We start from the raw sequence: 57671 nt of genomic DNA on the forward strand, positions 1-57671 counted from the left end.
ACGCTTCAATACCCGTCGCCAGCTTCTCGGTCGCCATCGGATCGGCGGCCAGATCGGCGGCAAAGCGCGCGGCATCAATCGGGGTCACTGCAGCACCATCGGCCGCAGACGGCGACAGCTTGCGCGGCAGTTCGCCGTGGTCGGCGTCCAGCTTTTCCAGCAGGTCCGGCGAAATGGTCAGGCGGTCGCAGCCGGCCAGCGCTTCGATCTGCGCGGTTGAACGGAACGAGGCACCCATCACCACCGTCGGCGAGCCGCGGCGCTTGAACTCGGCGTACACCCCGCGCACGAACACCACGCCCGGGTCTTCGTCGATGCTGGCCGGGCTCTGGCCGTTGGCCACGTACCAGTCCAGGATCCGGCCCACGAACGGCGAGATCAGGAAAGCACTGGCTTCGCTGCAGGCCAGGGCCTGGGTCGGGTTGAAGATCAGGGTCAGGTTGCAGTCGATACCCTCGGCCTGCAGCTGGCGCGCCGCTTCCACGCCTTCCCAGGTCGCGGCGATCTTGATCAGCACCTTGCTGCGCGGCACGCCGGCCGCTTCGTACATGGCAATGAACTGGCGCGCCTTGGCCACCGTGGCGTCCACGTTGTGGGCCTGGTCGGCATCGACTTCAGTGGAAACACGGCCCGGCACCAGCGTGCTCAGCAGCGTGCCCACGCCCACCGTCAGGCGGTCAGCCACGGCATGCACGATGGCTTCGCGCTCGCCGTTCTGCTCACGGCCCCACGCCAGTTCGCGTTCAATCAGCTCCGCATACACCGGCAGGTCCAGCGCCTTCTTCACCAGGGTCGGGTTGGTCGTGCAGTCGACCGGCTTCAGGCGCTTGATGGCGTCGTAGTCGCCGGTGTCGGCAACCACCACGGACAGGTCACGCAGCTGGGCAAGTTTGGAAGGCGTTGCGGTGCTCATGGAAACTCCTGGTTCGAAGACGTGGATCAGGGCGATGGGGGGCGGCGCGATACGCGACCGACGCTCCCCGCCGCGCACTCAGTTCGGGGTGGCATTGTGGACCGCGGTCACCCGCAGGCGCAGCTTGCGCCCACCCGGTGCATCCCAGTCCATGGACTGGCCCACAGCCAGACCCAGCAAGGCGGTGCCGACCGGCGCAAGGATCGAGACCTTGCCTTCGTCGACGTTGGCTTCGCGGGGATAGACCAGCGTCAGCACGTGCTTGTCGCCGTGCAGCTCATCTTCGCATTCCACGCGCGAATGCATCATGACGATGCCCGGCGGCATCTGGTCCGGCGCCACGACGGTCGCACGGTTGAGTTCCTGGGCCAGCGCCAGACCGGCGGGTGACTGGCCGACAGCGGGCGACTCGAGCATGGCGTCGAGGCGGTCCATGTCATGGCTGGACACGGTGATGGATGGCGGCAGACCGCTGGAATTGGACATGTGACGCTCCTGGGTGAAGTAAAAGACACAAGCAAAAGGCGGTGCCTGCTGGCACCGCCCGGTTCTATTGTGCGATGTAACGGGATCGGAAGCGACCGGGGGACAGGGCGGCCCGATAAAGCGGGTTCAGTTGGCGGGAAGCGCCGCCTCGGCCGCGACCTGCGGGCGGTCGCTGGCGTCCAGCGACAGCAGTTCCGCCGGCAGCTGCTTGAACTGCCGGGCCAGCTGGGTGAGGAAGTCGGTCATCGCCGAGCTGCGCCGCCAGACCATGCCGACGCGCCGGGTGGGACTGCCCGGCCCACGGAAGTCGAGCAGGTGAATACTGTCCGAACGCGGCACCGGCGGCTTGATTGCCAGGGTCGGCAGCAGGGTGATGCCCACATCGGCCGCGACCATCTGACGCAGGGTTTCCAGACTGGTGGCGCGGAACTCGGATTTTTCATTGGCCCCGAACATGCGGCACACCGCCAATGCCTGGTCACGCAGACAGTGCCCGTCTTCGAGCAGCAGCAGGCGCTGGGTGGACAGCTCGCGCGCATCCAGGTGGTCCTGGCCGGCCAGCGGGTGCTTGCTGGAGACGGCCAGCAGGAACGGTTCTTCGAACAGGAATTCCGCATGCAGCGCATCGTCGTCCACCGGCAGCGCCAGCAGCGCCGCATCCAGCCGGCCGTCGCGCAGACGGTTCAGCAGTTCATCGCTTTTTTCTTCCACCAGCAGCAGTTCCAGATGCGGATAGCGCTTGCGGATGCCGGGAATCACGTGCGGCAGCAGGTACGGGCCCAGGGTGGGGAAGATGCCCAGCCGGATGCTGCCGGCTTCCGGGTCGCGGGCGCGGCGGGCGGCTTCCTTCAGTTCTTCGATTTCCGCCACGATGATCCGGGCGCGCACGGCGGCCTCGGTACCGGCGTGGGTCAGCATCACCTTGCGTGAGCCGCGCTCCACCAGTGGCACGCCCAGCTCATCCTCCAGCTTGCGCAGCTGGGTCGACAGCGTCGGCTGGCTGACGTGACAGACGGCGGCGGCCTTGCCGTAATGCTTGTGGTCGGCCAGCGCCACCAGATACTTCAGATCACGCAGGTTCATTTCCTTGTACCTCCAGACAATGGACCGGGCGAGGGCGTGGAGTACCCAGTAATGGCGAAAAAGGTTCCCGGCGGACCGGGAACCTGTCGTTTCAGGCAGCTTCGGCGACAGCGCCGCTGCTCTTGGGAACCGACGTACGGATCAGATGATCGAACGCGCTCAGTGCCGCCGTGGAGCCGGCCCCCATCGCGATGATGATCTGCTTATAGGGTACGGTAGTGCAATCACCCGCGGCGAACACGCCGGGCACATTGGTCTGGCCGCGGTCATCGATGAGGATCTCGCCGCGCGGCGAAAGCGCCACGCTGTCCTTCAGCCATTCGGTGTTCGGCAGCAGGCCGATCTGCACGAAGATGCCTTCCAGCTCGACCCGGTGCGCGTCGCCTCCAACCCGGTCCTGGTAGACCAGGCCGGTCACCTTCTGCCCGTCGCCCAGCACTTCCTGGGTGAGCGCGCTGGTGATGATGGTGACATTGCCGAGGCTGCGCAGCTTCTTCTGCAGCACTTCATCGGCGCGCAGTTTGTCGTCGAATTCCAGCAGCGTGACATGCGCCACGATGCCGGCCAGGTCGATGGCCGCTTCAACGCCGGAATTGCCGCCGCCGATCACCGCCACGCGCTTGCCCTTGAACAGCGGACCGTCGCAGTGCGGGCAGTAGGCCACGCCCTTGTTGCGGTACTGGTCTTCACCGGGCACGTTCATCTGCCGCCAGCGCGCGCCGGTGGACAGAATCACCGAGCGCGACTTCAGCGAAGCACCATTTTCCAGCTTGATCTCGACCAGGCCGTCATCGCCGGCGGGTACCAGCGCGGTGGCGCGCTGCAGGTTCATGATGTCGACCTCGTACTCGCGCACGTGCTGTTCCAGCGCGGTGGCCAGCTTCGGGCCTTCGGTTTCCTTGACCGAAATGAAGTTCTCGATCGCCATGGTGTCCAGCACCTGGCCGCCGAAGCGCTCGGCCGCCACACCGGTGCGGATGCCCTTGCGTGCGGCATAGATTGCCGCCGCCGCGCCGGCCGGGCCACCGCCCACCACCAGCACGTCGAACGGGGCCTTGGTTGCGATCTTCTCGGCATCGCGCTTGGCAGCACCGGTGTCGAGCTTGGCCACGATCTGCTCCAGGGTCATGCGGCCCTGGTCGAACACTTCACCGTTGAGGTAGATGGTGGGCACCGACATGATCTGGCGCGCTTCCACCTCGGCCGGGAACAGGCCGCCGTCAATCGCCACGTGCTGGATGCGCGGGTTCAATACTGCGGCCAGGTTCAGCGCCTGGACTACGTCCGGGCAGTTCTGGCACGACAGCGAGAAGTAGGTTTCAAATCGGTAGTCGCCATCCAGGTTGCGCACCTGCTCGATCAGCTCGGCGGTGGCCTTGGACGGGTGCCCGCCAACCTGCAGCAGGGCCAGCACCAGCGAGGTGAATTCGTGGCCCATCGGCAGGCCGGCAAAGGCCAGGTGGATGTCCTGGCCCGGGGTGCCAAGAGCGAACGAAGGGGTCCGCTCGCCACTGTCGCGACGCACCTCCAGGCTGATCTGCGAGGACAGCGTGGTCAGCGTTTCGAGCAGCTCGAGCATTTCCTGCGACTTGGCACTGTCATCCGCGTGCGCCGTGATCTGGATCGGGCGGGTGACGCGTTCCAGGTAGGTCTTCAGCTGGGACTGGAGATTGGCATCCAACATCGAAAAACTCCTTGATTCAGGCAAGCGGACAGCGTTGACGCGCCCCACGGGTGCATCAGCGCGACATGGGGGTGAACCGAAGTGGGCGCGGTGGGCACCCACTTGGGTTCACCCCCATTCCCGTCGAAACGGGAATGGGGATGGAGAGCGGCTTAGATCTTGCCGACCAGGTCCAGCGACGGGGTCAGGGTCTTTTCGCCTTCCTTCCACTTGGCCGGGCACACCTGGTTCGGGTTGGCGGCGGTGAACTGGGCAGCCTTCAGCTTGCGCAGGGTCTCGGAGACGTCACGGGCGATCTCGTTGGAATGGATTTCCAGGGTCTTGATCACGCCTTCCGGGTTGATGATGAAGGTGCCGCGCAGGGCCAGGCCTTCTTCTTCAATGTGCACGCCGAAGGCGCGGGTCAGCTTGTGGGTCGGGTCGCCGACCAGCGGGAACTGGGCCTTGCCGACGGCCGGCGAGGTTTCGTGCCACACCTTGTGCGAGAAGTGGGTATCGGTGGTGACGATGTAGACCTCCGCACCGGCCTTCTTGAACTCGGCGTAGTGGTCAGCGGCGTCTTCGATCTCGGTCGGGCAGTTGAAGGTGAAGGCAGCCGGCATGAAGATCAGGACGGACCACTGGCCCTTCAGGCTGGCGTCGGAAACCTTGATGAATTCGCCGTTCTGGTAGGCATTGGCTTCGAACGACTGGATCTGGGTGTTGATGAGCGACATCGATATTCCTCTTGGATGAAGGGCGGGGTGAAGCGATGGGTAAAGACTACCGGTCCCTGATCGATTAGTGAAATCAATTGATTCACCACATTTCGATAGACACCATCTATCGTAGGCAGTTCAGGTGTCTTTACGGTCTGGCATCAAGATGGGGTTGGATATCTTTCAATTCAATGACTTGAGTCTCAAATGAGGCCATGGCCTTGATAGATACCGTAAATGGACCGGCGTGGGCGGCTGAACAATGGGGCAACCTGACCTACACTGCGCGGCTTACCGTTCCGGGCCTGTCATGACTGTCGCGCCACACCGTGAGATCCGCCAGCTGCTGGCCGACGCCGCCGGGCAGCTGCCGGGCGTCGAAGGCCGTCACGAGGCCGAGCTGTTGCTGCTGCACGTGCTGGGCCGGGAACGCAGCTGGCTGTTCGCACACGCCACCGATGCGGTGGAGCCGGAGACCGAGGCGGCGTTCGCGCAGTTGCTGCAGCGCCGGATCCAGGGGGAGCCGGTGGCCTATCTGTTGGGACGGCGCGGGTTCTGGACCCTGGACCTGGCGGTCAGCCCGGCCACGCTGATTCCCCGGCCGGAAACCGAACGGCTGGTCGAACTGGCGCTGGAGCGCTTGCCGGCCGACCGCCCCCAGCAGGTGGCCGACCTCGGCACCGGCAGCGGGGCCATCGCGCTGGCGCTGGCCAGAGAACGCCCGCTGGCGCAGGTCTTGGCCACGGATATGAGTACGGAGGCGCTGGCGGTGGCCGCCGAGAATGCCCGTCATCACGAACTGGTCAACGTACGCTTCCGGCAAGGGTCCTGGCACGCGGCGCTGGGACAGGAGCGCTTCGACCTGATTGCCACCAATCCGCCGTACATCGCGGCGGACGACCCGCACCTGGCGCAGGGCGACCTGCGCTTTGAGCCGGCCACCGCGCTGGCCTCGGGCGCGGACGGGCTGGATGACATCCGGACGATCGTGGCCGGCGCACCGGCGCATCTGCTGGCCGGTGGCTGGTTGCTGATCGAACATGGCTGGGACCAGGGGCCGGCGATCCGCGCGCTGTTGGAGTTGGCGGGTTTCGTGGAGGTCAGCACGGCGGTGGACCTGGAGTACCGCGACCGGGTCAGTCTGGGACGCCTGCAGTAAACGGAGGCGGGGCTAGAATGGCGACCAGTGTTTCATTCTTCTGGAGCTTCGCCCATGCGCACGCTGTACCCCGCGATCACCCCCTATGACGTTGGCAGCCTGAAGGTCGACGACCGCCACACGCTGTATTTCGAGCAGTGCGGCAACCCGGATGGCAAGCCGGTGGTGATGCTGCATGGGGGCCCGGGCGGCGGCTGCAGCGAGAAGATGCGTCAGTTCCACGACCCGGCCAAGTACCGGATCATTCTGTTCGACCAGCGCGGCGCAGGCCGTTCAACGCCGCATGCGGACCTGGTGGACAACACCACCTGGGACCTGGTGGCCGACATCGAAAAACTGCGCGAGCACCTGAAGGTGGAGCGCTGGCAGGTGTTCGGCGGCAGCTGGGGTTCGACCCTGGCGCTGGCCTATGCACAGACCCACGCGCAGCGGGTGACCGAGCTGGTGCTGCGCGGCATCTTCATGCTGCGCCGCTGGGAACTGGAATGGTTCTACCAGGAAGGTGCCAACCGCCTGTTCCCGGACGCGTGGGAACATTACCTGGCCCCGATTCCGGCAGTGGAGCGTCACGACCTGATTTCGGCCTTCCACCGCCGCCTGACCAGCGAAGACGAAGCCACCCGCCTGGCAGCGGCGAAGGCATGGAGCGTGTGGGAAGGTGCCACCAGCTTCCTGCATGTCGATCCGGACTTCGTGAACAGCCACGAAGACCCGCATTTCGCATTGGCGTTCGCACGCATCGAGAACCACTACTTCGTCAACGGTGGTTTCTTCGAAGTGGAAGACCAGCTGCTGCGCGACGCACACCGCATTGCCGACATTCCGGGCGTGATCGTGCACGGCCGCTACGACGTGGTCTGCCCGCTGCAGAACGCCTGGGAACTGCACAAGGCCTGGCCGAAATCCACGCTGGAAATCTCGCCGGCCTCGGGCCATTCGGCATTCGAAGCAGAGAACATCGACGCCCTCGTTCGGGCAACGGATCGTTTCGCCAGCTGATTGCACGATCTCCGTCGTACCGTACGATCTGCATCGGATTGCATGATCTCCGTAGAGCCGGGCTTGCCCGGCTGCTGTTGGATTCGTGCGAACAACCCTCGATTCACGGCATCTATGGTTTGGCGGCTCGGGATGGGTTTGCGGGACACGCCGTAAACCCGTCCATGGGGGCTCGTCAAAAACATCCATGTTTTTGACGGTCCCGCAAACCCACCCCGACCCACCTTCGACAGGTGGTCGGTGGCCATGGGAAATGCCGAATCAACGGCGATGTCGATCTGGGGTCATGCGTTCCCGGATGTTGGGGATTTCAAGGCGATCGTCTGTCGACCGATCCCACCAAAGCAGGACCAGCGCACAGACAAGTGATGAGTTGGTTTTGATCTTCCGTGGCCACCGACGCACTGTCGTGGCGGGTCGGGGTGGGCTGGAGGGGGCGTGAGCCGCATGGATGCGGGGATCGAGCTTACAGGGACGTACTTGCAGCGTCCCCCGGAACGCCCATCCCGACCTGCCAGCCCAGAGGTGCCGTGAACCGAGGGCTGTTCGCCCAAATCCAACAGCAGCCGGGCAACGCCCGGCGATCCGTATCCCCCGCAATCAAGCCATCGCCAGCAACCGCGGCTCCAACACGCCAAACACCCGCGCCAATCGATCCGCCCACGCAATCTGCCCGGCGGCATCGGCAATCAGATCCTGGCGGATCTCCAGTTCCACGTGCACCAGCCCGCGGCCTTCGCCGTGCACCGGCACCGCGTAATCGCTGGTACTGCTGACCGAGTACGGCTCGTTGTCGCCCACCACCAGGTCGCCCTCATCGCGTAGCGCCTGCAGCAGTGCATGCGCGAAACGCGTGTCGCGGTGGTACAGCACGCCGGCGTGCCAGGGGCGTTCGAAACCGTTCATCGACGAGGTGAAGCTGTGCATCATCACCAGCAGGGTAGGGCGCGCCTGTTGCTGGCGCGCCTCCAGCTCGGCCTCGATCCGCGCGTGATACGGCGCGTGGATCGCATCAATGCGCTGCTGACGCTGCGCATCGCTCAACGCCCCGTTGCCCGGAATGCGGGTGTGGTCGCTGACTTCGGGAATCAACGTCAGTGATGCCAGTGGCCGGTTGCAGTCGATCAGCAGCCGCGAATACGTCTGCTCGATTGCCCACGCGTCCAGCCGCTCCGCCAACGCACGGGTGGTGCCGGCTATGCCGATGTCCCAGCCGATGTGGCGATCCAGTTCGGCCTGCGGCAGGCCCAGATTCGCCAGCGATGCCGGAATCGCCTGCCCGGCATGGTCGGCCAGCAGCAGGAACGGCGAACGCCCCTGCGGGCGATGCACCGTGTACACCGCGGGGTCACCGGTGCCGAGCGGCGGGGGAACAAGGCGGCCGGTATCAGCCACGCGGCGTGCCATCCAGATGGTGTTCGATCATCCACAGCCCCGCCCACAGCTTGGCATCGAGCTGGTAGCCCTGGTTCATTTTTTCCACCAGCCAGGCGGCCGCCCGGGCGCGCGGAATCGCATGCACGGTGATGTCTTCGCTGTCATCGCCGCCACCCTCGCCGACCCGGCGCAGGCCGGTGGCGCGAACGAAGGCGATGCGTTCGCTGCTGGCACCCGACGAGGTCGGGCCGATCATCAGCACCTCGGCATGGTCGGCGGTCCAGCCGGTTTCTTCCTCCAGTTCGCGCACCGCTGAGTCTTCAATCGACTCGCCGGCCTCGATGTCGCCAACCAGCCCGGCCGGCATCTCGATGGTGAGTGCCTGCAGCGGGACCCGGAACTGCTCCACGAACAGCACCTCGTCCTCCGGGGTCACCGCGATGATGATCGCCGCCAGTCCGCCGGCATGGGTGCGCTCGCTGTATTCCCAGCTGCCACGCACCACCATGCGCTGGTACTTGCCTTCAAAAACGACTTTCGGGGGCTGCGTGTTGTGGCTCATGCGAACTCGTTGGCAATGGAAGAAGAATCGGAAAGACCGCCGGCGGTGAACAGGCGGCGGCGGGTGAGCGGGCCAAAGCGCAGTGCATCACACAGGCCCTGCAGCATCTGCGGGTCGGCGCTGGAGCGGCCAAAACCGGCTCCATCCAGCGGCGCATCCAGCGCAATCGTGGTCAGCTGCCGCCACAGCAGCGCGTGCTCGCGCTGCTCGCGCAGACGCACCGCCATCTGTGCCGCGCCGCGCAGGCGCAGGAACGGCACCTCGTCCAGACGCTCATACAGAGTGTCCATGCTGCCGAAATGGGCCAGCAGCACCGCCGCGGACTTCGCGCCCACGCCGGTCACACCGGGAATGTTGTCCACCGCGTCGCCACACAGCGCCAGATAGTCGGCAATCTGATGCGCCTGCACGCCGTGGCGGGCCTTGACCCCGGCCATGCCCCAGCGCTGGTTGCGCGCGTAGTCCCACTGCTCGTCGTGCTCATGCAGCAGCTGCGACAGGTCCTTGTCGGCGGAAATGATCACCCCGCGCATGCCGCCGGGGCGGCTGGCATGCAGGGCACTGCCGATCAGATCGTCGGCTTCATACTCGTGGTGGGCCAGCACGGTCAGGCCCAGTGCCATGCACAACGCCTTGCAGTGCGCGAACTGACGGCGCAGTTCCTCCGGTGCCGGGTCGCGATTGGCCTTGTAGGCCGCATACAGCCGGTGCCGGAAGCAGCTGTCCAGGGCTTCGTCGAAGGCCACCACGATGTGCTGCGGGCGCTCACGCTCCAGCAGGTCCAGCAGGAAGCGGGCGAACCCGTGTACCGCGTTGGTCGGCCAGCCCTGCTGGTCCTGGAACTCGTTGGGCATCGAGTGCCAGGCCCGGAACACATACAGGCTGGCATCGACCAGATACAGCGGCGGGCGCAGGGCCAGCCCGGGCGGAGCCTCGATCATCTCAACCCACCCAGTCCTGCAGCAGCGCGGTCGGGTCGGGGCGTTCGCGCTCGGGCACCTCGGCCTTCGGGGTGCCGATATGAATGAAGCCGGCAATGCGCTCGTGCTCGGCCAAGCCCAGATGGGTGTGCACGACCGGGTCGAACGCCATCCAGGCGGTCAGCCACTGTGCCCCGAAGCCCATGGCCTGGGCGGCCTGCAGCAGGGCGAAGCAGACGCAGCCGGCGGTCATCAGCTGCTCCTGCTCCGGCACCTTGGGGCTGGGGGTGGGGCAGGCGATGACGGTGACGATCAGCGGGGCATGCGAAAAACGCAGCCGGTCTTTCTCGACCTGGGCCTCGGACGCGTTCAGGTCCCGGGCGCGGCTGCGCTCGGCCAGGAACGCGCCCAGAGTGTGACGCGCATCACCCTGGATGCTCAGGAAGCGGAACGGCACCTTCTTGCCGTGGTCGGGCACGCGAACCGCCGAAGCGAGCATCCGCAGCAGGGTTTCGCGGTCCGGACCGGGCGCAGTCAGCTGCAGGGCAGGAACCGAGCGACGGGCGTCAAGGGCTTGCAGCGCAGGGGATTCAGGCATGGGACTCAACAGAATTTCACCGGAAGACAATTATAGTCGGGGCGCTTTGTGACGTCGGTTTTGGGCAACTGTGTGCCATTTGCGACGAAACGTGATGCACATCACTTAATGAAACCCATCCCTTCACACTCCTGTACTCGCTTCCGGTGGGCACTGGCCTTACGATACAAGGCCTGCCGGTACCCGGTTGTGAGGTTTGAAGTGAGGACTGTTTCACTGTCCCCGACCGGTGCGCCGATCTACCATCCGCGTGCGGGTGCCTGGGGGGCACCGGCATCCGGTGTATCCATGCTGCATTTCGACCTTGGGAAGGTGGGGAGCCTTTTCGCATGATCGCCACGCCCAACGTCATGGCGCAGGCAGGCCGCGACCCGGCCTTGCTGAAGCTCGCGCGCGAAGCTGCCCTGCCGGGGCTGGCCGAGTCGTTTGCGACCGTGCTCGCCCGCTTTGACGACGTGTTGTTTGACCGCGCCAGCAATGCCGGTGCGTCACAGCTGCTGTTCCTGGATGGCATGCGCGAACTGCGCCGCCGCCGCGAGGACATCGCCGCTGGCTTCCGTGCCCACCTGTCGCTGGCCTGGGACGCGCTGGAACGCGGGCAACCGCTGTCGGCCGAGACCGTTCTGGCCGGGCAGGTCGAGGGCGGCCTGAGCCTGGTGCCCGAACACGTGCTGGAATCCCGCCTGGCGGTGCGCAATTTTGCGGTGGTCCTGCTGCGCGACTGGAAGCCCGTGCTGGCCCGGCTGGACCGCCGCCTGGGCTGGATCGCCGGCGGCCTGGAGCTGAACGCCGATACCAATCCGGTCAGCCCCGAACATATTGGCGTGGCAATCCACGAGGCGTTTGCCGACTGCGAACTGGCCCCGGAAGTGCGCCTGGTGCTGATCAAGCTGTGCGAGCGCGACCTGCACGGCCCGATCGGCAAACGCTATGAAAAGTTGGACGAACAGCTGGCCGCCGCTGGCGTGATGCCGCAGATGTCGGCTCCGCGCAAGCCGGCCCCGCGCCCGCCGACGCCCCGCAACGAACTGGATGACCTGGTTGACGCGCTGGACCCGGAAGCGCAGGCGCGTGGCGATGACGGCGCGGCCCCGGCGTGGGCGCGCCGCTTCGCCGACCGTTGGGCGGCCAGCCGTGGTCGCATGCAGTCGGCCCAGGCCGCCTACCAGGAAGCGGGCGAAGCCGAGGCCATGAACAACAACCAGGGCATGCTGCTGGAAGCCCTGCACGAACTGCTGCAGCAGACCCGCCACGTGCGCGAGGACGCCACCTCGGCGGCCAGCGTTGCGGTGGGCCAGCAGCGTCCGTTGAGCCAGCGCGAAATGATGTCGGTGCTGTCGCTGCTGCAGGCCACGCCGAGCGCGACCCTGCGGGCCGCGATCGGCGAAGACGGCGAATCGCTGGCACAGCGTCTGAAGAGTGAAGTGCTGTCCGGCGCGACCCAGCTGGGCGTGGACCCAGCGCAGGCGCGCCTGGACCCGCAGGACGAAGACGCGATCGACCTGGTCGGCATGCTCTTTGACGTGATGCTGGACGAGCGCGACCTGGAAGGCCGCTCGCGCGAGCTGATTGGCCGGCTGGTGGTGCCGTTCGTGAAGGTGGCCATGCTTGACCGCCGCATGTTCGTGCAGAAGACCCACCCGGCGCGCAAGCTGCTGAACTCGTTGGCCGAGGCCTGCGAGGGCAACACCGGCGAAAGCCAGGCCGAGCGAGTGCTGATGGGCAAGGTCGAAGAGATCATCGAGCGGCTGGTGGCCGAGTTCAATGAGAACCTGGCGATCTTCCTCACTCTGGAAGAAGAATTCCGCGACTTCCTGACCCAGCACCGCCGCCGCATTGAAATTGCCGAGCGCCGCGCGGCGGAAACCCAGCGCGGCCAGGAAAAACTGGAAGTGGCGCGCACGCGCGCGGCCAGCGAACTGGAGTGGCGGGTGGAAGACCAGCACCTGCCGCAGGCGATCGATGAGTTCCTGCGCCAGCCCTGGCAGCATCACCTGACTCTGGCGGTGCTGCGTGAGGGCGACGATGGCGCGGCGGTGAGCGAGGCGCTGGCCCTGGCCGATGGCTTGCTGGAAGAAGTGGCCGAAGCGCGCCGTCAGATTGTGGGCAAGCCGTGGCTGCAGGCCTGGCAGCCGGTGCTGCGCAAGGTATTCGCCAGTGTCGGCGTGCATGCCGACGCGGCAACGACGGCGATCGATGCATTGCACGACACGCTGCAGGCAATTGCCGAATCGCGCCCGGAACTGGAACGCGCGCTGCCGGAACTGCCGCAGGTGGTCCTGCCCGCTCCGCCGGCTGCCGATGCGGGCGGGGTGGAACTGGAAGGCAAGGTCGACGTGACCGACTTCGACAATGCCGATGCGGACCGCTTCCGTGGCATGGAGATCGGCAGCTGGCTGGACTTCGTCGACAAGGACGGCAAGGTGCAGGCCGGCAAGCTGTCGTGGGTAAGCCCGATTTCCTCGCGCCTGCTGTTCGTGAACCGCCGCGGCGTGCGCTTCTGCGTGGCCTCGCCGGAGGAACTGGCGGTCATGGTCCGCCTCGGCCGCCTGCGCCCGCACGTCGACGACGGTGCCTTCGACAGCGCCATGCAGGGCGTCATCGACCGCCTCGACACCAAGGGTGCCACCGTCCACTGAAGCTGCGCGGGGTCCCGTATCGCCGGGCTCTGCCCGGCTGCTGTTGGATCTGTGCGAACAGCCGGTGGTCATCGGTTCTCTGTGTTGGCGGATCGGGGTGGGCGTTCCGGGGGACGCTGCAAGTACGTCCATGTAAGCTCGATCGCCGCATCCATGCGGCTCACGCCCCCTCCAGCCCACCCCGACCCGCCATCGACAGACGGTCGGTGGCCATCGAAAATCAAAATCACGCAGGTCCGGTAGCGTCGGTCGCAAGACGACGGCCCTGAAACAACCAACACCCGGTAACGCATGACCCCGAAACAACGGAAGCTTCTGCCGTTGCCGTTGCCGTTCCATCCGCATTCCGACCCTCCATCGGGAGGCCGATGGATAGCCACCGTAGTGACACGCCATGCGTGTCTCGAACCGCCGAAGACCCCGCGGACACGCATGGCGAGTCCCTACGCCCCTTCCCAGCAGGTTACGATCAACCGGACGAACCACTACTCATGGGACACGCATGGCTGTCGAGGTGCTGGGGGTGAAGGAACGTGCGCCGGGCGAACGCCGGGTGGCGCTGACGCCGGAAACGGCGCGCAAGCTGGCCGCACTCGGGGCCACGGTCTGGGTCGAATCGGGTGCCGGCCTCGGTGCGGGCTTCACCGACCAGGCCTATCTGGATGCCGGCGCGCAACTGGCCGATGACACCCGTGCCAGCCAGGCCGACATCGTGCTGTGCGTGCAGGCTCCGGAAACCGCCTGGTTGAACCAGCTCAAGCTGGGCAGCACCCTGGTCGGCATGCTGCAGCCGCAGGCCGACAGCCTGCGCGCGGCCACCATGCAGTCGCGCGGACTACAGGTGTTTCCGCTGGAACGCCTGCCGCGTACCACCCGCGCGCAGTCGATGGACGTGCTCAGTTCGCAGGCGGGCATGGCCGGTTACAAGGCCACGTTGATCGCGGCGCAGCGCGCGCCGCGCTTCTTTCCCATGCTCACCACCGCCGCCGGTACCATCCGGCCGTCGCGCGTGCTGGTGGTCGGGGCCGGTGTGGCCGGTCTGCAGGCCGTGGCAACGGCGCGCCGGCTCGGGGCGCAGGTCGAGGGCTTTGACGTGCGCCCGGAAACCCGCGAGCAGATCGAATCACTCGGCGGCAAGTTCCTCGATCTGGGCGTCAGTGCAGCGGGTGAGGGCGGTTATGCGCGCGCGCTGACCGATGAGGAGCGTGCCGAACAGCAACGCCGCCTCGGCGAGCACCTGCGTCTGGTGGATGTGGTGATCTGCACCGCCGCTGTGCCGGGGCGGCCGGCACCGAAGATCATCACGCAGGCAATGGTGGAGGGCATGCGGCCCGGCAGCGTGGTGGTGGATCTGGCGGCGGAAACCGGCGGCAACTGCGAAGCCACGCGGCCGGGTGAAACCGTCGACGTGGGCGGGGTCGTGGTGGATGGTCCGTTGAATCTGGCCAGCCAGGGCGCGGTGCATGCCAGCGAGATGTATGCGCGCAACCTGTACAACTTTGTCGCGCTGTTCGTGAAGGACGGCGCGATTGCGTTTGATTGGGAGGATGAGCTGCTGGCGAAGACGCGCTGGGTGGCAGGGTAGCGCCTCCTTCGTCCGGATGGCGTTGACACGCATGGCGTGTCACTACGACCCTTGGTCGAACGGTCTGTAGTGACGCGCCATGCGCGTCAACGCGGTGCCGGGTCTGCCTTCACTGAATTCGTCTTCAACCACTCCTGACGCTGTTCCGGCGTCATTTTCCGCCAGCGCTCGCGCAATGCCACGCGCTGCTCCGGGGTCATGCTGCGCATCTGCGCGAACAGCACCCGCGCCTGCTCGCGCTGGGCCGGGGTCATGTTCTCGAAGCGGTGGCGACCTCGCCGGGCCAGCTCGCGCTGCTCCGGGGTCATGCTCTGCCAGCGCTGGCCGTGCTGCAGCATGCGCTCGCGCTGCGGCGGCGGGGCGTCGTTCCAGCGGTCGCGTACCGGGGCGATGAGCGCTTCGCGCTGCTGCGGGGTGAGCTTGTCCCACTCCGGCAGCGGGGCGCTCTGCGCCGCGCAGGTTGCGCTGAAGGCCAACAGCACCATGGCAAGGGTTGTCTGCAGTTTCATGGTCACTCCATCGCCAGGTCGGTGGCACCCAGCCACACGTACATGTCCGGATTCTCATCCAGCAGCCCGCCACTGTCATCCACCGCGCTGGCCATGACCGGTGCCGGCGGCGCGCCCGGCGGATGTGCGGTAAAGCTGTAGCCCAGGCCCAGCGCGACCACCGCCGTGCAGGCGGTCGCCAGCCACCAGCCATGCGCGCGGCGCTGCCGGGCCGGCGCATGCCGGGCCGGCGCATGCCGGGCGGCACGCAACCGGGCCAGGGTAGCCGGTGACAGCTGCTGCAGCGACTGCGCGTGAAGCTGCTGCAGGCGGGCGTCATCGGGGAGGGGCGGGTGCGGACGGCTCACAGTTCGATCTCCAATTGGTCCTGCAGCGCCTGCCGGGCGCGCGAAAGATGGGTTTTGACCGCGCCTTCGCTGCAGCCCATGGCGGCGGCGGTGGTAGCCCCGTCCAGCTGCTGCAGCACGCGCAGGGTGAAGGCTTCGCGCTGGCGCGCCGGCAGCGCGCGCAGGGCCTGCACCAGCTGCGCATACTGCTCGCGCTGCTCGTGGGCCTGGGCCGGTCCGGGCCCGTGGTCGGCCCAGTCGATGTCGTGGTCAGCGGTGGCCTCGTCGCTGCTGCGCCAGAAGCGCAGGCGGAAGGTGCGGCGGCGCTGCAGGTCGACCACGCGGCGGCGCAGGATGCTCCAGAACAGCGGCGACCACTCTGCGGCTGGCTTTTCGCGGTAGGCCAGCATCCGCAGCATGCTGTCCTGCACCGCATCCAGAGCGTCGTCGCGCTGGCGCAGGCCGGCTTCGGCAAAGCGGAACGCGCGCGGGCCAATGCCGGCCAGGAACGCATCCAGCGACACCGGCAGCGCGGCGTCGGTGTCGGACATCTCAGGCGGCAGGGACGGACTCACCAGCACAGGGTAGCGCTCGCGTGGGGGACACCGTGACAACGCACCAGCGGGCCGTCGGTTGACCGGTGCGCCGATCCGTTAAGCCCATGGTTATGATGAGGGGGCGGAACAAACGACTGGGAGAGACACGGCAATGAGCGACGGGTTCGTGGCGTTGTACATCTTCATGCTGGCCGCCATCGCCGGCCATGTGATCATTTCGCGGGTGCCGGTGATCCTGCACACCCCGTTGATGTCCGGTTCCAACTTCATCCACGGCATCGTACTGATCGGCGCGATGGTGGTGCTGGGGCACGCGCAGACCCCGCTGGAAAAGATCATCGGCTTCATCGCGGTGGTGCTCGGGGCCGGCAACGCCGCCGGCGGCTACGTGGTCACCGAACGCATGCTCGACATGTTCAAGCCCAGTGCCAAGCGCACTGACACGGAGAAGACCCCGTGAGCCTGAGCACCGCGCAGTTGCTGCACTGGGGCGTGCAGACCAGCTACCTGGTCGCCGCAACGCTGTTCCTGCTGGGCCTGCAGCGCATGGCTTCGCCGCTCACCGCGCGCAGCGGCATCCGCTGGGCCGGGGCCGGCATGCTGATCGCCACCGTGGCCACGTTCTTCCTGCCGGAACTGCACAACGTGCCGTTGATCCTGGCGGCGGTGGCCATTGGTACCGGTGTGGCGTGGTGGTCGGCCAAGCGGGTGGCGATCACCGACATGCCGCAGATGGTGGCGCTGTACAACGGCATGGGCGGTGGTTCGGCCGCGGCGATCGGTGCGGTGGAACTGCTGCGCTTCTCGTTCCTGGCCAACCGCGATACCAGCCACTGGAGCGCGCAGGCCATCGCCGACCTGGCCGCACGCCAGCCGTCGGCCACGGTGCTGGCGCTGGCGGTGATCGGTTCGGCCATCGGCGCGGTGTCGCTGTCAGGTTCGATCATTGCCTGGGCCAAGCTGGACGGGCGCCTGGACCGGCGCGTCACTTTCCCGGGGCAGCAGGTGTTCAACCTGGCCGTGGCGGTGGCGATGGTGGGTCTGGGCATCTGGGCGGCGGTCAGCCTGAGCCCGGTGGCGATCATCGCCTTCTTCGTGGTGGCGCTGGCGCTGGGCGTGCTGATGACCCTGCCGATCGGCGGGGCCGACATGCCGGTGGTGATCTCGCTGTACAACGCCTTCACCGGCCTGGCAGTGGCGTTTGAGGGCTACGTGCTGGGCAACGAGGCACTGATCATCGCCGGCATGATGGTGGGCGCGGCCGGCATCCTGCTGACCCGGTTGATGGCCAAGGCGATGAACCGGCCGATCAGCGGCGTACTGTTCTCCAACTTCGGCGGTGGCGGAGCCGGGCAGGAGATCACCGGCGCGCAGAAGCCGATCGAGGCCAGCGACGTGGCCGCGATGCTGGCGTTCGCCGAGCGGGTGGTGATCGTGCCGGGCTACGGCCTGGCCGTGGCCCAGGCCCAGCACAAGATATGGGAACTGGCACAGCGGCTGATCGAGCGCGGGGTGAAGGTGAAGTTCGCCATCCACCCGGTGGCCGGGCGCATGCCCGGGCACATGAACGTGCTGCTGGCCGAGGCGGGCGTACCGTATGACCTGATCGCCGACATGGATGACATCAATCCCGAGTTCCCGACCACCGACGTGGCGCTGGTGATCGGGGCCAACGACGTGGTCAATCCGGTCGCCCGCACCGACCCCTCGAGCCCGATCTACGGCATGCCGATTCTGGACGTGGTCAACGCGCGCAACGTGGTGGTGATCAAGCGCGGCAAGGGCACCGGCTTTGCCGGCATCGAGAATGCGCTGTTCTACGCGGACAACGCGCGGATGCTGTATGGCGACGGGGCGGGGGCGGCGAGTGCGCTGGTGAGCGAGCTGAAGGCCCTCGATGGCGGGCATTGAGGCGATCGGGCCGGGTCACGACCAACGGTCGTGACCTACCGGGTGATCGAGGGTTCGGACCGGGTCGCGATCAACGGTCGTGACGCACCGGGTGAACGGGGCGGGCGGGGTCACGACCAACGGGTGATCGGGGGCGGTAGGTCACGACCGTTGGTCGTGACGTGGCTTCACCGTGCGACAAACCAGCCGACGACCAGCGCCACCCCCAACCACACCATCTCGGCCGCCCCATTGGCCAACTGCGCCAGCGTCCAGGCCATATGCGGCCCCATCCGCAACGCTGAATCCCACGGGGCCAGCCCCAGCGAGGCTCCGACATAGGACGAGGCGATCGCCCAGTTGGCAATCACAGCCACCAGCAGCGTTCCCACCAGGGTCAGACCCACCCGCAGCGCCGGACGCCGCAGCGCCCCCAGGCGCAGCATGAACGCCAGCTCCACCGCGGCGAAAATGGCCATCCAGCCAGCCTGGCGGCCACTGGCCAGGGCCACGAACCACCACACCATCACTGCAGCTACCAGTGCGATCAGCAACATCAGGGGCCAGAGCCAGTTCACGGAGCGGGCAGAAACGGACGTGGTCGACATGCAATCTTCCTGTGAATGGCTACAGGATACCGGCTTGCGCCGTGACCGGCGCGGGAGCACCCACTGGGCTAAAATGGTCACCTTGAGCGGCCCCGTCCGCAGCCCCATATCGAACGCATGTATTCCCGTAGCAGCGAACCTGTCCACTTCGAACGCGACTGCGAGGCCGTGATGGTCCCGCAGGGCGAAACGGTCACCTTGCCCGCTGGCAGCTATGGGTACATCACCCAGGCCCTGGGGGGCAGCTATACCGTGTTTGTCGAAGGCAATCTGTTCCGCATCGCCGGCAAGGACGGTGACGCGATCGGCAAGGAGGCTCCGGCCCCGCTGGAACTGCCGGACGACGCCTCCGACGAAGAAGTGGAAAAGCTGGTGTGGCAACAGCTGCGCACCTGCTTCGACCCGGAGATCCCGTTCAACATCGTCGACCTCGGCCTGGTCTATGAAGTGGACCTCAAGCACCTGGACGACGGCCAGCGCGAGGTGGACGTCAAGATGACCCTGACCGCGCCCGGCTGTGGCATGGGCGACATCCTGGTCGATGACGTGCGCAGCAAGCTGGAAATGATCCCGACCATCGCCGAGGCGGACGTCGAGCTGGTGTTCGACCCGCCGTGGGGCAAACATATGATGTCCGAGGCTGCCCGCCTCGAAACCGGCATGCTGTAACCGCCGCACACACTTCCGTAGAGCCGGGCTCGCCCGGCTGCCGCTCCCGTAGAGCCGGGCTTGCCCGGCTTGAACCCAGAACAGGAAATTCCCGGTGTCCCAGTCCAATCCCAGCTTCGCCGTCACCCGTTCGGACCAACCGCGCAGCGCCGAGCAGCGCGCCCAGATCCTGGAGAAGCCGGGCTTCGGCCTGCATTTCACCGACCACATGGTGGAAGTCCGCTGGGACAAGGACACCGGCTGGCACAACGCCAACGTGCGTGCCTACGGCCCGCTGCAGCTGGACCCGGCAGCCGCGGTGCTGCACTACGGCCAGGAAATCTTCGAGGGCATCAAGGCCTACCGTCACGCCGACGGCTCGATCTGGACCTTCCGTCCGGATGCCAACGGCCGTCGCCTGCAGCGTTCGGCGCAGCGCCTGGCACTGCCGGAACTTCCGGTGGAGATCTTCGTGGAATCGCTGAAGCAGCTGATCGCGGTGGACGCGGACTGGGTGCCGTCGGCCGATGAGTCGAGCCTGTACTTCCGTCCGTTCATGATCGGAGACGAAGCCTTCCTGGGCGTGCGCGGCGCACACAAGGCGGGTTACTACGTGATCGCCAGCCCGGCCGGCCCGTACTTCGCCAAGGGCGTGGCCCCGGTGTCGATCTGGCTGTCGACCGAATACGCACGTGCGGCCAAGGGCGGCACCGGTGCGGCCAAGTGCGGCGGCAACTACGCCGCATCGCTGCTGCCGCAGCAGAAGGCGCAGGCGCAGGGCTGCTCGCAGGTGCTGTTCCTGGACCCGGTGGAAGGCAAGTACCTGGAAGAGCTGGGCGGCATGAACGTGTTCCTGGTCTACAAGGACGGCACCCTGGTGACCCCGGCGCTGTCGGGCAGCATCCTGGAAGGCATCACCCGCGAAAGCATCCTGCAGCTGGCCCGCGACCGTGGCATGAAGGTCGAAGAGCGCAAGGTGACCATCGACGAGTGGAAGGACGGCGTGGCGTCGGGCGAGATCGCCGAAGTGTTCGCCTGCGGCACCGCGGCGGTGGTGACCCCGATCGGCCAGCTTAAGGGCGAGGGCTTCTCGGTGGGCGACATCAACGCCCCGGCCGGCGAAGTGACCATGTCGCTGCGCAAGGAACTGACCGATATCCAGTACGGCCGCCTGCCGGACCGTCACAACTGGCTGGTCCGCCTGGACGCCTAAGCCGCGCCCGGGCAACACTCCTCGAAAAGCCCGCCTGCAATCAGGCGGGCTTTTTGCATTTCAGGGTTGCGGACACCGCGCGTCGCCGGGCGCTGCCCGGCTGCTGTTGGTTTTGGGCGAACAGCCGGTGGTCATCGGTTTCCGTGTTTGGGCGTGCCGGGATGGGTTTGCGGGACACGCCGTGAACCCATCCATGGGGGCTCGTAGAAAACATCCATGTTTTCTACGGTCCCGCAAACCCACCCCGGCACGCCCCAGACAGGTCATCGGTGGCCACAGCAGATCAAATGCGCCGTTGCCGTTCGAACCGTGTCTCGACCCACCATCGGGGGCTGGCCAACGGGTGACCCCTGGAGGGACCGTCGAAAACATGGATGTTTTCGCCGAGCCCCCATGGACGGGTTTACGGCGTGTCCCGGAACGGGGTTGCCCGTTGGCCTGCCCCGCACGAATGAACCGAAGCGCCGCTCTTCGCGGAAAACTAAAACTACATCGATCCAAACGAACGCAACCCTTTGACGCGCAAGGAATGTCCCACCTCTGGCGCACAAGACAGTGACGCAGGACACGATTTGCCCTACCGAAGACTCGAATCCGGTACGGAAGTTCCTTCACATTCACAAACCTTTGACCCCGGATGTCTCAATTCGGAAATTTCACAAGACTGAAATCGCGCTGAAGCGTTGTTCGGAGTCAGGCAAACGCACTAGCGTCCGGGGTCGGTCGGTTTTTCAGGGGAGCCGGTCCGCTTCCAACGGTTCGATCCGCGCCAGCGCTTCACAGCGAACGGATTGCACCGACTTCCGCCGCATTGACGGCATTTCAGTTCAAAGGGAAATCCGATGTCTCATGATTCGCAGCAACGTGTGCGTCAGCGCGCATTGGTGGTACTGGGTGGTTCGGTCCTGTCGACCCTGCTGCTGGCCGCGCCGGCTTTCGCTGGTGACGTGCAGCTGAGCGGTCTGTCCTCCGCACCCACCCACCAGCGTTTCATCGTCAAGTACCGGGACGGTGCCAGCGATGTGGCCAATCCCACGGCCCTGGCCAGTTCGCTGAAGGCCGCCGCCGCGTCCGTGCCTGCCGCCCAGGGGCGCGCGCTGGGTCTGCAGAAGCTGCGCACTCTGGCCATCGGCCCGACCGTGGTGAAGGCGGATCGTCCGCTGGACGCCGCTGAATCCGAACTGCTGATGCGCCGCCTGGCTGCTGACCCGAACGTGGAATATGTCGAAGTCGATCAGCTGATGCGGCACACCCTGACCCCGAACGACCCGCGCCTGTCCGAGCAGTGGGGCTTCGGCACCAGCGCCTCGTCGATCAATGTGCGCCCGGCGTGGGACAAGTCCACCGGTACCGGCGTGGTCGTGGCGGTGATCGACACCGGCATCACCAACCACCCGGATCTGAACGCCAACATCCTGCCTGGCTATGACTTCATCAGCGACGCTGCGATGGCGCGCGATGGCGGTGGTCGTGACAATAATCCGAATGACGAAGGCGACTGGTACGCCGCCAACGAGTGCGGTGCCGGCTATCCGGCCTCCAACTCCAGCTGGCACGGTACCCACGTGGCCGGCACCATTGCGGCCGTGACCAACAACGCCGTTGGCGTCGCCGGTACCGCCTACAACGCCAAGATCGTGCCGGTGCGCGTGCTCGGCAAGTGCGGCGGCTACACCTCCGACATCGCTGACGCCATCGTGTGGGCCTCGGGCGGCACGGTCAGCGGCGTGCCCGCCAATGCCAACCCGGCCGAAGTGATCAACATGTCGCTCGGCGGCAGCGGCAGCTGCTCCACCACCTACCAGAACGCCATCAACGGGGCCGTTTCGCGCGGTACCACCGTGGTCGTGGCCGCGGGCAACAGCAACACCAACGTGTCCTCGGCGGTGCCGGCGAACTGCCCGAACGTGATCGCGGTCGCGGCCACCACCTCAGCCGGTTCGCGTGCCAGCTTCTCCAACTACGGCACCGGCATCGACATCTCCGCACCGGGTGCGAGCATTCTGTCCACGCTCAACACCGGCACCACCGTGCCGGGCAGTGCCTCGTATGCCTCGTACAACGGCACCTCGATGGCGGCCCCGCACGTGGCTGGCGTGGTCGCATTGATGCAGGCAGCGGCGACCACCGCGCTCACGCCGGCGCAGGTCGAAAGCATCCTCAAGAGCACCGCGCGGCCGTTGCCGGGTGCCTGCTCGGGCGGCTGCGGTGCAGGTATTGCCGACGCGGATGCGGCGGTGGTCGCGGCACAGGGCGGCGGCACCCCGAACCCGGGCACCGGAACCCTGCAGAACAATGTGCCGGTGACCGGCTTGTCGGCCTCCGCGGGTGCCTCGCTGGCCTACACCGTGGCCGTGCCGAGTGGTTCGTCGCAGCTGAAGGTGACCATTGCCGGCGGCAGCGGTGATGCCGACCTGTACGTGCGTTCGGGCAGCGCCCCGACCGACACCGTCTACAACTGCCGTCCGTACCTGAGCGGCAACAATGAAACCTGCACGATCAATGCGCCGGCAGCGGGCACCTGGCACGTCCGCGTGAAGGCGTACAGCACCTTCTCGGGTGTGACCCTGACCGCGCAGTACTGATGTTTCATTCGGCCACCCTGCCAACGGCAGGGTGCTACCGATGCGGTAGGTGCCGACCGTTGGTCGGCACTCTCTTTCAGGCCGACTCAAACCGGTTGGCGGCCACATTCTTGCGCACGTGCTGCGGATCCCAGATACGCCCGTTCATGGCGATGTAGACACCGCTCGGCAGCGACTGCACCGCGCCGATCGCGCAGCCGATGTTGAACTCCGCGTCCGAGCCACGGAAGCGGGCCGGGCTCAGCGCGCCGGTCATCACGATGGTCTTGTCGGCGATGCTGCGCAGCACCTGGCCGGTCTGCACCATCGAATCGGTGCCGTGGGTAACCAGCACATGGCGGGTGGGCTGGGCGGCAATGGTGGCGCGGATCAGCTCGCGGTCTTCATCGGTGATGTGCAGCGAGTCCTTGCGCAGGATCGGAATCACGTTGAAACGGAAGGTCACGCCGAGCTCGCGCAGGATCATCCCGATCTGCGGATCGCCGATCTGGTAGTCCGACTTGTCGTCGAAGTAGATCTTGTCGATCGTGCCACCGGTGGTGATGATCAGTAGTTCTTCCATTGCAGGCATCCTGGGATAGCAGTCAGATCCACGCGGGAGATCGCGCGACGGTGCCCATGATACGGGGATGTGCGCCGGTAGTGCCGGCCGCTGGCCGGCAACCACGCACATCCATCCGAAGGTCATGAGGTTGCCGGCCAGCGGCCGGCACTACCGCCGTCGTTTGAAACGTTTCTGCAGGCCGGGGGCGTTGGCTACGCCGATGATCGCCAGCGCCAGCAGCAGCTCGGCCCAGGCCCAGCCTGCCGTGTCGGGGTGGCTCCAGGCGCTCATCACGCCGTGGCTGAACCAGAACAGCGCCAGCACCCCGGACCAGAACGGCGCATTGCCGCGCCTGCACCACGTACCCAGTGCCAGCAGCAGCGGCGGGGCAGTGAAGACCACCTGGGTGGCCAGCCAGTGCTTGTCCTGCCAGAACCACGCCACATACACGCAGGCCAGGGCCAGCAGCAGGCCGATCAACAACGCGTCGCGGCCGCGCCCCTTCACGCCAACCGCCGCGCGATGTCGGCGACGCGCCGGCCCAGCGCGCGGGCCAGGGTGGCTTCGTCTTCACTGGGCACCGGGTTGTCGTCGGCCCCGGCCACGTGGCTGGCCCCATACGGCGTGCCGCCGGTGGTGGTGTGGCTCAACGCCGGTTCGGTGAACGGGATGCCCACGATCAGGCAGCCATGGTGCAGCAATGGCACCTGCATCGAGAGCAGCGTCGATTCCTGGCCACCGTGCAGCGACGCGGTCGAGGTAAACACGCCGGCCGGCTTGCCCGCCAGCGTGCCGTTCACCCATTCGGCCCCCAGGCCGTCGAGGAAGTGTTTCACCGGTGCGGCCATGTTGCCGAACCGGGTCGGACTGCCCAGCAGCAGTCCGCTGCATTCGGCTAGGTCTTCCACGCTGACGTAGGGGGCACCGTCTTCAGGCACCGGCGGGCGGGCGGTCTGGGTCACGGCGGCTACCGGCGGCACGGTGCGCAGTCGGGCGCTCATGCCCGGCACCTCGCCGACGCCCCGGGCGATCTGGCGCGCAAGCCGCGCTACCGAACCGCCCCGGCTGTAGTACAGCACCAGAATCTCCGCCATCTTGTTTCCACATAAGCTTCAGTCAGGCCGCAGTATGCGGCCCTTTGTGCCTGCCTGCACCGCGCATCGGGTACGCTTGGTCCCAATGGAACCTCTGGATACCGTCAACCTGTGGATGGAGCGCGTGCGCGACCGTGCGCGTACCGCCAGCTTCGGGCGCTTCCTGTGGCGTCGCTTCCTTGATGACCGCCTGTTCCAGGCGGCCGCTTCGTTGGCCTACACCACGGTGTTCGCGCTGGTGCCGCTGGCCATCGTGGTGTTCGGGGTGCTCTCGGCATTCCCGATGTTCGATCGCTGGAGCGACACACTCAGCGACTACGTGTTCTCCAACTTCGTGCCCAATGCCGCGCGCGCGGCCGAAGGCTATCTGCGCCAGTTCTCGGCCAGCGCCGGCCAGCTCACCGCTGCCGGCTTCATTGCCCTGGTGGTGTCGCTGCTGATCACCCTCAACAGCGTGGAGCAGACCTTCAACCAGATCTGGCGGGTCAGTTCGGCGCGGCCGCGCCTGACCCGTTTCCTGGTGTACTGGACCGTACTCACCCTGGGCGCGATGCTGGCCGCTGCGTCGCTGGCGGTGTCGGCACGCGTGTTCGCGCTGCCGCTGTTCGGCACCACGGAAGGCCGGCTGCTGGCCAACGCCTCGCTCACCCTGGCCCCGATCCTGATCGAGTTCGTCTGCATCACGCTGGTGTACCGGGTGGTACCGCACCACACGGTGAAGTGGCGGCATGCCATTCCCGGCGCAGTGCTGGCGGTGGTGATGCTGGAACTGGTGAAGTGGGGCATGGGGGCCTACCTGGGCAGCTTCCAGTCCTATCAGAAGCTGTATGGCACGGTCGCGTTCGTGCCGATCCTGCTGCTGTGGATCTATCTGTGCTGGGTGTCGGTGCTGCTGGGGGCATCGCTGGCTTCGTCGATTGCCGCCTTCCGCTATCAGCCGGCCGACCTGCGCCTGCCCACCGGCTACGAGATGTATGGCCTGCTGCGGTTGATCGGACGCTTCCAGCAGGCGCGCGTGGAAGGACACAGCCTGGACGATGACGAGATCCTGCGGCTGGAACCGATGCTGACCGATTCACTGCTGCAGACCATGCTGTGCGACCTGGAAGCGATCCGCGTGGTGCGCCGCGACGAGCGCGGTGAATGGCTGCTGGCGCGCGACCTGGACAAGCTCACCCTGGCCGACCTGTACGAAACCACGCAGATGCGCATTCCAGTCAAGGAAGCGTGGCTGCCATACCGCGACGACAGCCTGGGCTGCGCCTCGGTCAACGCACTCGACGCACTGCGCCTGCCGCTGCGTGAGCTGCTTAAACGTCGCGTCAGCGACATCTATGCCTCCCCCGGAGATTCCCCATGAGTGTTCGTCCCCTGCTGCTGGCCCTGGGCCTGCTGACCCTGGCCGCGTGCAAGCCCGCTGCCGAGCCCGCCGCACCCGCGCCGACGCCGGCACCGGCGACTCCCGCTGCACCGGCCGAACCCGCCGAGCCTGCCGCGGTCGATACCGACCGCAAGACCGTGGCATCGCCACGCCTGGTGCTGCCGGCGGTGGATGGCAGCACCTACGACCTGGCCGCGCATCGTGGCAAGTGGGTGGTGGTGAACTTCTGGGCCACCTGGTGTGCGCCGTGCCGCAAGGAAATGCCGGAGCTGTCGGCACTGCACGCCATGCGCGAGGAGATCGAGGTGGTCGGGCTGGCCTATGAGGACATCGAGGTGGATGACATGAAGGCCTTCCTGAAAGAGCGTCCGGTTACCTATCCGATCGTGCTGGTCGATACCTACAACCCGCCGGAAGACTTCGCCATTCCGCGCGGGCTGCCGATGACCTACCTGATCGCGCCAGACGGCAAGGTCGCCAAGGAGTTCCTGGGCCCGGTGACGGCGGCGGATATCGAGAAGGCCATCGCGTCGCGCGGTTGATCGCGATGTGCGACCGGTTTGGCATACGCAAGGTAGGTGCCGACCGTTGGTCGGCACATGGGATCAATCTCCGATCGGGAATGCCTCGATCGGCTTCAGCGCCCCAAAATGCTCTTCATGCAGCTTCCCCTTCAGCGGCGGCAGCTCCGGGATCGGCTCGTCCACATGGGTGTCGGGCAGCCGGTCCAGCAGATTGCGGATCAAGGTCAAACGACCACGCTTCTGGTCGTCGAAGTCCACCAGCGTCCACGGTGCCGCATCCCGGTGCGTGGCGCGCAGCATGGCTTCACGCGCTTCGGTGTACGCGGTGTATTTGCTGCGTGACTTCAGATCCACCGGCGACAGCTTCCAGCCCTTGAGCGGGTCCACGTGGCGCTCGGCAAAGCGCTTTTCCTGCTGCTCCTGGTCCACCGTGAGCCAGTACTTGAACAACAGGATGCCGTCGTCCACCAGCAGCTGCTCGAACACCGGGGTCTGCGCCAGGAAAGCCCGGTACTGTGGTTCGGTGCAGTAGCCCATCACGTGTTCAACGCCGGCGCGGTTGTACCAGCTGCGGTCCATCAGCACGATCTCACCGGCGGCGGGCAGGTGGGTGACATAGCGCTGGAAGTACCACTGCGTGCTCTCGCGCTCGGTCGGCTTGGGAAGCGCCACCACCCGGCATTGGCGTGGGTTGAGATGTTCGGCGATGGCCTGGATCGCGCCGCCTTTGCCGGCGGTGTCACGTCCTTCGAACAACACCAGCACGCGCTGCCCGCTGTGCTGGACCCAGCGCGCCATCCGCGCCAGTTCCAGCTGCAGCGGTTCCAGCAGGGCCTCGTACTCCTTGCGCTTGAGCTTGCTCATGCATGCCTCGTCAGCCGACAGGAATCTCAAGCGTACATCGGCGGGGCATTGTTCCGAATGATCGGTATGTGGACGGTAGCGCCGGCCGTTGGCCGGCCCACGAACCGCTTGGGCCGGCCAACGGCCGGCGCTACCGGTCAAATGCCGTGCCAGCCATGCTCACGTGCGAACGCCTGCAGGAGTGCCGACAGGTCCGCGGCAAACCCGGCCATGTCGAACACGCCGCTACCATCACGCGCCCGCGCCACCTCCGTCCGCAGCGCCGCCAACGCGGCCGGATCATTGCCCAGCGCGCTGGCCACCGCAACAAACGCCGCATCATCGGCGACGTTCATCCGTTCCAGCCCCAGGTGATGATTCAGGCTGCCCGCGACCCGTGACGCAAACGTCCCGCCCGGGCAGGTCAGTACCGGGCAGCCGGCCCACAGGGCATCGGAGGCTGTGGTGTGCGCGTTGTACGGATGCGTGTCCAGGAACACGTCAGCCAGCGCATAGCGGGCCAGGTATTGCGGGTGCGGCAGCTTGGCCATGAACACCAGCCGGGCCGGATCCAGGCCGGCCGCCTGCGCTGCGGCGCGCAGCCGCGCATCGGCCTGGCCAGGTCCGGACAGCAGCCACAGCACGCTCCCGGGCACCGCCTGCAACACCGCGAACGCGCGCTGCATGCTGCGCGGATTGAGCTTGTAGCTGTTGTTGAAGCAGCAGAACACCACCCCCTGTTCCGGAAGTCCGCAAGCGGCGCGGGTCGGGGCCGGTTCCAGCGCCCGGGTGTTGTCCGAGGGCTGGAACGCGCGCGGCAGGCGCAGCACGCGTTCGCTGTAATGCGGTTCCAGTGTGGGCGGCAGGGCAAACCCATCGCCGATCACCGCATCCAGCCAGGGCGCGCCGGAGGTGCCGGGATAGGCCAGCCAGTTCACCTGCAGCGGAGCAGGGCGCAGCGCCAGTGCTTCCGGTGCGCCCCCGCCACCCCAGCCACGCAGGTCCAGCAGGATATCGATGCCCTGTGCGCGGATCCGCGCGGCCGTTTCCTCATGGCGCAGGCCGGCCACGTCGTGCAGCGTGGTCGCCTGCTGCAGGCGCTGGCGGATGCGGCTGCCATCGTCGCGGTGGAGCGCGAACAGGTGCACCTGTAGTTCCGGGTCGCTTTGCAATTGTTCGAACAGCGCCACAGTGAGCAGTCCGGTGGGGTGGGCACCGAAGCCGTTGGACAGCGCGCCGATCCGCAGTGGACCCTGCGCGCGTACCCGTGCGGCGGGCAGCGGGCGAATGCCAGCCGCCACGGCGACGGCGCGCGTGCGTGCGCAGCGCAGCTGTTCGGCGGCGCTGGCGTCTTCGCTCAGAAACGCGAACGGCTCGACCACGCCATTGCCGGCGGCCACCGCTTCGCGCACCTGCGTGGCGAGGCGCTCGATGTCCTGCCAGTCACACAGACGGCGCTGCCAGGCCAGGCGCTGGGCGGCGATATAGGGCTCACCGGGCGACAGCGCGTGCGCGCGGCGGTACGCTGCTGCGGCACCTTCGGCGTCGTCGGCATCTTCCAGTGCGTGGCCCAGCCACAGCGCAATGCCCGGATGCTCAGGGGCCAGCGCCGAGGCCTGCCCGAGCAGGCGTGCAGCGTCGACGTGCGCGCCGGCCATCCAGGCCACGCGCCCGAGCCGCGCCAGCGCTTCCGGATGGTTCGGGCGCAGCTGCAGCGCACGCCGCGCGGCCTGTTCGCCAGCGCGCAGGTCGCCGGCTTCCAGTTCCAGATCGGCCAGCATGACCCAGGCCACGAAGTCGCCCGGTTGGCGCGCAAGCGCCTGCTGCAACTGCTGACGCTGCTGCCAGGCCGACACCGGTCAGCCTTCGGACAGCCGGGCCAGTTCGTCGGCCTGGTGCTCGTGGCTGAGCCGGTTGACCAGGGCATCGAGGTCACCCGTCATGATGTTGGGCAGGTCGTACAGGGTCAGCCCTTCCACGCGGTGGTCGGTGATCCGACCCTGCGGGAAGCTGTAGGTGCGGATGCGCTGGCTGCGGTCGCCGCTGCCGACCTGCAGGCGACGGCTCTCGGCCTGTGCGGCGGCCTGCTTGCTGCGTTCGGTGTCGAGCAGCTGGGCCTTCAAACGCTTCATCGCCTTGTCGCGGTTGGCGTGCTGGCTGCGTTCGGTCTGGCATTCCACCACCACGCCGGTCGGAACGTGGGTGATGCGGATCGCCGACTCGGTCTTGTTGACGTGCTGGCCGCCCGCGCCGGATGAGCGGAACGTGTCCACCTTCAGGTCGGCCGGATTGATCACCACCTCATCGACATCGTCGACTTCGGGGATGATCGCCACCGTGGCTGCGGAGGTATGGATGCGGCCCTGCGATTCGGTCGCCGGCACGCGCTGCACGCGGTGCGTGCCCGATTCGAACTTCAGCTTGGAGAACGCGCCGCGCCCGACCACGCGCGCCACGATTTCCTTGTAACCACCATGTTCGCCAGGATTGTCCGATTCGATCTCGACCTTCCAGCCCTGGCGTTCGGCAAAGCGCGCGTACATGCGGAACAGGTCGCCGGCAAAGATCGCCGCTTCATCGCCGCCGGTTCCCGCGCGCACTTCCAGGAACAGGTTGCTGTCATCCCGCGGGTCGCGCGGCACCAGCAGCAGCGCCAGCGCGCCGTCCAGTTCCTGCAGGCGCTGCTGGGCGGCAGCGATCTCCTCGTCGGCCAGCTCGCGCAGGTCCGGGTCGGCGCGCATGGCCTCGGCGGCGGCCAGGTCGGCGTGGGCGCGCGCTTCGTCGGCCAGCGCGGTGGCGACCGGCTCAAGCTGCGCGAACTCGCGCGAGAAGTTGCGGAAGCGCTCGTTGTCGTTGACCACCGCAGGGTCGGCCAGCAGACGTTCAAGTTCCTCGCGGCGCTCGGCCAGGGCTTCCAGCTTACGGCGCAGGGTCGGCGTCATCATTCCTCACAACAGGGTGTTGATACCCCGGCTTGGCCGGGAACAGGCGCTCGGCAGCGCGGGTCAGTTCAGTATCGCCGCTCAGTGCGGCAGCGCGCAGGGCAGCGGTGGGCGGGTGCAGCAGGCGATTGGTCAGGCCATGCGCCAGCAGCTCCAGGACTTCCTCGGGCGATTTGCCGTTGGCCAGCTGCTGCCGGGCCTTGTCCAGCATCTCGGCGCGGGTGGCCTCGCCATAGGCGCGCAGCTGCCGCAGCGGGGCCTGGTGGGCATTGGCCTGCAGCGTTTCGACGAATCGGGCCACCTGCAGTTCAATGATCGCTTCGGCTTCGGCGGCGGCCTCGCGACGACTGCGGCGGTTGTCTTCCACCGCGCGTTCCAGATCGTCCACGGTATACAGGAAGGCATCCTGCAGTTCGCCCACGGCCGCTTCGATGTCGCGCGGCACGGCTAGGTCGAACAGCAGCATCGGCTTGTGCTTGCGGGTCTTCAGCGCGGCGGCAACCTGTGCGCGGGTGATCACCGGCTCGCGCGCGGCGGTGGCCGAGAACACCACGTCGGCCTCGCCCAGGTGGCGTTCGAGCTCGGTCAGCGGCAGCGCTACGCCGCCATGGCGGCTGGCCAGTTCCTGCGCATGGGCCAGCGTCCGGTTGGCGATCAGCAGGCGACGCACGCGACCTTCACTGAGGTGGCGGGCGGCCAGCTCGATCGTCTCGCCGGCACCGACCAGCAGCACGGTGGAATCTTCCAGCCGCGCGAACGAGTTCTGCGCCAGGCGCACCGCGGTGGAGGCCACCGAGATCGGATTGGCCCCGACCCGGGTGTCGGTGCGGGCGCGCTTGGCCACCGAGAAGGTCTGCTGGAACAGCCGGTCCAGGCGCTGGCCGAGCAGGCCGTTGTCGCGCGCGATGGCCCAGGCGTCCTTCACCTGGCCCAGGATCTGCGGCTCGCCCAGCACCATCGAGTCCAACCCGGTGGCGACCCGGAACAGGTGGCGCACCGCATCGGCGTCCGCGTGCTGGTACAGATACCCCTGCAGCTGGCCGGCTTGGCTTTCCAGCCACTGCGCCAGCGCATCACCGGATTCGGCCACCGCGTACAGCTCGGTGCGGTTGCAGGTGGACAGCAGCACGGCTTCGGCCACCTGTGGGGTGTCGCGCAGCGAGGCCAGCGCCCGCGGCAGCGCGTCGCCGCCAAAAGAGGCGCGTTCGCGCAGCTCCACTGGCGCGGTCTGGTGGTTCAGTCCGAGCACCCACAGGGTCATTGTTCAGTTGCTTGCGATAAGCTGCTGGCCATTCAAGTCGTCATTTTAAGGCCAGAAGCCCCCGATGCCCGCATTGATTCGCATCTCCAGCGTTCTGCTGCTGTCCCTGGTCGCCAGCGGAGCCTTCGCGGCCGACTTAGAGCCGGGCTCTGACCGGCTGCCAGAGCCGGCCCCGCTGACCCCGGTCATGGCCGGCGAGTTCGCGCTGCAGGCCGGCAAGCTGCCCGAAGCCGCGCGCTGGTACCTGGAGGCGGCCGAGGCAGGGCGTGACGATGCCGGTCTGGCCGAACGGGCGACGCGCATCGCCATGCTGGCCAATGATGACGTGCGCGCCGCCAAAGCCCTGAAGCTGTGGGAAGCGCGCGCGCCGCGCTCGCTGGCCCAGCGCAGCGCCGCCGCCGCGCTGGACCTGCGCACCGGCGAGCTCAAGGCCGCCCGTACCGAGCTGACCGCGCTGTTGGCCGACCCCGACCCGCGAGGCTGGCGCTTTGCGCTGGCGGCCCTGGTGGGCGGCGGCCGCGATCCCGCCGTGTCGGCCAAGGTGCTGGGCGAACTGGTCGAGGCCAACGCCATTCCCAACCAGCTCGACGCCTGGCAGGAGTTTGGTCGGCTGGCCATGCGCATGGATCAGCCCGTGCTGGCCCGGCGCATGATCGATGAAGTGGTACGGCGCTTCCCCGGCGAGCCGCGGGTCGCCCTGCTCAATGCCAGCCAGATGTTCCAGTCCGGGCGCCGTGATGAAGCGCTGGCGGCGTTGAAGGCGGTAGAACCCAAAGCACGCCAGGATCCCGAACTGCGCAACGCGGTGGCCATCGCCTATGACGCGATGGGCGATGCGCGCGCCGCCGAGCGCCTGCTCGCGGTGGGGCCGCAGGACGTGCAGACCTGGGGTATGCGGGCTTCGCTGCTGGCCAAGGAAAAGGACGACGCGGCGCTGTCGGCACTGTACGCCGAGCTGTCGCGCCAGGCCAACAAGCCGGATCCGGGCCAACGTCTGTTGCTGGGCAAGATCGCCGAGTACCTCAAGCGTCCGGCCGAGGCGGTGGACTGGTATCACAGCGTGCCCGGCGGTGAAGAGCTGGCCGAAGCGCGCCTGCGCGCGGCCAATGCGCAGTATCTGGTCGGGCGCACCGACCTGGCGTTCGCGGAAGTCCACGCCATCCAGTCCGACGCCACCGTCGATGACGAAGCGCGCCGCGATGCCTATCTGCTGGAAGCCGAACTGCGCCAGCGCGGCAACGATCTGCCCGGGGAACTCGATGCGCTGGCCCGTGGCCTGGCGGCGTACCCGGACGAGAACGGCCTGCTGTACGCCCGTGCGCTGGCCTGGGAGCGCCGCGACGACGTGCCGCGCGCCGAAGCCGACCTGCGCAAGATCCTGGTCACCGAGCCGGAGAATGTGGCCGCGCTCAATGCGCTGGGCTACACCCTGGCCGACCGCACCACCCGCTACCAGGAGGCGCTGGAGCTGATTGATCGTGCGCGTGTGGCGGAGCCGGACAATGCCGCCATCATCGACAGCTACGGCTGGGTGCTGTATCGCCTGGGCCGCAATGAAGAGGCCCTGGTGCAGCTGCGCCGGGCCTGGACCCTGGCCAAGGACGCGGAAATCGCCGCCCACGTGGGCGAAGTGCTGTGGGTGCTGGGGCGCAAGGACGAAGCCCGGCACTTCTTCGACGAGGCACGAAAGCTGGATCCAGACAACCGCGCGCTGCAGCGCGTGATCGAGAAGTATGGGGTATGACGATGCATTACCTGAAGGCCGGGGCCGGCGTGGCACTCGCATTATCGCTGTCGGCCTGCGTGTCGATGGGCCCGCGCAATGCCCCGGCGGCTTCGGCGGTGGTGGAAAGCGTCTCGCCTGCGGCCCAGCAGGCCGAAAACGACCGGGTTGCCGCGCTGCGCGCGCAGCCGGACTGGAGCTTCCAGGGCCGGGTCGCGGTCAACAAGGGTCGAAACGGCGGCAACGGTCGCATCGACTGGCAGCAGCAGGCGCGGCAGTACGTGATCCAGCTCAGTGCACCGGTGACCCGGCAGAGCTGGACCCTCACCGGCGACAGCCACCACGAGGGCGGTCGCCTGGAAGGGCTGGACGGTGGGCCTCGTGAAGGCGAGGACGCGCAGCAGCTTCTGCTGGAAGCGACCGGCTGGGACATTCCGGTCAATCAGCTGCCGGACTGGGTGCGTGGCCTGGTGGCCGATGATGCCGTTGCGGCAGAACAGGTCGAACGCGACGCCGAAGGCCGTCCGCGCCGGGTACGGCAGATGGGCTGGGACATCCAGTACCTGGACTGGTATCCGGCACAGGACGGCCAGCCCGGCCTGCCGCGCCGGATCGAAGCGGTCAATGGCGACGCCAAGGTGCGGGTGCTGGTCGACAGCTGGGCGCTGGCCCAGCCATGAACCGGCCGGACCTGTACGAAGCGGGCTGGTCCTGGTGGCCGGCCCCGGCCAAACTGAACCTGTTCCTGCACATCACCGGGCGTCGGGCAGACGGCTACCACCTGCTGCAGAGCGTGTTCCGCCTGCTGGACTGGGGCGACCGGATTGGCCTGCGCCTGCGTGAAGACGGTCAGATCCATCGCGAAGGGGCATCGGTGGCCGGCGTGGCCGAAGCCGATGATCTTGCGGTGCGCGCGGCGATCCTGCTTAAAAAATCGGCCAACGTCGCCCAGGGTGTCGATATCATTGTCAAAAAATCTGTTCCGGCAGGGGGCGGATTCGGGGGCGGCTCCTCCGACGCGGCCACCGTGCTGGTGGCGCTGAACCGCCTCTGGGGTGCCGGGTTGGACGAGGACGCGCTGGCCGCGCTCGGGCTGCAGCTGGGGGCCGACGTGCCGGTGTTCGTGCGCGGCCGCAACGCCTGGGCCGAAGGGGTAGGCGAACGGCTCACGCCGGTGAACCTGAATCCGGCCTGGTACGTCATTGCCGACCCCGGCGTCCACGTGCCGACCGTGGCTCTTTTTGCCTCTCCGGATTTGACGCGGGACGCCCCAGTAGCGAAAATAGCGGACTTCGCTTCCGGGTCTTTGCTCGGGAATGCGTTCGAGCCGGTACTGCGCCGTCGCGAACCTGCCGTGGAGGCAGTGCTTGCAACGTTGAGCAGGATCGGCCGGGCACGACTCACCGGGTCGGGAAGCGGTTGCTTCGTCGAGTTCGCCACGCGCGCTGCTGCAGAGCAGGGCCTGGCGCAGTTGCCGAAGGAACTGCGGGCATGGGTGGCTGCGGGCGTGGAGCGCTCGCCACTGCTTGATGTACTCGAGCGTTATTGATTTTGATGCAGGGGCGTCGCCAAGAGGCCCAAGGCACCAGGTTTTGATCCTGGCATTCGGAGGTTCGAATCCTCCCGCCCCTGCCACTCGCGAAGATCCACAGCGGGTACCTGCGCATGCTGCGCGGCCCCGGTGGGAACTTCGCGGTGTTGTCACCGCAGACACCTTCGGGTGCCGGCGGCCGAGTTCTCCGCCATAGCTCCCGCCCGAGACCGTCATGATGCAAGAACACCCCAACCTGCTGGTTTTTTCCGGCAACGCCAACAAGCGCCTTGCGCAGAGCATCTGCAAGGAACTGGGGGTGCGTCCGGGCAAGGCGTTGGTGTCGCGCTTCTCCGACGGTGAAGTGCAGGTCGAAATCGAGGAAAACGTCCGCAAGCAGGACGTGTTCGTGATCCAGCCGACCTGCGCGCCCAGCGCCGAGAACCTGATGGAACTGCTGGTGCTGATCGATGCGCTCAAGCGCGCCTCGGTCAACAGTGTCACCGCGGTGGTGCCGTACTTCGGCTACTCGCGCCAGGATCGCCGCATGCGTTCCTCGCGCGTGCCGATCACCGCCAAGGTCGCCGCCAAGATGTTCAGCGCGGTGGGGGCCGACCGGGTGCTCACCGTGGACCTGCATGCGGACCAGATCCAGGGGTTCTTCGACATGCCGGTCGACAACGTGTATGCGTCGCCGCTGCTGCTCGCCGACATCTGGCGCGCCTACGGCACCGAAAACCTGATCGTGGTGTCCCCGGACGTGGGTGGCGTGGTGCGTGCGCGCGCTGTCGCCAAGCGTCTGGACGATGCCGATCTGGCGATCATCGACAAGCGCCGTCCGCGCGCCAACGTCTCCACCGTGATGAACATCATCGGTGACGTCGAAGGCAAGACCTGCGTGATGGTCGATGACATCGTCGATACCGCCGGCACCCTGTGTGCGGCCGCTGCAGCGCTGAAGGCGCGCGGCGCGCTGAAGGTGGCGGCCTACTGCACCCACGCCGTGCTCTCGGGCCCGGCGGTGGACAACCTGAATAACTCCCAGCTTGATGAGCTGGTGGTGACCGACACCATCCCGCTGCGTGACGAAGCGCGGGTGTGCAGCAAGATCCGCCAGCTCAGCGTGGCGGAAATGCTGGCCGAGACGATGCGCCGCATCGCCTTCGGTGAGTCGGTCAGCTCGCTGTACGTGGATTGATGTGAAGTTTTTCCCGTGCGTCGGCAACGGCGTACGGGGCCCCGGGTACTTCTGGTCGCGGAAGTGCCTTTCAACCGCCAAGCCATTCCGGCAAGGCACCAACTGGTAGCAAGAAAATGTCGAAGACCCATGAAATCAAGGTCACCAAGCGTGAACTGCAGCGTAAGGGTGCGAGCCGCCGCCTGCGTCACGCCGGTGTGATTCCGGCCATCGTGTACGGTGGCAACGCCGAACCGGTCGCCATCAGCCTGGACCACAACGCCATCTGGCTGGCCCAGCAGAACGAGTGGTTCTACTCGTCCATCCTGGACCTGAACCTGGACGGCAAGATCCAGAAGGTGCTGCTGCGTGACATGCAGCGCCACCCGTTCAAGCAGCTGATCATGCACCTGGACTTCCAGCGCGTGAACGAAAACGAGAAGCTGACCGCTTCGGTGCCGCTGCACTTCATCAACGAAGACACCTCGCCGGCTGGCAAGGCTGCCGACGTCGTGGTCACCCACGAACTGAAGGAAGTGACCGTGTCCTGCCTGCCGAAGGACCTGCCGGAATCGATCGACGTCGACCTGGCCGGCCTGAACGCTGGTGACGTGGTGTACCTGTCCAACATCAAGCTGCCGAAGGGCGTGGAAATCCCGGCCCTGGCGCTGGGCAAGGACCACGACGACGCCATCGTCACCGCCAAGACCGGCAAGGTCGACGCGGCCGACGAAGAAGCTCCGGCTGCCGAGTAATACCAAGCGGTGCCCGCCTTCGGGCGGGCACCGTGCTGGAAGGGACGATGGCAGGATTGCGACTGATCGTCGGTCTGGGCAACCCCGGATCGGAACACGCCCGGACCCGGCACAATGCCGGGTTTCATTTCGTTGAGGCCCTGGCTGAAAAAGCCGGCGCACGCTGGAGCGTGGACAGCAAGCTGTTCGGCGAGACCGCCAAGGTCGAGATTGCCGGCCAGCCGGTGTGGCTGCTCAAGCCCGCCACTTTCATGAACCTCAGTGGTAAATCGGTCACCGCCGCACAGCGGTTCTGGAAGATCGAGCCCGAGGACACCCTGTTGGCGCACGACGAACTGGACCTCGCCCCCGGTGTGGCGCGGCTGAAGTTCGACGGTGGCCACGGTGGCCAGAATGGCCTGCGCGATACCATGCGCCTGCTCGGCCACGGCAAGTTCCATCGTCTGCGCCTGGGCATCGGCCATCCCGGTCACAAGGACCGCGTGGTGGGCTGGGTGCTGGGGCGTCCGTCCAAGGACGATGACGTGCTGATGGCCCGCGCCATCGATGACGCCATCGATGTGTTGCCGCTGGCGGTCCAGGGCGACTACAACGAAGCCATGAAGCGACTGCACACCCCGAAATAATCACGGCGTACCGACCCACGGTCGGTATCTGCCCCACCAGAGGTTGTCAAAGATGGGTATCAAATGCGGCATCGTCGGTCTGCCCAACGTCGGCAAGTCGACCCTGTTCAACGCGCTGACCAAGGCGGGCATCGCCGCGGCCAACTTCCCGTTCTGCACGATTGAACCGAACGTCGGCATCGTGCCGGTGCCGGACCCGCGCCTGAACGAGCTGGCGGCGATCATCAACCCGCAGAAGGTCATTCCGACCGCGGTCGAGTTCGTCGACATCGCCGGCCTGGTGGCCGGTGCCGCCAGCGGTGAAGGCCTGGGCAACAAGTTCCTGGCCCACATCCGTGAAGTGGACGCGATCACCCACGTGGTGCGCTGCTTCGAGCACGGCGACATCGTGCACGTGGCCGGCAAGGTCGACCCGATCGCCGACATTGAAACCATCGACATCGAACTGGCCCTGGCCGACCTGGACAGCGTCGAAAAGGCGCTGAACCGCGCCGAGCGCGCCGCCAAGGGCGGCGACAAGGAAGCGACCGCACGCAAGCCGGTGCTGGCCAAGCTGCAGGCCGCCCTGGCCGACGGCAAGGCCGCGCGTTCGGTCGGCCTGGACGACGAGGAAAAGGCGCTGATCCGCGACCTGTTCCTGCTCACCATCAAGCCGGTGATGTACATCGCCAACGTGCTGGAAGACGGTTTCGACAACAACCCGCACCTCGAGGCCGTGCGTGCGCACGCCGCCGCCGAAGGCGCGATGGTGGTGCCGGTGTCGGCGGCGATTGAAGAAGAACTTTCGCAGCTGGACGACGAAGACCGCGACACCTTCCTGGCCGACCTCGGCCTGACCGAGCCCGGCCTGAACCGCGTGATCAATGCGGCCTACAGCCTGCTGGGCCTGCAGACCTACTTCACCGCCGGCGTCAAGGAAGTCCGTGCCTGGACCGTGCGCAAGGGTGCCACCGCTCCCCAGGCTGCTGCGGTCATCCACACCGACTTCGAGAAGGGCTTCATCCGCGCTGAAACCATCGCGTATGCCGACTTCATCAAGTACAAGGGCGAAGCCGGTGCCAAGGAAGCCGGTCGCCTGCGACTGGAAGGCAAGGAATACCGCGTGCAGGAAGGCGACATTCTGCACTTCCGCTTCAACGTCTGATCGCATCCGCGATGGATGTCCACAACGCCCCGCCATCGTGCGGGGCGTTGTGCTTTTGGGGGGTGGTGAAAAATTGATCGCGTGTTCAAAGCACTGGCGCGCAACGTTCAGCGGAGTTGTCCACAGCAAACTCCCACGGCTTTCCACGTGCGGTGTGGAAAACCTGCACAATGCGTGGACAAAAAATCACCATGCATTGAAAGCATTGTGGCGTGTGGCTCACACACAGTTGTCCACAGCAAACTCCCATCGCTTTCCACGTGTGGTGTGGAAAACGTGGGGCGTCTGGGTGTGGTCAAAAATTAATCAGGCGCTTGAAAGCGTTGCAGGCGCGATGTCTGGATGGGTTATCCACATCATTCTCCCGGAGCATTCCACATGCCATGTGGAAAAGTAGCGATACGCCATGCGTGTCGTCGAACGTTCGCGGTGACGGCAACAGCCGGTTTCGATCCCGGGTCATGCGTTACCGGATGTTGAGCGGTTCACGGCCGTCGTCTGTCGACCGACGCTACCGGCCCCAGGTGTTTCTGATTTTCTATGGCCACCGACTCTCTGTCAGGGGCGGGACGGGGTGGGTTTGCGGGACACTCGGCGCCATGGATGGCGTCCGAGTAGCCTCCATGGATGGATTCACGGCGTGTCCCGCAAACCCACCCCGTCCCGCCCAAGCACGGGAGCAGATGCCCGCCGGTTTTTCGCACGAATCCAGCAGCAGCCACGCAGGGCGTGGCTCTACGGGATCCGTGCAATCAGGCGTTCAAAGCGCGGAGCCGCCGAACTTGTGCGTGTACTGCAGGTTGATCGTGCGTCCCACGGAGTCGAACCAGCTGACGTCGTAGTAGGGGTACGACGTGTAGGTCGCATCCTTCGGCGGCATCTTGTTGAACAGGTTGACCACCGACAGCGACACACGCGAATGGTCGTCGAAGCGGTACTGCAGCGACAGGTTGTAGCGGTAGGTCGCTTTCACCCACGGGCTGTCGCCGCTGTCCCAGTCGAAGCTCTGGTCGTAGCTGTCGTAGGTCGGCAGCCGGCCCAGGCGCGAGCCGTACAGCGTTGCCGACCACGCCGACTGTTCCCAGGTGAGGCTGGCGCTGGTCTTGGTGCGCGGAATGTCGAAACCGCTGTTCACCGCGAACTGGTCCTCCACCGCGTCGCCCGCGTACTGCTGGAAGTCGTGGGTCTTCACCCAGGTGTGGTTGCCGCTCAGGATGAAGTCGCCCACGCCCGTCGTCAGCCGGTAGCGCAGCCCCACGTCGATGCCCTGGGTGCGTTCGCGCGCCACGTTGATCGGGCTCACGTGCACCCCGTACAGGCGACCGTCGTCGGTGCGCGTCACCCGGCTGACCGCATCCACGCAGGTCGGCGAGGCCGCATCCGCATCGCCCAGGCGGCAGGCCGCCTCGTCGCGCAGGATCGCGCTCACGTCCATGTCCTGCACCTGGTCGCGCATGTCGATGTTGAACCAGTCCACCGACAGATCCAGTCCGATCGCCGGCGACCACACCAGACCCGCGCTCCACGACGTGCTGGTCTCCGGGTCCAGCTGGCGGTTGCCCGCGCGCGAGCGGATCAGGTTCTCCTCGTAATCGGAGCAGTCGTCCGCCCCATCCAGCGCGCAGGCGTAGTAGTCATTCGCACTGGTCTCGTCATTGCCCGGGCCCGCATACACGTAGTGCAGATCCGGCGCGCGGAAGGCGGTGCCGTAGGAGCCGCGCACCAGCAGCGTGTCCAGCGGACGCCACTCGATGCCGCCGCTCCAGGTCGCCTTGCCGATCGTGTTGCCCGAATAGCGGTACTGGTCGTAGCGACCCGCCACGCTGAGGTTCAGCGTCTCCAGCAGCGGCAGGCGCAGTTCCGCCGCCGTCGCCCAGCGGTTGCGACTGCCATGGCCGTCCGAATCCTTCCAGCTGTAGTAGTAGTACTGCGTCGCCAGCGGGTCCGGGTTCAGCGCGTAGGACTGGTTGCCGAACTCCGCGGTCGCCGCAAAGCCGGCCTTGCCGCCCGGCAGCGTGAACAGCTCGCCGTTGGTCAGGGTCAGGGCTGCCGTGCTGGTGCGCGACTTCGGCGTATACGTTGTGCGCGCGGCAATGCTGTCGTACTCGGCGCGGGTCAGCGGCTGGTACAGCCGTGCCGGGTCGGCGTTGTAGATCGGGAAGCCGTCGTCGTCCTCGCCCAGCTGCGGTCCCAGGAACAGGTCGTTGGCCTTGGCGGCGATGATCTGCGGCCAGCGGATGCTGGACTGGTACTGCGAATGGCTCAGCGAGGCCTCGTAGTCCCACGCGCCGGTCAGGGTGCCCTTGAAACCGGTGGTGATGCTGAAGGTCTTCTGGGTGCTGCGCACCATGCCGTTGCGCAGCCCACCCATCTCCTCCGGCGAGAACTGGCGCTGCCAGAACTCGACCTGGTCGGTAGCCTGGTTGTAGAAGTAGCCATCCTCATTGCCGTCGGCGGCCATGCGGCCCCATTGGGTCACGTCGCGCATCAGGGCGATGTCGTGGTAGCCCAGCTGCACGTCGGCGAACCATTCCGCGCCGTTGTCGAAGGCGTAGCGCAACGAGGCATAGCCGTTGGCCCCGCGGCGCTTGCTCAGGATCGTGCCGTAGCCGATCGAGCGGTTGCTGCCGCAGTAGAAGCCGTAGCGGGGACGCTCGGCGTAATAGGTGCTGTCACGGTTCTGTCCGGCCAGGGCGTCACAGGTGGCCTGGCCCGGGTCCAGGTAGTCATCGTTGTAGTCGGTGCGCAGGTACGCACGACGTGCCGCACGCGCGCTTTCGGTGGGCGCGTCCAGGGTCGAATCCTGCTGCTCGCGCTCGTACGCCCACAACGGCGTCTGCGACTGCAGCTCCAGGCTGTAGACGGCACTGAACCGACCGGCGTCGAAGCCGCTGGCCACGCTCATGTCGAACGACTCGCCACCGCCTTCGGTGGTGGTGCCCATGCGCACGTCCACCGTGGTGCCGTCCACCTGCTTCTTCAGGATGAAGTTGACCACGCCGGCGATCGCGTCCGAACCGTAGATGGCCGAGGCACTGCCGGTCAGTACTTCAATCCGCTCGATCATGCCCAGCGGAATGTTGGACACGTCGGTGAAGTTGCTGCGGCCCTGGAACGGCATCGGGAAGTCGGCAATGCGACGGCCGTTGACCAGCACCAGGGTGTGGTTCGGGCCCAGCCCGCGCAGGTCCACCTGCTGTGCGCCCGGCGAGAAGTCCGCGCCGCTGGCCGACTGCTGGCTCTGGGTTTCACCGCCGTTCTGGGTCATCGAGCGCAGCACGTCCGGCACGCTGGTGAAGCCGCTGGCCTGGATCTGCTCGGCGGTGATCACGGTCACCGGAGCCGGCCCCTCCACCTGGGCGCGCGGAATGCGCGAGCCGGTCACCTGCACCGTGTCCAGCTGCTGCACGTCAGGGGCCGCCGGGGACTGGGCCGCTGCTGCGGCGGACACACCCATCAACGCCAGCTGGATCGACCACGCCATCGCCTGTTTACGCATGAGAATTCTCAAGAAGAAAAGTCGGCCTCAGGGGAGGCCTGGCCCCCATTCACATTCGGAATGGACGGCGCGCATTTAACGCCTTTTTTACGTCAGCCGCCAGCGGCCCTGCTTCAGCTTGCTCAGGCTGCGGCATGATGTGCCTCACTTTCCTTCCGGGCCCTGTTCATGTTGCTTCGTTCCCGCCTGCTGCTCGCCTTCTGCCTGGTGCCCTCGTTGGCCTGGGCGGCCGATCCGGTTCTGGTCATCCATGGTGGGGCGGGGGTCCAGCGCAAGGACCTGAGTCCGGCCGAAGCGCAGGTGGCGCGCGAGGCGCTGCGCAGGGCCCTGCTCGCAGGCCACGAGGTGCTCGGGGCGGGCAAGCCGGCACTGGATGCGGTCACTGCCGCCATCACCGTGCTGGAGGACGATCCCACCTTCAATGCCGGCAAGGGGGCGGTGTTCACCCATGACGGGCGCAATGAGCTGGACGCCGCGCTGATGGACGGGGCGACCCTCAAAGCCGGTGCGGTCGCTGGCGTGCAGCGGGTACGCAATCCGATCCGGTTGGCCGAGGCGGTGATGCAGCATTCGCCCCACGTGATGATGGTGGGGCAGGGGGCCGAGGCCTTCGCCGAGAGCCAGCGCATTCCGCTGGTCGACCCGTCCTACTTCCGCACCGAAAAGCGCTGGCAGCAGCTGCAGCGGGCCCTGAAAGAGGAGGCCGGCGGCCAGGCGCACGCAGATTTCGAAACCGCACGTCATTTCGGCACCGTAGGCGCGGTGGCGCTGGATGTGCAGGGCCATCTGGCCGCAGGTACGTCCACCGGCGGCATGACCAACAAGCGATACGGTCGCGTCGGTGACTCGCCGATCATCGGGGCCGGCACCTATGCCAATGCGACGTGTGCCGTCTCCGGCACCGGCTGGGGCGAGTTCTACATCCGCACTGCTGCGGCCTACGACATCTGTGCGCGCATGCAGTATCTGAAGCAGTCACCGGCCGAAGCGGGCCGCGCCGTCATCAATGAACGCATTCCGGCGCTGGGCGGTGACGGTGGGGCAATCGTGCTGTCCGCAGAGGGTGTCGCAGCCACCCCGTTCAATACCCAGGGCATGTATCGGGGCTGGATTGGACGCGATGGCGTGCCGCATGTGGCGATCTTCGATGACGAGCGCCTGCCGCTGCCGGGTGAATGAGCCCGTCGCAGAAGGAAATTTTCACTTCGTGTGAAAAAGTTGAAAAAGATTGTTGACAGAACCCCGATTCATCCCCAAAATTGCGGGCTCTTCCACCCCACACCGAAAACGCTTCGGCACGACGGGACAGGGTGGTAAGGAGGGATACCCAAGCGGCCAACGGGGGCAGACTGTAAATCTGCTGGCTTACGCCTTCGGTGGTTCGAATCCACCTCCCTCCACCAGTTTCATGTTGTGGCAAGAGCTTCCGATGCGGGAGTAGTTCAATGGTAGAACCTCAGCCTTCCAAGCTGATGGTGCGGGTTCGATCCCCGTCTCCCGCTCCATTGAATGAGTTTGAATATATTCAAATTCATGCCATAATACAAAACTCGCTCACGTAGCTCAGTCGGTAGAGCACCTCCTTGGTAAGGAGGAGGTCGAAGGTTCGATTCCTTTCGTGAGCACCATCTTAAGTGCACCATTCAGACGATTCGAGATAAGCAGCCATGGCCAAGGGTAAGTTCGAGCGCACCAAGCCGCACGTCAACGTCGGCACCATCGGTCACGTCGACCACGGCAAGACCACGCTGACCGCCGCACTGACCAAGATCGGTGCCGAGCGCTTCGGTGGCGAGTTCAAGGATTACTCCGCGATCGACGCCGCGCCGGAAGAAAAGGCACGTGGCATCACGATCTCGACCGCGCACGTCGAATACGAATCCCCGACCCGTCACTACGCCCACGTTGATTGCCCGGGCCATGCTGACTACGTCAAGAACATGATCACCGGTGCTGCCCAGATGGACGGCGCGATCCTGGTGTGCTCGGCCGCTGACGGCCCGATGCCGCAGACCCGCGAACACATCCTGCTGTCGCGTCAGGTCGGCGTGCCGTACATCGTGGTCTTCCTGAACAAGGCTGACATGGTCGACGACGCCGAGCTGCTCGAGCTGGTCGAAATGGAAGTGCGTGAACTGCTGAGCAAGTACGACTTCCCGGGCGACGACACCCCGATCATCGCGGGTTCGGCTCGTCTGGCGCTGGAAGGCGACCAGAGCGACATCGGCGTGCCGGCCGTGATCAAGCTGGTTGAGGCGCTGGATTCCTGGATTCCGGAACCGGAACGCGACATCGACAAGCCGTTCCTGATGCCGGTGGAAGACGTGTTCTCGATCTCGGGCCGCGGCACCGTGGTGACCGGTCGTATCGAGCGCGGCATCATCAAGGTCGGCGACGAAATCGAAATTGTCGGTATCCGTCCGGTCCAGAAGACCACCGTCACCGGCGTGGAAATGTTCCGCAAGCTGCTGGACCAGGGTCAGGCAGGTGACAACGCCGGTCTGCTGCTGCGTGGCACCAAGCGTGACGACGTCGAGCGTGGCCAGGTGCTGTCCAAGCCGGGTTCGATCAAGCCGCACACCACCTTCGACGCCGAAGTGTACGTGCTGTCGAAGGACGAAGGCGGCCGTCACACCCCGTTCTTCAAGGGCTACCGCCCGCAGTTCTACTTCCGTACCACCGACATCACCGGTGCGGTTGAACTGCCGGAAGGCGTGGAAATGGTCATGCCGGGCGACAACATCAAGATGGTCGTCACCCTGATCAACCCGGTCGCCATGGACGAAGGCCTGCGCTTCGCAATCCGCGAAGGTGGTCGTACCGTCGGTGCCGGCGTGGTCTCCAAGATCATCGCGTAATACAGTACGAACCGGCGGCAGCACAGCGCTGCCGGTCTCGCGAACGGCGGGCCGGGAACCTCGGTCCGCCTTCGCCGTCTAAGGGAAGGGTGTTTTTCAACGTACGCCAGTAGCTCAATTGGCAGAGCAGCGGTCTCCAAAACCGCAGGTTGGGGGTTCGAGTCCCTCCTGGCGTGCCACTTTCTCCTTCCAGCGGCCATGCCGCCACAGCAGCCAGAGCCGGATGAACAGCAAGATCGAGCATTCCAAGGACACCGCCGCTTCCGGTGGTGACATTGTCAAATACGCCGCCGCAGTGCTCCTGGCACTCGCGGGTCTTTTTGCTTGGTTCTGGTTCGGTGCGCCCGAAAACGCATCGCAGAGCGCCTGGTCTGGTCCGCTGCGCGGCCTTGGCGTGATCGCCGGCCTGCTGGCTGGCCTGGCCGTGTTCATGCTGACCGCCAAAGGTCGCGACACCCGTGAGTTCCTGTCCGAATCGCGCTTCGAGCTGCGCAAGGTGGTCTGGCCGACCCGCCAGGAAGCCATCCGCATGACCTGGGTGGTGATGGTGGTGGTGACCATTCTGAGCCTGCTGCTGGGCGGTTTCGATTACCTGATTCAGCTGGCGACCCAGTGGTTCCTGGGCCGATAAGGAGAAACCTGTGAAGCGTTGGTATGTGGTTCACGCCTATTCAGGCTTCGAAAAATCCGTGGCACAGGCGCTGCGTGATCGTATCGTCACCCATGAGAAGCAGGAGCTGTTCGGCGACGTTCTGGTTCCGACCGAAGAAGTCGTTGAAATGCGTTCCGGCCAGAAGCGCCGTTCCGAGCGCAAGTTCTTCCCGGGCTACGTGCTGGTGCAGATCGAGACCCACGACGAGAACGGCATTCCGCGCATCGACAACGAAAGCTGGCACTTGGTCAAGGAAACTTCCAAGGTCCTGGGCTTCATCGGTGGTACGGCCGACCGTCCGCTGCCGATTGCCGACGTCGAGGCCGAGCGCATTCTGAACCGCGTTCAGGAAGGTGTCGAGAAGCCGCGCCCGAAGGTTCTGTTCGAGCCGGGCCAGATGGTCCGCGTCACCGAAGGTCCGTTCAACGACTTCAACGGTGTCGTCGAAGAGGTCAACTACGAGAAGAGCCGCATCCGCGTGTCGGTGCTGATCTTCGGTCGCGCCACCCCGGTCGAGCTCGAGTTCGGCCAGGTCGAGAAGCAGGTCGGCTGACCGCTGCGCCCAACCCGGGCGCTGTTGTAGCGACGGGCCATGCCCGTCGACGGACCTGCCCCATTCAGACAGCCCTCCCAAAACCTGTTATCATGCGCGGCTTCCTGTCAGGAAGCTGACAAAAGCAAGGGCCGCCGCAAGGTGGCCTTCTGCGTGAATTCAAAACGCGATGCCGGGACGCGACATTCCCGGTCCGATGGGGAGCCTGTTGTCGCAAGGCGCTAGCACCCGGAGAGCACTCAAATGGCAAAGAAAGTTGTCGGTTACATCAAGCTGCAGGTGAAGGCCGGTCAGGCCAACCCCTCGCCGCCGGTCGGTCCTGCGCTGGGTCAGCGCGGCCTGAACATCATGGAATTCTGCAAGGCCTTCAATGCCGCCACGCAGAAGCTTGAGCCGGGTCTGCCGGTTCCGGTGATCATCACGGCCTATTCGGACCGTACGTTCACCTTCATCACCAAGAGCACCCCGGCCACCACCCTGCTGAAGAAGGCCGCCGGCATCTCGTCCGGCTCCAAGCGCCCGAACACCGACAAGGTGGGCAAGGTGACCCGCAAGCAGCTGGAAGAAATCGCCAAGGCGAAGGAACCGGATCTGACTGCCGCCGACCTGGACGCCGCCGTGCGTACGATCGCTGGCTCTGCCCGTTCCATGGGCCTCGTGGTGGAGGGTTAAGAAGATGGCACAGACCAAGCGTGAGAAGGCCATCAAGGCCGCAGTCGTTCCGGGCAAGTCCTACGGCTTCGAAGAAGCGATCAGCATCCTGAAGTCCGCCACCAAGGCCAAGTTCGTCGAGTCGATCGACGTCGCCGTGCGCCTGGGCGTGGACGCCAAGAAGTCCGACCAGCAGGTCCGCGGCTCCACCGTGCTGCCGGCCGGTACCGGCAAGTCGGTCCGCGTCGCCGTGTTCGCTCCGGCCGGTGCCAAGGCTGATGAAGCCCTGGCCGCTGGCGCTGAAGCCGTCGGTATGGACGATCTGGCCGAGAAGATGCAGGCCGGCGATCTGAACTACGACGTCGTCATTGCCACCCCGGACGCCATGCGCGTTGTCGGTAAGCTGGGCACCGTGCTGGGCCCGCGCGGCCTGATGCCGAACCCGAAGGTCGGCACTGTTTCGGCCAACCCGGGCGAAGCTGTGAAGAACGCCAAGTCGGGTCAGGTCCGTTACCGCACCGACAAGGCTGGCATCATCCACTGCACCATCGGCAAGGCCGACTTCGCCGAAGACGCGCTGAAGTCGAACCTGACCGCGCTGCTGCTGGACCTGATCAAGGCCAAGCCGGCTACCTCGAAGGGCACCTACCTGCAGAAGGTTTCGGTCAGCTCGACGATGGGCCCGGGCGTCACCGTCGACCAGTCGTCGCTGACCCTGAAGTAAGTGTTTGAAGCGGGCACGGACCCTCGGGTTCGTGTCCGTGACATTTGAAGGCATCGGATCGGGGTCCGCCCCGTGAAGACAGCCGTCAAAGACCGCAGGCGCGGTGCATGCACCGCTTAATCGGTTCCCCCGGGAATCAACCTGCGTAGATGGTGCCCTTCTGGAGTTTTTCTGGTTTACGCACGTCTGGGGTTACCCAGGTTGGCCATCCAGGTCTAGAACGGCCCACCCTTGGAGCATCAATCCGATGCTCCCGGCATCCAGGACGGAGGCCGCCCAGGACCGCACACGGCAGGAGCCGTAAGCGGAGTTCAATTGGAGGAGTGCAATGGCTCTCAATCTGTCCCAGAAGCAAGAAGTAGTCGCCGAGGTCGCGGAAGTCGCTGCCAAGGCTCACTCCTTGATCGCAGCCCACTACGCCGGCACCACGGTCGCGCAGATCACCAAGATGCGCGAACAGGCCCGCAAGGAAGGCGTGTTCTTGAAGGTTGTCAAGAACACCCTGGCCGAGCGTGCGGTGAAGGGTACTGAATTCGAAGCTGCAGCGGCCAAGTTCACCGGCCCGATGCTGTTCGCGTTCTCGCTCGACGAGCCCGGCGCTGCCGGTCGCGTCATCAAGGAAGCTACCAAGGGCAACGACAAGCTGCAGCCGCAGCTGGTTGTCATCGGTGGCGAAGTGTTCCCGGCAAGCCACGTTGACGTGCTGGCTTCGCTGCCGACCCGCGATCAGGCCCTGGCCATGCTGGCCCGCGTCCTGACCGAGCCGGTGACGATGTTCGCCCGCGCTGTCAAGGCTGTTGGCGAGAAGCAGGACGGTGGCGCTGTCGCCGCCGAGCCGGTCGCCGAAACCGCCTGATTCGCTTGTTACGTGGTTCCTGACGGAACCTAACCCAGAAAAATCATCCAAAGGTAATCAAAATGTCCCTTACCAACGAACAGATCGTCGACGCCATCGCCGAAAAGTCCCTGATGGAAGTGATGGAGCTGGTCAAGGCCATCGAAGAGAAGTTCGGCGTCTCCGCCGCTGCTCCGGTCGCCGTTGCCGCTGCCGGCCCGGCCGCTGCTGTTGAAGAGCAGACCGAATTCACCGTCACCCTGAAGACTGCCGGCGACAAGAAGGTCGAAGTCATCAAGGCCGTCCGCGCCCTGACCGGCCTGGGCCTGAAGGAAGCGAAGGACCTGGCCGAAGCCGGTGGCGTCATCAAGGAAAACATTTCCAAGGAAGACGCCGAGAAGGCCAAGAAGGACCTGGAAGCTGCTGGCGCGACTGTCGAAGTCAAGTAAGCAGTTCCTTGCGTCGCCATCGAATCACGGCGATGCAGCCAAGGCTGGGGGCGTAAGCCCCCGGCCTTTGGTCGTTGTTGCAACACCAAGCCCAACACGGGCTGCCGTCCTGCTCCGTCACGGCCGCGCCAAGCGCGCCAGCGGGGTAGGGGATGCAGACGAGTTGGCAGTTGGAAGTAGCAGGAGAAGGCGTGCTGGTGCCGGCAATACCAGCGACTTCCAACTGACAATTTAAATGTTCCCTTCGAGCCGTACCCTCAGGTACGGCCCGCACAGCCAAGGTGAGACCTCATGACGTCCTATTCGTTCACCGAAAAGAAGCGTATCCGCAAGGACTTCGGCAAGCAGCGCTCGATTCTCGAAGTGCCGTTCCTGCTGGCCATCCAGGTGGATTCCTACCGCGAGTTCCTGCAGGAAAACATCGATCCGGCCAAGCGCCGTGATCTGGGCCTGCACGCCGCCCTCAAGTCGGTCTTCCCGATCGCCAGCTACAGCGGCAACGCCGCGCTGGAATACGTCGGCTACAAGCTGGGCGAACCGGTCTTTGACGAACGCGAATGCCGCCAGCGTGGCATGAGCTACGGCGCGCCGCTGCGCGTGACCGTGCGCCTGGTCATCTACGACCGTGAGTCGTCGACCAAGGCCATCAAGTACGTGAAGGAGCAGGAGGTCTATCTGGGCGAAATCCCGCTGATGACCGACAACGGCACCTTCATCGTCAACGGCACCGAGCGCGTCATCGTCTCGCAGCTGCACCGCTCGCCGGGCGTGTTCTTCGACCACGACCGTGGCAAGACCCACAGCTCGGGCAAGCTGCTGTACAGCGCCCGCATCATTCCTTACCGCGGCTCCTGGCTGGACTTCGAGTTCGACCCGAAGGACGCCCTGTTCACCCGTATCGACCGTCGCCGCAAGCTGCCGGTGTCGATCCTGCTGCGCGCCCTGGGCTACAGCAACGAAGAAATGCTCGCGCAGTTCTTCGAGATCAACACCTTCCACATCAATCCGGACGAAGGCGTGCAGCTGGAGCTGGTCGCCGAGCGTCTGCGCGGTGAGACCCTGAACTTCGACCTCGCCGATGGCGACAAGGTCATCGTTGAGGCCGGCAAGCGCATCACCGCGCGTCACGTCAAGCAGCTGGAAGCCTCGGGCATTGCCGCCCTGGCCGTGCCGGACGACTACATCGTCGGCCGCATCCTGTCGCACGACGTGGTCGACGCCGCCACCGGCGAACTGCTGGCCCAGGCCAACGACGAAATCACCGACGAGCAGCTGCAGGCCTTCCGCAAGGCCGGCGTGGATGCCGTGGGCACCCTGTGGGTGAACGATCTGGATCGTGGTCCGTACCTGTCCAACACCCTGCGCATCGATCCGACCAAGACCCAGCTCGAAGCGCTGGTCGAAATCTATCGCATGATGCGTCCGGGCGAGCCGCCGACCAAGGACGCCGCGCAGAACCTGTTCCACAACCTGTTCTTCACCTTCGAGCGCTACGACCTGTCCACGGTCGGCCGCATGAAGTTCAACCGTCGCGTCGGCCGCAAGGAAGTCACCGGCGAAGCCGTGCTGTATGACAGCAAGTACTTCGGCGAGCGCAACGACGAAGAATCCAAGCGCCTGGTCGCCGAGCACGGCGACAGCTCCGACATCCTGGACGTGATCAAGGTCCTGACCGAGATCCGCAACGGTCGCGGCGTGGTCGATGACATCGATCACCTGGGCAACCGTCGCGTGCGTTCGGTCGGCGAAATGGCCGAGAACGTGTTCCGCGTCGGCCTGGTCCGCGTCGAGCGCGCGGTCAAAGAGCGCCTGTCGATGGCCGAGTCGGAAGGCCTGACCCCGCAGGAGCTGATCAACGCCAAGCCGGTTGCTGCTGCGATCAAGGAATTCTTCGGTTCCTCGCAGCTGTCGCAGTTCATGGACCAGAACAACCCGCTGTCGGAAGTCACGCACAAGCGTCGCGTCTCGGCCCTGGGCCCGGGCGGCCTGACCCGCGAGCGCGCCGGCTTCGAAGTGCGCGACGTGCACCCGACCCATTACGGCCGCGTCTGCACCATCGAAACGCCCGAAGGCCCGAACATCGGCCTGATCAACTCGCTGGCCGTGTACGCCCGCACCAACCAGTACGGTTTCCTTGAAACCCCGTACCGCAAGGTCGTGGACGGCAAGGTCCTGGACGATATCGAGTTCCTTTCGGCGATCGAAGAGAACGAGTACGTCATCGCCCAGGCCAATGCCCTGACCGATGCCAAGAGCGTGCTCACCGAGCAGTTCGTGCCGTGCCGCTTCCAGGGCGAATCGCTGCTGAAGCCGCCGGCGGAAGTCCACTTCATGGACGTCTCGCCGATGCAGACCGTCTCCATCGCAGCGGCGCTGGTGCCGTTCCTGGAGCACGATGACGCAAACCGTGCACTGATGGGCGCGAACATGCAGCGTCAGGCCGTTCCGACCCTGCGCGCTCAGAAGCCGCTGGTGGGTACCGGTATTGAACGCGCCGTGGCACGTGACTCCGGTGTGACCGTCAATGCCCGTCGTGGTGGCGAGATCGTGCAGATCGACGCTGGCCGCATCGTGGTCAAGGTCAACGAGGACGAGATCACCGACGCCAGCGATGCCGGCGTGGATATCTACAACCTGATCAAGTACACCCGCTCCAACCAGAACACCTGCATCAACCAGCGTCCGCTGGTGGAAGTGGGCAACGTGGTGGCGCGTGGCGACGTGCTGGCTGACGGTCCGTCCACCGACATCGGCGAACTGGCTCTGGGCCAGAACATGCTGATCGCCTTCATGCCGTGGAACGGCTACAACTTCGAAGACTCCATCCTGCTCTCCGAGCGCGTGGTGGAAGAGGATCGTTACACCACGATCCACATCGAAGAGCTGACCTGCGTCGCGCGTGACACCAAGCTGGGGCCGGAAGAAATCTCCGCCGACATCCCGAACGTGTCCGAGCAGGCGCTGAACCGCCTGGACGAATCCGGCGTGGTGTACATCGGTGCCGAAGTGCGCGCCGGCGACATCATGGTCGGCAAGGTCACGCCGAAGGGCGAAAGCCAGCTGACCCCGGAAGAGAAGCTGCTGCGCGCGATCTTCGGCGAGAAGGCCTCTGACGTGAAGGACAGCTCGCTGCGCGTGCCGCCGGGCATGGACGGCACCGTCATCGACGTGCAGGTCTTCACCCGTGATGGCATCGAGAAGGACAAGCGTGCGCGCCAGATCGAGGAAAACGAGATCAAGCGCGTCAAGAAGGACTTCGACGACCAGTTCCGCATCCTCGAAGCAGCCATCTACGCCCGTCTGCGTTCGCAGATCGTCGGCAAGGTGGTCAACGGTGGCGTCAACCTGAAGAAGGGCGACACCATCTCCGACGCCTACCTGGACGGCCTGAAGAAGGCTGACTGGTTCGCGCTGCGCATGAAGGACGAGGACGCCTCGGAAGCCATCGAACGCGCCCAGAAGCAGATCCAGGCGCACGAGAAGGAATTCGAGCGTCGCTTCGCCGACAAGCGCGGCAAGATCACCGCGGGCGACGACCTGGCTCCGGGCGTGCTGAAGATGGTCAAGGTGTTCCTGGCCGTGAAGCGTCGCATCCAGCCGGGTGACAAGATGGCAGGCCGCCACGGCAACAAGGGTGTGGTGTCCAACGTGGTGCCGGTCGAGGACATGCCGTACATGGCCTCGGGCGAAACCGTGGACATCGTGCTGAACCCGCTGGGCGTGCCGTCGCGTATGAACATCGGCCAGATTCTGGAAGTGCACCTGGGCTGGGCAGCCAAGGGCCTGGGTCGCAAGATCCAGCGCATGCTGGAAGCCCAGTCGGCACTGAACGACCTGCGCAAGTTCCTCGACGACATCTATAACCACGACAAGACCCAGCATGCCAACCAGGTGGATCTGTCGCAGTTCAGCGATGAAGAGCTGCTGCGTCTGGCCCAGAACCTGACCGACGGCGTGCCGATGGCCACCCCGGTGTTCGACGGTGCCACCGAAGCGGAAATCAAGCGCATGCTGGAACTGGCCGACCTGCCGAGCAGCGGTCAGACCCAGCTGTACGACGGCCGCACCGGTGAAGCCTTCGACCGCCACACCACGGTCGGCTACATGCACTACCTGAAGCTGAACCACCTGGTCGACGACAAGATGCACGCCCGTTCGACCGGTCCGTACTCGCTCGTCACCCAGCAGCCGCTGGGCGGCAAGGCGCAGTTCGGTGGCCAGCGCTTCGGTGAAATGGAAGTCTGGGCGCTGGAAGCCTACGGCGCGGCCTACACCCTGCAGGAAATGCTGACGGTGAAGTCCGATGACGTGCAGGGCCGCAACCAGATGTACAAGAACATCGTCGACGGTGAGCACGAGATGGTCGCGGGCATGCCGGAATCCTTCAACGTGCTCGTGAAGGAAATCCGCTCGCTGGCCATCAACATGGAACTGGAAGACAACTGATCGTGCAGGCGCGGCTGCCCTGGCAGCCGCGCCGCCGGAAGTGATCGCACAGCCCATCGACAAAGATTTCCTCCTTTCGGAGAAACACCATGAAAGACCTGCTCAACCTCTTCAACCAGCAGCGCCAGACGCTGGACTTCGACGCGATCAAGATCGCGCTGGCCTCGCCGGACCTGATCCGTTCGTGGTCCTTCGGCGAAGTGAAGAAGCCGGAAACCATCAACTACCGTACCTTCAAGCCGGAGCGTGACGGCCTGTTCTGCGCCGCCATCTTCGGACCGGTCAAGGACTACGAGTGCCTGTGCGGCAAGTACAAGCGCATGAAGCACCGCGGCGTGGTCTGCGAAAAGTGCGGCACCGAAGTGACCCTGGCCAAAGTGCGCCGTGAGCGCATGGGCCACATCGACCTGGCCTCGCCGGTCGCGCACATCTGGTTCCTCAAGTCGCTGCCGTCGCGCATCGGCCTGATGCTGGACATGACCCTGCGTGACATCGAGCGCGTGCTGTACTTCGAAGCCTATGTGGTGACCGAGCCGGGCCTGACCGCCCTGGAGCGCCGCCAGCTGCTGACCGAAGAACAGTACCTGCAGGCGCGCCAGGAGCACGGCGACGACTTCGACGCCGCCATGGGCGCAGAAGCCGTGTACGAACTGCTGCGCACCATCGACCTGCAGTCGGAAATGACCCGCCTGCGCGAAGAAATCGCCAGCACCGGTTCGGAAACCAAGCTCAAGCGCCTCACCAAGCGCATCAAGCTGGTCGAAGCCTTCCTGGAATCGGGCAACCGTCCGGAATGGATGGTCATGACCGTGCTGCCGGTGCTGCCGCCGGACCTGCGTCCGCTGGTTCCGCTGGACGGCGGCCGCTTCGCGACCTCCGACCTGAACGACCTGTACCGCCGCGTCATCAACCGTAACAACCGTCTGCGCCGCCTGCTCGAGCTGAACGCGCCGGACATCATCGTGCGCAATGAAAAGCGCATGCTGCAGGAATCGGTCGATGCGCTGCTGGACAACGGCCGTCGCGGCCGTGCCATCACCGGCACCAACAAGCGCCCGCTGAAGTCGCTGGCCGACATGATCAAGGGCAAGCAGGGTCGCTTCCGTCAGAACCTGCTGGGCAAGCGCGTCGACTACTCGGGCCGTTCGGTCATCGTGGTCGGTCCGTACCTGCGCCTGCACCAGTGCGGCCTGCCGAAGAAGATGGCGCTGGAACTGTTCAAGCCGTTCGTGTTCGCCAAGCTGCAGCGTCGTGGCCTGGCCACCACCATCAAGGCCGCCAAGAAGCTGGTCGAGCGCGAAGAAGCTGAAGTCTGGGACATCCTGGAAGAAGTCATCCGCGAACACCCGGTCATGCTGAACCGTGCGCCGACCCTGCACCGTCTGGGCATCCAGGCGTTCGAGCCGGTGCTGATCGAAGGCAAGGCCATCCAGCTGCACCCGCTGGTGTGTACTGCGTTCAACGCCGACTTCGACGGTGACCAGATGGCCGTCCACGTGCCGCTTTCGCTGGAAGCCCAGCTGGAAGCGCGTGCGCTGATGATGTCGACCAACAACATTCTGTCGCCGGCCAACGGCGAGCCGATCATCGTGCCGTCGCAGGACGTGGTGCTGGGTCTGTACTACATGACCCGCGCCCTGGAAAACAAGAAGGGCGAGGGCATGGCCTTCGCCAACATCGCCGAAGTCAAGCGCGCCTATGACAACCGCGTGGTGGAACTGCACGCCAAGGTCAAGGTCCGCATCACCGAAGTGATGACCGACGAGGAAGGCAACAAGCAGAACAAGACCTCGATCGTGGACACCACGATCGGTCGCGCCCTGCTGGCTGAAATCCTGCCGGAAGGCCTGCCGTTCGCGCTGGCCAACGTCGAACTGACCAAGAAGAACATCTCGCGCCTGATCAACTCCAGCTACCGTCAGCTGGGCTTGAAGGACACGGTCGTGTTCGCCGACAAGCTGATGTACACCGGCTTCGCCTACGCAACCCGCGCCGGCGTGTCGATCGGTATCGACGACATGCTGATCCCGGACGAAAAGCGCGGCATCCTCACCGAGGCCGAAGCCGAAGTGCTGGAAATCCAGGAGCAGTACCAGTCGGGTCTGGTCACCGCTGGCGAGCGCTACAACAAGGTGGTCGACATCTGGTCGCGCACCAACGAACGCATCGCCAAGGCGATGATGGACACCATCGGTACCGAGAAGGTCGTCAATGCCAAGGGTGAGACCATCGACCAGAAGTCGATGAACTCGCTGTACATCATGGCCGACTCCGGTGCGCGTGGTTCGCAGGCGCAGATCCGTCAGCTGGCCGGCATGCGTGGCCTGATGGCCCGTCCGGACGGCTCGATCATCGAAACGCCGATCAAGGCGAACTTCCGTGAAGGCCTGAACGTGCAGGAGTACTTCAACTCCACCCACGGTGCCCGTAAGGGTCTGGCCGATACCGCGCTGAAGACCGCGAACTCGGGTTACCTGACCCGTCGTCTGGTCGACGTGGCGCAGGACGTGGTCATCACCGAAGTGGACTGCGGTACCACCGAAGGCCTGACCATGACCCCGATCGTGGAAGGCGGCGACGTCGTCGAACCGTTGAAGGACCGCGTGCTGGGTCGTGTCGTGGCCGAGGACGTGTTCCTGCCGGGCAACGACGAAGATCCGATCGTGACCCGCAACACCCTGCTGGACGAACAGTGGGTGGCCAAGCTGGAAGACGCCGGCGTGCAGAGCATCAAGGTGCGCTCGACCATCAGCTGCGAATCCGCGTTCGGCGTGTGCTCCAACTGCTACGGCCGCGACCTGGCCCGTGGTCACCTGGTCAACATCGGTGAAGCGGTCGGCGTCATCGCCGCGCAGTCGATCGGTGAGCCGGGTACCCAGCTCACCATGCGTACCTTCCACATCGGTGGTGCGGCATCGCGTGCGGCTGCCGTGGACAACATCACGGTGAAGACCACCGGTTCGGTGAAGTTCAACAACCTGAAGTCGGTCGAACACGCCAGTGGTTCGCTGGTGGCCGTGTCGCGCTCGGGCGAAATCTCGGTGCTCGATGCCCACGGCCGTGAGCGTGAGCGTTACAAGCTGCCGTACGGCTCGATGATCGCGTCGAAGGACGGTGATGCAGTGAAGGCTGGCCAGACCGTGGCCAACTGGGATCCGCATAACCACCCGATCGTGTCCGAAGTGGCCGGTTTCATCCGCTTCATCGACTTCATCGACGGCGTCACCGTCATCGAGAAGACCGACGAACTGACCGGCCTGGCTTCGCGCGAAATCACCGATCCGAAGCGTCGCGGTTCGCAGGCGAAGGATCTGCGTCCGATCGTGCGCATCGTGGATGCCAAGGGCAACGACCTGAGCATTCCGGGCACCGACCTGCCGGCGCAGTACCTGCTGCCGCCGCGCTCGATCGTCAACCTGCAGGACGGCGCTGCCGTCGGCGTGGGCGACGTGGTTGCCAAGATCCCGCAGGAAGCGTCCAAGACCCGTGACATCACCGGTGGTCTGCCGCGCGTGGCCGATCTGTTCGAAGCCCGCAAGCCGAAGGATCCGGCGATCCTGGCCGAGCGTTCGGGCATCATCAGCTTCGGCAAGGACACCAAGGGCAAGCAGCGCCTGATCATCAAGGACACCGATGGTTCCGAGCACGAAGAGCTGATTCCGAAGTACCGTCAGGTCATCGTGTTCGAAGGCGAGCACGTGACCAAGGGCGAAACCATCGTGGACGGCGAACCGAGCCCGCAGGACATCCTGCGTCTGCTGGGCGTCGAGCCGCTGGCCGCCTACCTGGTCAAGGAAATCCAGGACGTGTACCGCCTGCAGGGCGTGAAGATCAACGACAAGCACATCGAGGTGATCACCCGCCAGATGCTGCGCAAGGTTGAGATCACCGACCAGGGCAGCAGCAAGTTCCTGAATGGCGAGCAGGCCGAGCGCCAGCGCGTCATCGAGGAAAATGCCCGTCTGTCGGCCCGCAACGAGCTGATCGCCCGTTTCGATCCGGTCCTGCTGGGTATCACCAAGGCCTCGCTGGCCACCGAGTCGTTCATTTCGGCGGCGTCGTTCCAGGAAACCACCCGCGTGCTGACCGAAGCGGCCGTTCGCGGCACCTCGGACAACCTGCGCGGCCTGAAGGAAAACGTCATCGTCGGCCGTCTGATCCCGGCCGGTACCGGTCTGGCGTACCACGCCAACCGTCGCCGCAATGCCACGGGCCTGACCGAATCGGAGCTGCAGACCCTGGTTGGCACCCCGGCGGTGGCCGAGGCCCCGGCCGTGGAAGCGTCCACCGACGCCGAGTCGAACGAAGACTGATGTAGAGCCGGGCTTGCCCGGCTGCTTTTCGCGAAACCCTGCCCAGCTGAACCGGGCAGGGCACGGCACCCGGCGGCAGCCGCTGGATTAACTGCCGCCGATGCTGT

49 protein-coding genes and 5 tRNA genes (1 of these 54 only partly in view) are annotated in these 57671 nt (G+C 65.7%); 33 read left to right on the forward strand and 21 right to left on the reverse strand.

Features of this window, described 5'->3' with window-relative positions; genetic code table 11:
- The 5 genes from PDM29_RS11195 to ahpC all read right to left on the reverse strand — a co-directional run.
- Positions 1-913, reverse strand: partial view of a transaldolase gene (locus PDM29_RS11195; protein WP_311190250.1) — the 5' portion only. 50 nt of this gene lie to the left of the window's left edge; the window shows 913 of its 963 coding nt (coding positions 1-913); the start codon lies at positions 911-913; its stop codon lies beyond the left edge, outside the window.
- A gap of 78 nt (positions 914-991) precedes the next feature.
- Positions 992-1399, reverse strand: a complete 408-nt coding sequence (rnk, locus tag PDM29_RS11200) for a nucleoside diphosphate kinase regulator (protein ID WP_311190251.1) — start codon at positions 1397-1399, stop codon at positions 992-994.
- 126 nt (positions 1400-1525) lie between these two features.
- Complete coding sequence (locus PDM29_RS11205; RefSeq protein WP_311190252.1) at positions 1526-2482, reverse strand: LysR substrate-binding domain-containing protein; 957 nt, start codon at positions 2480-2482, stop codon at positions 1526-1528.
- Positions 2483-2573: 91 nt separating this feature from the next.
- Positions 2574-4166, reverse strand: coding sequence for an alkyl hydroperoxide reductase subunit F (ahpF, locus tag PDM29_RS11210; protein ID WP_311190253.1), 1593 nt, complete (start codon positions 4164-4166; stop codon positions 2574-2576).
- A 152-nt stretch (positions 4167-4318) separates the two neighbouring features.
- Positions 4319-4882 carry an alkyl hydroperoxide reductase subunit C gene (ahpC, locus tag PDM29_RS11215; RefSeq protein ID WP_125359973.1) on the reverse strand — a complete coding sequence of 188 codons (564 nt, stop codon included), beginning with the start codon at positions 4880-4882 and terminating at the stop codon, positions 4319-4321.
- Positions 4883-5174: 292 nt separating this feature from the next.
- Between ahpC and prmC the strand changes: the two genes are divergently transcribed.
- Together prmC and pip are read left to right on the forward strand one after the other, a co-directional pair.
- The gene (gene prmC, locus PDM29_RS11220; RefSeq protein WP_311190254.1) at positions 5175-6023 is read left to right on the forward strand and encodes a peptide chain release factor N(5)-glutamine methyltransferase; all 849 of its coding nucleotides are present in this window, start codon (positions 5175-5177) and stop codon (positions 6021-6023) included.
- A 54-nt stretch (positions 6024-6077) separates the two neighbouring features.
- On the forward strand, positions 6078-7022 hold the full coding sequence (gene pip / locus PDM29_RS11225; RefSeq protein WP_311190255.1) for a prolyl aminopeptidase: 945 nt from the start codon (positions 6078-6080) through the stop codon (positions 7020-7022).
- Between the two features lie 600 nt (positions 7023-7622).
- Here the strand turns inward: pip and PDM29_RS11230 are convergent.
- From PDM29_RS11230 to PDM29_RS11245, 4 genes are read right to left on the reverse strand one after another with little or no spacing between them, the layout of a single operon-like run.
- Complete coding sequence (locus tag PDM29_RS11230) at positions 7623-8429, reverse strand: N-formylglutamate amidohydrolase (protein ID WP_311190256.1); 807 nt, start codon at positions 8427-8429, stop codon at positions 7623-7625.
- On the reverse strand, positions 8410-8961 hold the full coding sequence (locus tag PDM29_RS11235; RefSeq protein ID WP_311190257.1) for an NUDIX hydrolase: 552 nt from the start codon (positions 8959-8961) through the stop codon (positions 8410-8412). Before PDM29_RS11235 ends, PDM29_RS11230 begins: the two co-directional genes overlap by 20 nt.
- On the reverse strand, positions 8958-9902 hold the full coding sequence (locus PDM29_RS11240; protein ID WP_311190258.1) for a 5'-3' exonuclease: 945 nt from the start codon (positions 9900-9902) through the stop codon (positions 8958-8960). Before PDM29_RS11240 ends, PDM29_RS11235 begins: the two co-directional genes overlap by 4 nt.
- A gap of 1 nt (position 9903) precedes the next feature.
- Entirely contained in the window at positions 9904-10479 is a 576-nt protein-coding gene (locus tag PDM29_RS11245; protein WP_311190259.1) for a nitroreductase family protein, read from the reverse strand.
- A gap of 329 nt (positions 10480-10808) precedes the next feature.
- On the opposite strand from PDM29_RS11245, the gene PDM29_RS11250 reads away from it, so the two are divergent.
- On the forward strand, positions 10809-13118 hold the full coding sequence (locus PDM29_RS11250) for a DUF1631 domain-containing protein (RefSeq protein ID WP_311190260.1): 2310 nt from the start codon (positions 10809-10811) through the stop codon (positions 13116-13118).
- A 502-nt stretch (positions 13119-13620) separates the two neighbouring features.
- A complete protein-coding gene (locus PDM29_RS11255) occupies positions 13621-14703 on the forward strand; it encodes an NAD(P) transhydrogenase subunit alpha (RefSeq protein WP_311190261.1) in 1083 nt (360 codons plus the stop codon).
- An 86-nt stretch (positions 14704-14789) separates the two neighbouring features.
- On the opposite strand, the gene PDM29_RS11260 is transcribed toward PDM29_RS11255, so the two are convergent.
- From PDM29_RS11260 to PDM29_RS11270, 3 genes are read right to left on the reverse strand one after another with little or no spacing between them, the layout of a single operon-like run.
- Positions 14790-15212: a DUF3106 domain-containing protein gene (locus tag PDM29_RS11260; RefSeq protein ID WP_311190262.1), complete on the reverse strand. Its 423-nt coding sequence runs from the start codon at positions 15210-15212 to the stop codon at positions 14790-14792.
- Positions 15213-15214: 2 nt separating this feature from the next.
- Positions 15215-15559, reverse strand: a complete 345-nt coding sequence (locus PDM29_RS11265) for a hypothetical protein (protein ID WP_311190263.1) — start codon at positions 15557-15559, stop codon at positions 15215-15217.
- Positions 15556-16119, reverse strand: a complete 564-nt coding sequence (locus PDM29_RS11270) for an RNA polymerase sigma factor (protein ID WP_425508668.1) — start codon at positions 16117-16119, stop codon at positions 15556-15558. Before PDM29_RS11270 ends, PDM29_RS11265 begins: the two co-directional genes overlap by 4 nt.
- A gap of 127 nt (positions 16120-16246) precedes the next feature.
- On the opposite strand from PDM29_RS11270, the gene PDM29_RS11275 reads away from it, so the two are divergent.
- Together PDM29_RS11275 and PDM29_RS11280 are read left to right on the forward strand one after the other, a co-directional pair.
- Positions 16247-16555: an NAD(P) transhydrogenase subunit alpha part 2 gene (locus PDM29_RS11275; protein WP_311190265.1), complete on the forward strand. Its 309-nt coding sequence runs from the start codon at positions 16247-16249 to the stop codon at positions 16553-16555.
- On the forward strand, positions 16552-18006 hold the full coding sequence (locus tag PDM29_RS11280; protein ID WP_311190266.1) for an NAD(P)(+) transhydrogenase (Re/Si-specific) subunit beta: 1455 nt from the start codon (positions 16552-16554) through the stop codon (positions 18004-18006). The genes PDM29_RS11275 and PDM29_RS11280 overlap by 4 nt, the downstream gene beginning before the upstream one ends.
- A gap of 167 nt (positions 18007-18173) precedes the next feature.
- Here the strand turns inward: PDM29_RS11280 and PDM29_RS11285 are convergent, their stop codons facing one another.
- Positions 18174-18593 (reverse strand): hypothetical protein, encoded by a 420-nt coding sequence (locus PDM29_RS11285; protein ID WP_311190267.1) that lies wholly within the window; start codon positions 18591-18593, stop codon positions 18174-18176.
- Between the two features lie 117 nt (positions 18594-18710).
- On the opposite strand from PDM29_RS11285, the gene sufT reads away from it, so the two are divergent.
- The 3 genes from sufT to PDM29_RS11300 all read left to right on the forward strand — a co-directional run bounded on the left by sufT (position 18711) and on the right by PDM29_RS11300 (position 23039).
- Positions 18711-19262: a putative Fe-S cluster assembly protein SufT gene (gene sufT / locus PDM29_RS11290; protein WP_311190268.1), complete on the forward strand. Its 552-nt coding sequence runs from the start codon at positions 18711-18713 to the stop codon at positions 19260-19262.
- A 94-nt stretch (positions 19263-19356) separates the two neighbouring features.
- The gene (locus tag PDM29_RS11295) at positions 19357-20454 is read left to right on the forward strand and encodes a branched-chain amino acid aminotransferase (protein ID WP_311190269.1); all 1098 of its coding nucleotides are present in this window, start codon (positions 19357-19359) and stop codon (positions 20452-20454) included.
- 842 nt (positions 20455-21296) lie between these two features.
- Entirely contained in the window at positions 21297-23039 is a 1743-nt protein-coding gene (locus tag PDM29_RS11300; protein ID WP_311190270.1) for a S8 family peptidase, read from the forward strand.
- A gap of 76 nt (positions 23040-23115) precedes the next feature.
- Here PDM29_RS11300 and PDM29_RS11305 read toward each other — a convergent pair whose 3' ends face one another.
- From PDM29_RS11305 to wrbA, 3 genes are all read right to left on the reverse strand, one after another.
- Complete coding sequence (locus PDM29_RS11305) at positions 23116-23601, reverse strand: asparaginase domain-containing protein (RefSeq protein WP_125361309.1); 486 nt, start codon at positions 23599-23601, stop codon at positions 23116-23118.
- A 150-nt stretch (positions 23602-23751) separates the two neighbouring features.
- The gene (locus tag PDM29_RS11310; protein WP_311190271.1) at positions 23752-24090 is read right to left on the reverse strand and encodes a DUF2069 domain-containing protein; all 339 of its coding nucleotides are present in this window, start codon (positions 24088-24090) and stop codon (positions 23752-23754) included.
- Positions 24087-24677 (reverse strand): NAD(P)H:quinone oxidoreductase, encoded by a 591-nt coding sequence (gene wrbA / locus PDM29_RS11315; protein ID WP_311190272.1) that lies wholly within the window; start codon positions 24675-24677, stop codon positions 24087-24089. Before wrbA ends, PDM29_RS11310 begins: the two co-directional genes overlap by 4 nt.
- Before the next feature lie 85 nt (positions 24678-24762).
- Between wrbA and PDM29_RS11320 the strand changes: the two genes are divergently transcribed.
- Both PDM29_RS11320 and PDM29_RS11325 read left to right on the forward strand, forming a co-directional pair.
- Positions 24763-26037, forward strand: coding sequence for a YihY family inner membrane protein (locus tag PDM29_RS11320; protein ID WP_311190273.1), 1275 nt, complete (start codon positions 24763-24765; stop codon positions 26035-26037).
- Entirely contained in the window at positions 26034-26600 is a 567-nt protein-coding gene (locus PDM29_RS11325; RefSeq protein ID WP_311190274.1) for a TlpA family protein disulfide reductase, read from the forward strand. Before PDM29_RS11320 ends, PDM29_RS11325 begins: the two co-directional genes overlap by 4 nt.
- A 63-nt stretch (positions 26601-26663) precedes the next feature.
- Here PDM29_RS11325 and ppk2 read toward each other — a convergent pair whose 3' ends face one another.
- From ppk2 to hemA, 4 genes are all read right to left on the reverse strand, one after another.
- Positions 26664-27446: a polyphosphate kinase 2 gene (ppk2, locus tag PDM29_RS11330; protein WP_311190275.1), complete on the reverse strand. Its 783-nt coding sequence runs from the start codon at positions 27444-27446 to the stop codon at positions 26664-26666.
- Positions 27447-27583: 137 nt separating this feature from the next.
- Positions 27584-29281: an O-linked N-acetylglucosamine transferase, SPINDLY family protein gene (locus PDM29_RS11335; RefSeq protein WP_311190276.1), complete on the reverse strand. Its 1698-nt coding sequence runs from the start codon at positions 29279-29281 to the stop codon at positions 27584-27586.
- Between the two features lie 3 nt (positions 29282-29284).
- Positions 29285-30367 (reverse strand): peptide chain release factor 1, encoded by a 1083-nt coding sequence (gene prfA / locus PDM29_RS11340; RefSeq protein ID WP_311193769.1) that lies wholly within the window; start codon positions 30365-30367, stop codon positions 29285-29287.
- Positions 30345-31628, reverse strand: coding sequence for a glutamyl-tRNA reductase (gene hemA / locus PDM29_RS11345; RefSeq protein WP_311190277.1), 1284 nt, complete (start codon positions 31626-31628; stop codon positions 30345-30347). The genes prfA and hemA overlap by 23 nt, the downstream gene beginning before the upstream one ends.
- A 64-nt stretch (positions 31629-31692) precedes the next feature.
- On the opposite strand from hemA, the gene PDM29_RS11350 reads away from it, so the two are divergent.
- From PDM29_RS11350 to ychF, 8 genes are all read left to right on the forward strand, one after another.
- Complete coding sequence (locus PDM29_RS11350; RefSeq protein WP_311190278.1) at positions 31693-33372, forward strand: tetratricopeptide repeat protein; 1680 nt, start codon at positions 31693-31695, stop codon at positions 33370-33372.
- Positions 33369-34031: a lipoprotein insertase outer membrane protein LolB gene (gene lolB / locus PDM29_RS11355; protein ID WP_311190279.1), complete on the forward strand. Its 663-nt coding sequence runs from the start codon at positions 33369-33371 to the stop codon at positions 34029-34031. Before PDM29_RS11350 ends, lolB begins: the two co-directional genes overlap by 4 nt.
- On the forward strand, positions 34028-34900 hold the full coding sequence (ispE, locus tag PDM29_RS11360) for a 4-(cytidine 5'-diphospho)-2-C-methyl-D-erythritol kinase (protein ID WP_311190280.1): 873 nt from the start codon (positions 34028-34030) through the stop codon (positions 34898-34900). Before lolB ends, ispE begins: the two co-directional genes overlap by 4 nt.
- 9 nt (positions 34901-34909) lie before the next feature.
- Positions 34910-34986: transfer RNA gene (locus tag PDM29_RS11365), tRNA-Gln, on the forward strand.
- A 134-nt stretch (positions 34987-35120) separates the two neighbouring features.
- Positions 35121-36080, forward strand: a complete 960-nt coding sequence (locus tag PDM29_RS11370) for a ribose-phosphate diphosphokinase (RefSeq protein WP_125358654.1) — start codon at positions 35121-35123, stop codon at positions 36078-36080.
- Positions 36081-36196: 116 nt separating this feature from the next.
- Positions 36197-36814, forward strand: a complete 618-nt coding sequence (locus tag PDM29_RS11375; protein ID WP_311190281.1) for a 50S ribosomal protein L25/general stress protein Ctc — start codon at positions 36197-36199, stop codon at positions 36812-36814.
- 47 nt (positions 36815-36861) lie between these two features.
- The gene (gene pth, locus PDM29_RS11380; protein ID WP_282297226.1) at positions 36862-37440 is read left to right on the forward strand and encodes an aminoacyl-tRNA hydrolase; all 579 of its coding nucleotides are present in this window, start codon (positions 36862-36864) and stop codon (positions 37438-37440) included.
- Between the two features lie 52 nt (positions 37441-37492).
- Positions 37493-38584 carry a redox-regulated ATPase YchF gene (gene ychF / locus PDM29_RS11385; protein ID WP_311190282.1) on the forward strand — a complete coding sequence of 364 codons (1092 nt, stop codon included), beginning with the start codon at positions 37493-37495 and terminating at the stop codon, positions 38582-38584.
- Between the two features lie 760 nt (positions 38585-39344).
- Here the strand turns inward: ychF and PDM29_RS11390 are convergent.
- The gene (locus tag PDM29_RS11390; RefSeq protein WP_311190283.1) at positions 39345-42083 is read right to left on the reverse strand and encodes a TonB-dependent receptor plug domain-containing protein; all 2739 of its coding nucleotides are present in this window, start codon (positions 42081-42083) and stop codon (positions 39345-39347) included.
- Positions 42084-42251: 168 nt separating this feature from the next.
- Here PDM29_RS11390 and PDM29_RS11395 point away from each other — a divergent pair, with 168 nt between their 5' ends.
- From PDM29_RS11395 to rpoC, 14 genes are all read left to right on the forward strand, one after another.
- Complete coding sequence (locus PDM29_RS11395; protein ID WP_311190284.1) at positions 42252-43262, forward strand: isoaspartyl peptidase/L-asparaginase family protein; 1011 nt, start codon at positions 42252-42254, stop codon at positions 43260-43262.
- A gap of 138 nt (positions 43263-43400) precedes the next feature.
- Positions 43401-43486: transfer RNA gene (locus tag PDM29_RS11400), tRNA-Tyr, on the forward strand.
- A gap of 28 nt (positions 43487-43514) precedes the next feature.
- A tRNA-Gly gene (locus tag PDM29_RS11405) sits at positions 43515-43588 on the forward strand.
- A gap of 47 nt (positions 43589-43635) precedes the next feature.
- Positions 43636-43711, forward strand: a tRNA-Thr gene (locus tag PDM29_RS11410).
- A 39-nt stretch (positions 43712-43750) separates the two neighbouring features.
- Complete coding sequence (tuf, locus tag PDM29_RS11415) at positions 43751-44941, forward strand: elongation factor Tu (RefSeq protein ID WP_311190285.1); 1191 nt, start codon at positions 43751-43753, stop codon at positions 44939-44941.
- Between the two features lie 103 nt (positions 44942-45044).
- A tRNA-Trp gene (locus PDM29_RS11420) sits at positions 45045-45120 on the forward strand.
- Positions 45121-45164: 44 nt separating this feature from the next.
- Positions 45165-45572 carry a preprotein translocase subunit SecE gene (secE, locus tag PDM29_RS11425; protein ID WP_311190286.1) on the forward strand — a complete coding sequence of 136 codons (408 nt, stop codon included), beginning with the start codon at positions 45165-45167 and terminating at the stop codon, positions 45570-45572.
- Between the two features lie 10 nt (positions 45573-45582).
- Entirely contained in the window at positions 45583-46146 is a 564-nt protein-coding gene (gene nusG / locus PDM29_RS11430) for a transcription termination/antitermination protein NusG (protein ID WP_311190287.1), read from the forward strand.
- Between the two features lie 243 nt (positions 46147-46389).
- Positions 46390-46818, forward strand: coding sequence for a 50S ribosomal protein L11 (gene rplK / locus PDM29_RS11435; protein ID WP_279941644.1), 429 nt, complete (start codon positions 46390-46392; stop codon positions 46816-46818).
- Between the two features lie 4 nt (positions 46819-46822).
- Entirely contained in the window at positions 46823-47521 is a 699-nt protein-coding gene (gene rplA / locus PDM29_RS11440; protein ID WP_125358616.1) for a 50S ribosomal protein L1, read from the forward strand.
- 328 nt (positions 47522-47849) lie between these two features.
- Positions 47850-48377, forward strand: coding sequence for a 50S ribosomal protein L10 (gene rplJ, locus PDM29_RS11445; RefSeq protein WP_311190288.1), 528 nt, complete (start codon positions 47850-47852; stop codon positions 48375-48377).
- A 62-nt stretch (positions 48378-48439) separates the two neighbouring features.
- On the forward strand, positions 48440-48805 hold the full coding sequence (rplL, locus tag PDM29_RS11450; RefSeq protein ID WP_311190289.1) for a 50S ribosomal protein L7/L12: 366 nt from the start codon (positions 48440-48442) through the stop codon (positions 48803-48805).
- Positions 48806-49096: 291 nt separating this feature from the next.
- Complete coding sequence (gene rpoB, locus PDM29_RS11455; RefSeq protein ID WP_311190290.1) at positions 49097-53251, forward strand: DNA-directed RNA polymerase subunit beta; 4155 nt, start codon at positions 49097-49099, stop codon at positions 53249-53251.
- 89 nt (positions 53252-53340) lie between these two features.
- A complete protein-coding gene (rpoC, locus tag PDM29_RS11460; protein ID WP_311190291.1) occupies positions 53341-57564 on the forward strand; it encodes a DNA-directed RNA polymerase subunit beta' in 4224 nt (1407 codons plus the stop codon).
- Positions 57565-57671 lie beyond the last annotated feature (107 nt).

Source organism: Stenotrophomonas oahuensis (assembly GCF_031834595.1).
Lineage (GTDB): Bacteria > Pseudomonadota > Gammaproteobacteria > Xanthomonadales > Xanthomonadaceae > Stenotrophomonas > Stenotrophomonas oahuensis.

Excerpts from the sequence above, each read along its gene's own strand:
- pip (WP_311190255.1), top strand. The coding sequence starts at position 6,078 with ATGCGCACGCTGTACCCCGCGATCACCCCCTATGACGTTGGCAGCCTG.
- PDM29_RS11230 (WP_311190256.1), bottom strand. The coding sequence starts at position 8,429 with ATGGCACGCCGCGTGGCTGATACCGGCCGCCTTGTTCCCCCGCCGCTC.
- lolB (WP_311190279.1), top strand. The coding sequence starts at position 33,369 with ATGACGATGCATTACCTGAAGGCCGGGGCCGGCGTGGCACTCGCATTA.
- PDM29_RS11285 (WP_311190267.1), bottom strand. The coding sequence starts at position 18,593 with ATGTCGACCACGTCCGTTTCTGCCCGCTCCGTGAACTGGCTCTGGCCC.
- PDM29_RS11395 (WP_311190284.1), top strand. The coding sequence starts at position 42,252 with ATGTTGCTTCGTTCCCGCCTGCTGCTCGCCTTCTGCCTGGTGCCCTCG.
- PDM29_RS11245 (WP_311190259.1), bottom strand. The coding sequence starts at position 10,479 with ATGCCTGAATCCCCTGCGCTGCAAGCCCTTGACGCCCGTCGCTCGGTT.
- PDM29_RS11325 (WP_311190274.1), top strand. The coding sequence starts at position 26,034 with ATGAGTGTTCGTCCCCTGCTGCTGGCCCTGGGCCTGCTGACCCTGGCC.
- wrbA (WP_311190272.1), bottom strand. The coding sequence starts at position 24,677 with ATGGCGGAGATTCTGGTGCTGTACTACAGCCGGGGCGGTTCGGTAGCG.
- prmC (WP_311190254.1), top strand. The coding sequence starts at position 5,175 with ATGACTGTCGCGCCACACCGTGAGATCCGCCAGCTGCTGGCCGACGCC.
- PDM29_RS11235 (WP_311190257.1), bottom strand. The coding sequence starts at position 8,961 with ATGAGCCACAACACGCAGCCCCCGAAAGTCGTTTTTGAAGGCAAGTAC.
- rnk (WP_311190251.1), bottom strand. The coding sequence starts at position 1,399 with ATGTCCAATTCCAGCGGTCTGCCGCCATCCATCACCGTGTCCAGCCAT.
- ahpC (WP_125359973.1), bottom strand. The coding sequence starts at position 4,882 with ATGTCGCTCATCAACACCCAGATCCAGTCGTTCGAAGCCAATGCCTAC.
- PDM29_RS11240 (WP_311190258.1), bottom strand. The coding sequence starts at position 9,902 with ATGATCGAGGCTCCGCCCGGGCTGGCCCTGCGCCCGCCGCTGTATCTG.
- tuf (WP_311190285.1), top strand. The coding sequence starts at position 43,751 with ATGGCCAAGGGTAAGTTCGAGCGCACCAAGCCGCACGTCAACGTCGGC.
- hemA (WP_311190277.1), bottom strand. The coding sequence starts at position 31,628 with ATGACCCTGTGGGTGCTCGGACTGAACCACCAGACCGCGCCAGTGGAG.
- PDM29_RS11260 (WP_311190262.1), bottom strand. The coding sequence starts at position 15,212 with ATGAAACTGCAGACAACCCTTGCCATGGTGCTGTTGGCCTTCAGCGCA.
- pth (WP_282297226.1), top strand. The coding sequence starts at position 36,862 with ATGGCAGGATTGCGACTGATCGTCGGTCTGGGCAACCCCGGATCGGAA.
- prfA (WP_311193769.1), bottom strand. The coding sequence starts at position 30,367 with ATGACGCCGACCCTGCGCCGTAAGCTGGAAGCCCTGGCCGAGCGCCGC.
- ahpF (WP_311190253.1), bottom strand. The coding sequence starts at position 4,166 with ATGTTGGATGCCAATCTCCAGTCCCAGCTGAAGACCTACCTGGAACGC.
- rplL (WP_311190289.1), top strand. The coding sequence starts at position 48,440 with ATGTCCCTTACCAACGAACAGATCGTCGACGCCATCGCCGAAAAGTCC.
- PDM29_RS11250 (WP_311190260.1), top strand. The coding sequence starts at position 10,809 with ATGATCGCCACGCCCAACGTCATGGCGCAGGCAGGCCGCGACCCGGCC.
- PDM29_RS11275 (WP_311190265.1), top strand. The coding sequence starts at position 16,247 with ATGAGCGACGGGTTCGTGGCGTTGTACATCTTCATGCTGGCCGCCATC.
- rplK (WP_279941644.1), top strand. The coding sequence starts at position 46,390 with ATGGCAAAGAAAGTTGTCGGTTACATCAAGCTGCAGGTGAAGGCCGGT.
- ppk2 (WP_311190275.1), bottom strand. The coding sequence starts at position 27,446 with ATGAGCAAGCTCAAGCGCAAGGAGTACGAGGCCCTGCTGGAACCGCTG.
- PDM29_RS11305 (WP_125361309.1), bottom strand. The coding sequence starts at position 23,601 with ATGGAAGAACTACTGATCATCACCACCGGTGGCACGATCGACAAGATC.
- secE (WP_311190286.1), top strand. The coding sequence starts at position 45,165 with ATGAACAGCAAGATCGAGCATTCCAAGGACACCGCCGCTTCCGGTGGT.
- rpoC (WP_311190291.1), top strand. The coding sequence starts at position 53,341 with ATGAAAGACCTGCTCAACCTCTTCAACCAGCAGCGCCAGACGCTGGAC.
- ispE (WP_311190280.1), top strand. The coding sequence starts at position 34,028 with ATGAACCGGCCGGACCTGTACGAAGCGGGCTGGTCCTGGTGGCCGGCC.
- sufT (WP_311190268.1), top strand. The coding sequence starts at position 18,711 with ATGTATTCCCGTAGCAGCGAACCTGTCCACTTCGAACGCGACTGCGAG.
- PDM29_RS11205 (WP_311190252.1), bottom strand. The coding sequence starts at position 2,482 with ATGAACCTGCGTGATCTGAAGTATCTGGTGGCGCTGGCCGACCACAAG.
- PDM29_RS11390 (WP_311190283.1), bottom strand. The coding sequence starts at position 42,083 with ATGCGTAAACAGGCGATGGCGTGGTCGATCCAGCTGGCGTTGATGGGT.
- rplA (WP_125358616.1), top strand. The coding sequence starts at position 46,823 with ATGGCACAGACCAAGCGTGAGAAGGCCATCAAGGCCGCAGTCGTTCCG.
- rplJ (WP_311190288.1), top strand. The coding sequence starts at position 47,850 with ATGGCTCTCAATCTGTCCCAGAAGCAAGAAGTAGTCGCCGAGGTCGCG.
- PDM29_RS11255 (WP_311190261.1), top strand. The coding sequence starts at position 13,621 with ATGGCTGTCGAGGTGCTGGGGGTGAAGGAACGTGCGCCGGGCGAACGC.
- rpoB (WP_311190290.1), top strand. The coding sequence starts at position 49,097 with ATGACGTCCTATTCGTTCACCGAAAAGAAGCGTATCCGCAAGGACTTC.
- ychF (WP_311190282.1), top strand. The coding sequence starts at position 37,493 with ATGGGTATCAAATGCGGCATCGTCGGTCTGCCCAACGTCGGCAAGTCG.
- PDM29_RS11370 (WP_125358654.1), top strand. The coding sequence starts at position 35,121 with ATGCAAGAACACCCCAACCTGCTGGTTTTTTCCGGCAACGCCAACAAG.
- PDM29_RS11320 (WP_311190273.1), top strand. The coding sequence starts at position 24,763 with ATGGAACCTCTGGATACCGTCAACCTGTGGATGGAGCGCGTGCGCGAC.
- PDM29_RS11300 (WP_311190270.1), top strand. The coding sequence starts at position 21,297 with ATGTCTCATGATTCGCAGCAACGTGTGCGTCAGCGCGCATTGGTGGTA.
- PDM29_RS11375 (WP_311190281.1), top strand. The coding sequence starts at position 36,197 with ATGTCGAAGACCCATGAAATCAAGGTCACCAAGCGTGAACTGCAGCGT.
- PDM29_RS11350 (WP_311190278.1), top strand. The coding sequence starts at position 31,693 with ATGCCCGCATTGATTCGCATCTCCAGCGTTCTGCTGCTGTCCCTGGTC.